The sequence below is a fragment of the Kitasatospora sp. NPDC004272 genome (assembly GCF_053603035.1).
Map to the genome: position 1 here is coordinate 1 of NZ_JBSGET010000062.1, position 44,999 is coordinate 44,999.

Annotated in this window: 64 protein-coding genes; 56 read left to right on the forward strand and 8 right to left on the reverse strand. The window is 73.3% G+C overall.

Annotated features, from left to right (window positions below; all coding sequences use genetic code 11):
* The first annotated feature begins 157 nt into the window (after nt 1–157).
* The 13 genes from ACWEO5_RS20010 (at nt 158) to ACWEO5_RS20070 (ending at nt 11,056) form a co-directional block, all read left to right on the forward strand.
* A complete protein-coding gene (locus tag ACWEO5_RS20010) occupies nt 158–652 on the forward strand; it encodes an ATP-binding protein (protein WP_452163630.1) in 495 nt (164 codons plus the stop codon).
* A gap of 94 nt (nt 653–746) precedes the next feature.
* On the forward strand, nt 747–1,175 hold the full coding sequence (locus ACWEO5_RS20015) for a hypothetical protein (RefSeq protein ID WP_452163631.1): 429 nt from the start codon (nt 747–749) through the stop codon (nt 1,173–1,175).
* Between the two features lie 33 nt (nt 1,176–1,208).
* Entirely contained in the window at nt 1,209–1,460 is a 252-nt protein-coding gene (locus ACWEO5_RS20020) for a WhiB family transcriptional regulator (protein ID WP_452163632.1), read from the forward strand.
* A gap of 114 nt (nt 1,461–1,574) precedes the next feature.
* A complete protein-coding gene (locus tag ACWEO5_RS20025) occupies nt 1,575–1,823 on the forward strand; it encodes a hypothetical protein (RefSeq protein ID WP_452163633.1) in 249 nt (82 codons plus the stop codon).
* Between the two features lie 115 nt (nt 1,824–1,938).
* Nucleotides 1,939–3,570, forward strand: a complete 1,632-nt coding sequence (locus ACWEO5_RS20030; RefSeq protein ID WP_452163634.1) for a hypothetical protein — start codon at nt 1,939–1,941, stop codon at nt 3,568–3,570.
* A gap of 180 nt (nt 3,571–3,750) precedes the next feature.
* On the forward strand, nt 3,751–3,903 hold the full coding sequence (locus ACWEO5_RS20035; protein WP_452163635.1) for a hypothetical protein: 153 nt from the start codon (nt 3,751–3,753) through the stop codon (nt 3,901–3,903).
* 138 nt (nt 3,904–4,041) lie between these two features.
* A complete protein-coding gene (locus tag ACWEO5_RS20040) occupies nt 4,042–4,581 on the forward strand; it encodes a hypothetical protein (protein WP_452163636.1) in 540 nt (179 codons plus the stop codon).
* Entirely contained in the window at nt 4,578–4,781 is a 204-nt protein-coding gene (locus ACWEO5_RS20045; RefSeq protein WP_452163637.1) for a hypothetical protein, read from the forward strand. The genes ACWEO5_RS20040 and ACWEO5_RS20045 overlap by 4 nt, the downstream gene beginning before the upstream one ends.
* A 126-nt stretch (nt 4,782–4,907) precedes the next feature.
* Complete coding sequence (locus tag ACWEO5_RS20050) at nt 4,908–7,250, forward strand: hypothetical protein (RefSeq protein WP_452163638.1); 2,343 nt, start codon at nt 4,908–4,910, stop codon at nt 7,248–7,250.
* An 11-nt stretch (nt 7,251–7,261) separates the two neighbouring features.
* Complete coding sequence (locus ACWEO5_RS20055) at nt 7,262–7,702, forward strand: conjugal transfer protein TraB (RefSeq protein WP_452163639.1); 441 nt, start codon at nt 7,262–7,264, stop codon at nt 7,700–7,702.
* 77 nt (nt 7,703–7,779) lie between these two features.
* Nucleotides 7,780–10,092 (forward strand): hypothetical protein, encoded by a 2,313-nt coding sequence (locus tag ACWEO5_RS20060; protein ID WP_452163640.1) that lies wholly within the window; start codon nt 7,780–7,782, stop codon nt 10,090–10,092.
* Between the two features lie 87 nt (nt 10,093–10,179).
* Nucleotides 10,180–10,365 (forward strand): hypothetical protein, encoded by a 186-nt coding sequence (locus ACWEO5_RS20065; protein ID WP_452163641.1) that lies wholly within the window; start codon nt 10,180–10,182, stop codon nt 10,363–10,365.
* Nucleotides 10,366–10,474: 109 nt separating this feature from the next.
* Entirely contained in the window at nt 10,475–11,056 is a 582-nt protein-coding gene (locus ACWEO5_RS20070; protein WP_452163642.1) for a hypothetical protein, read from the forward strand.
* A gap of 7 nt (nt 11,057–11,063) precedes the next feature.
* Here ACWEO5_RS20070 and ACWEO5_RS20075 read toward each other — a convergent pair whose 3' ends face one another.
* Nucleotides 11,064–11,291, reverse strand: a complete 228-nt coding sequence (locus ACWEO5_RS20075) for a hypothetical protein (RefSeq protein ID WP_452163643.1) — start codon at nt 11,289–11,291, stop codon at nt 11,064–11,066.
* 94 nt (nt 11,292–11,385) lie between these two features.
* On the opposite strand from ACWEO5_RS20075, the gene ACWEO5_RS20080 reads away from it, so the two are divergent.
* The 20 genes from ACWEO5_RS20080 to ACWEO5_RS20175 all read left to right on the forward strand — a co-directional run bounded on the left by ACWEO5_RS20080 (nt 11,386) and on the right by ACWEO5_RS20175 (nt 21,757).
* Nucleotides 11,386–11,847, forward strand: coding sequence for a hypothetical protein (locus tag ACWEO5_RS20080; protein WP_452163644.1), 462 nt, complete (start codon nt 11,386–11,388; stop codon nt 11,845–11,847).
* A gap of 125 nt (nt 11,848–11,972) precedes the next feature.
* Nucleotides 11,973–12,209, forward strand: coding sequence for a hypothetical protein (locus ACWEO5_RS20085; RefSeq protein WP_452163645.1), 237 nt, complete (start codon nt 11,973–11,975; stop codon nt 12,207–12,209).
* Nucleotides 12,210–12,222: 13 nt separating this feature from the next.
* Entirely contained in the window at nt 12,223–12,972 is a 750-nt protein-coding gene (locus ACWEO5_RS20090; protein WP_452163646.1) for a hypothetical protein, read from the forward strand.
* Between the two features lie 78 nt (nt 12,973–13,050).
* The gene (locus tag ACWEO5_RS20095; RefSeq protein WP_452163647.1) at nt 13,051–13,224 is read left to right on the forward strand and encodes a hypothetical protein; all 174 of its coding nucleotides are present in this window, start codon (nt 13,051–13,053) and stop codon (nt 13,222–13,224) included.
* A gap of 22 nt (nt 13,225–13,246) precedes the next feature.
* Nucleotides 13,247–13,639 (forward strand): RRQRL motif-containing zinc-binding protein, encoded by a 393-nt coding sequence (locus tag ACWEO5_RS20100; RefSeq protein WP_452163648.1) that lies wholly within the window; start codon nt 13,247–13,249, stop codon nt 13,637–13,639.
* Between the two features lie 130 nt (nt 13,640–13,769).
* On the forward strand, nt 13,770–14,243 hold the full coding sequence (locus tag ACWEO5_RS20105) for an NUDIX domain-containing protein (RefSeq protein WP_452163649.1): 474 nt from the start codon (nt 13,770–13,772) through the stop codon (nt 14,241–14,243).
* A gap of 121 nt (nt 14,244–14,364) precedes the next feature.
* Entirely contained in the window at nt 14,365–14,781 is a 417-nt protein-coding gene (locus ACWEO5_RS20110) for a hypothetical protein (RefSeq protein WP_452163650.1), read from the forward strand.
* 121 nt (nt 14,782–14,902) lie between these two features.
* Nucleotides 14,903–15,385: a hypothetical protein gene (locus ACWEO5_RS20115; protein WP_452163651.1), complete on the forward strand. Its 483-nt coding sequence runs from the start codon at nt 14,903–14,905 to the stop codon at nt 15,383–15,385.
* A 32-nt stretch (nt 15,386–15,417) separates the two neighbouring features.
* Nucleotides 15,418–15,909, forward strand: coding sequence for an AAA family ATPase (locus ACWEO5_RS20120; protein WP_452163652.1), 492 nt, complete (start codon nt 15,418–15,420; stop codon nt 15,907–15,909).
* A gap of 31 nt (nt 15,910–15,940) precedes the next feature.
* On the forward strand, nt 15,941–16,252 hold the full coding sequence (locus ACWEO5_RS20125; protein WP_452163653.1) for a hypothetical protein: 312 nt from the start codon (nt 15,941–15,943) through the stop codon (nt 16,250–16,252).
* 134 nt (nt 16,253–16,386) lie between these two features.
* Complete coding sequence (locus ACWEO5_RS20130) at nt 16,387–17,097, forward strand: RapZ C-terminal domain-containing protein (RefSeq protein WP_452163654.1); 711 nt, start codon at nt 16,387–16,389, stop codon at nt 17,095–17,097.
* Nucleotides 17,094–17,828 (forward strand): hypothetical protein, encoded by a 735-nt coding sequence (locus ACWEO5_RS20135; protein ID WP_452163655.1) that lies wholly within the window; start codon nt 17,094–17,096, stop codon nt 17,826–17,828. The genes ACWEO5_RS20130 and ACWEO5_RS20135 overlap by 4 nt, the downstream gene beginning before the upstream one ends.
* A gap of 136 nt (nt 17,829–17,964) precedes the next feature.
* Nucleotides 17,965–18,231 carry a hypothetical protein gene (locus ACWEO5_RS20140; protein WP_452163656.1) on the forward strand — a complete coding sequence of 89 codons (267 nt, stop codon included), beginning with the start codon at nt 17,965–17,967 and terminating at the stop codon, nt 18,229–18,231.
* On the forward strand, nt 18,228–18,446 hold the full coding sequence (locus ACWEO5_RS20145; RefSeq protein ID WP_452163657.1) for a hypothetical protein: 219 nt from the start codon (nt 18,228–18,230) through the stop codon (nt 18,444–18,446). The genes ACWEO5_RS20140 and ACWEO5_RS20145 overlap by 4 nt, the downstream gene beginning before the upstream one ends.
* A complete protein-coding gene (locus ACWEO5_RS20150) occupies nt 18,443–18,853 on the forward strand; it encodes a hypothetical protein (RefSeq protein WP_452163658.1) in 411 nt (136 codons plus the stop codon). Before ACWEO5_RS20145 ends, ACWEO5_RS20150 begins: the two co-directional genes overlap by 4 nt.
* Nucleotides 18,853–19,725: an Lsr2 family DNA-binding protein gene (locus tag ACWEO5_RS20155; RefSeq protein WP_452163659.1), complete on the forward strand. Its 873-nt coding sequence runs from the start codon at nt 18,853–18,855 to the stop codon at nt 19,723–19,725. Before ACWEO5_RS20150 ends, ACWEO5_RS20155 begins: the two co-directional genes overlap by 1 nt.
* Before the next feature lie 2 nt (nt 19,726–19,727).
* On the forward strand, nt 19,728–20,255 hold the full coding sequence (locus ACWEO5_RS20160) for a hypothetical protein (RefSeq protein WP_452163660.1): 528 nt from the start codon (nt 19,728–19,730) through the stop codon (nt 20,253–20,255).
* A gap of 65 nt (nt 20,256–20,320) precedes the next feature.
* Nucleotides 20,321–20,986, forward strand: a complete 666-nt coding sequence (locus ACWEO5_RS20165; RefSeq protein ID WP_452163661.1) for a GGDEF domain-containing protein — start codon at nt 20,321–20,323, stop codon at nt 20,984–20,986.
* Between the two features lie 19 nt (nt 20,987–21,005).
* On the forward strand, nt 21,006–21,230 hold the full coding sequence (locus ACWEO5_RS20170) for a hypothetical protein (protein WP_452163662.1): 225 nt from the start codon (nt 21,006–21,008) through the stop codon (nt 21,228–21,230).
* A gap of 17 nt (nt 21,231–21,247) precedes the next feature.
* Entirely contained in the window at nt 21,248–21,757 is a 510-nt protein-coding gene (locus tag ACWEO5_RS20175; protein ID WP_452163663.1) for a hypothetical protein, read from the forward strand.
* Nucleotides 21,758–21,853: 96 nt separating this feature from the next.
* Here ACWEO5_RS20175 and ACWEO5_RS20180 read toward each other — a convergent pair whose 3' ends face one another.
* The 4 genes from ACWEO5_RS20180 to ACWEO5_RS20195 form a co-directional block, all read right to left on the reverse strand.
* Nucleotides 21,854–22,843: a hypothetical protein gene (locus ACWEO5_RS20180; RefSeq protein WP_452163664.1), complete on the reverse strand. Its 990-nt coding sequence runs from the start codon at nt 22,841–22,843 to the stop codon at nt 21,854–21,856.
* The gene (locus ACWEO5_RS20185; RefSeq protein ID WP_452163665.1) at nt 22,840–23,766 is read right to left on the reverse strand and encodes a ParA family protein; all 927 of its coding nucleotides are present in this window, start codon (nt 23,764–23,766) and stop codon (nt 22,840–22,842) included. Before ACWEO5_RS20185 ends, ACWEO5_RS20180 begins: the two co-directional genes overlap by 4 nt.
* 301 nt (nt 23,767–24,067) lie before the next feature.
* Complete coding sequence (locus ACWEO5_RS20190; RefSeq protein ID WP_452163666.1) at nt 24,068–24,559, reverse strand: hypothetical protein; 492 nt, start codon at nt 24,557–24,559, stop codon at nt 24,068–24,070.
* Between the two features lie 76 nt (nt 24,560–24,635).
* On the reverse strand, nt 24,636–25,172 hold the full coding sequence (locus ACWEO5_RS20195) for a hypothetical protein (RefSeq protein ID WP_452163667.1): 537 nt from the start codon (nt 25,170–25,172) through the stop codon (nt 24,636–24,638).
* A 170-nt stretch (nt 25,173–25,342) separates the two neighbouring features.
* Between ACWEO5_RS20195 and ACWEO5_RS20200 the strand changes: the two genes are divergently transcribed.
* The 8 genes from ACWEO5_RS20200 to ACWEO5_RS20235 all read left to right on the forward strand — a co-directional run bounded on the left by ACWEO5_RS20200 (nt 25,343) and on the right by ACWEO5_RS20235 (nt 31,131).
* Entirely contained in the window at nt 25,343–25,624 is a 282-nt protein-coding gene (locus tag ACWEO5_RS20200; RefSeq protein WP_452163668.1) for a hypothetical protein, read from the forward strand.
* Complete coding sequence (locus ACWEO5_RS20205; protein WP_452163669.1) at nt 25,578–26,105, forward strand: DUF6879 family protein; 528 nt, start codon at nt 25,578–25,580, stop codon at nt 26,103–26,105. The genes ACWEO5_RS20200 and ACWEO5_RS20205 overlap by 47 nt, the downstream gene beginning before the upstream one ends.
* 36 nt (nt 26,106–26,141) lie before the next feature.
* A complete protein-coding gene (locus tag ACWEO5_RS20210; protein ID WP_452163670.1) occupies nt 26,142–26,990 on the forward strand; it encodes a helix-turn-helix domain-containing protein in 849 nt (282 codons plus the stop codon).
* Between the two features lie 254 nt (nt 26,991–27,244).
* Entirely contained in the window at nt 27,245–27,679 is a 435-nt protein-coding gene (locus ACWEO5_RS20215; RefSeq protein ID WP_452163671.1) for an ATP-binding protein, read from the forward strand.
* Between the two features lie 94 nt (nt 27,680–27,773).
* Nucleotides 27,774–27,920, forward strand: a complete 147-nt coding sequence (locus ACWEO5_RS20220) for a hypothetical protein (RefSeq protein WP_452163672.1) — start codon at nt 27,774–27,776, stop codon at nt 27,918–27,920.
* Nucleotides 27,917–29,050, forward strand: coding sequence for a methyltransferase domain-containing protein (locus tag ACWEO5_RS20225; protein WP_452163673.1), 1,134 nt, complete (start codon nt 27,917–27,919; stop codon nt 29,048–29,050). The genes ACWEO5_RS20220 and ACWEO5_RS20225 overlap by 4 nt, the downstream gene beginning before the upstream one ends.
* A gap of 97 nt (nt 29,051–29,147) precedes the next feature.
* Nucleotides 29,148–29,684: an NUDIX hydrolase gene (locus ACWEO5_RS20230; protein ID WP_452163674.1), complete on the forward strand. Its 537-nt coding sequence runs from the start codon at nt 29,148–29,150 to the stop codon at nt 29,682–29,684.
* A gap of 670 nt (nt 29,685–30,354) precedes the next feature.
* Entirely contained in the window at nt 30,355–31,131 is a 777-nt protein-coding gene (locus ACWEO5_RS20235; protein WP_452163675.1) for a hypothetical protein, read from the forward strand.
* A gap of 61 nt (nt 31,132–31,192) precedes the next feature.
* Here the strand turns inward: ACWEO5_RS20235 and ACWEO5_RS20240 are convergent, their stop codons facing one another.
* Entirely contained in the window at nt 31,193–31,759 is a 567-nt protein-coding gene (locus ACWEO5_RS20240; RefSeq protein WP_452163676.1) for a hypothetical protein, read from the reverse strand.
* Nucleotides 31,760–31,995: 236 nt separating this feature from the next.
* Between ACWEO5_RS20240 and ACWEO5_RS20245 the strand changes: the two genes are divergently transcribed.
* The 15 genes from ACWEO5_RS20245 (at nt 31,996) to ACWEO5_RS20315 (ending at nt 42,566) form a co-directional block, all read left to right on the forward strand.
* On the forward strand, nt 31,996–32,154 hold the full coding sequence (locus tag ACWEO5_RS20245; protein WP_452163677.1) for a hypothetical protein: 159 nt from the start codon (nt 31,996–31,998) through the stop codon (nt 32,152–32,154).
* Nucleotides 32,155–32,230: 76 nt separating this feature from the next.
* Nucleotides 32,231–33,178: a hypothetical protein gene (locus ACWEO5_RS20250; protein WP_452163678.1), complete on the forward strand. Its 948-nt coding sequence runs from the start codon at nt 32,231–32,233 to the stop codon at nt 33,176–33,178.
* Nucleotides 33,179–33,297: 119 nt separating this feature from the next.
* Nucleotides 33,298–33,813 carry a hypothetical protein gene (locus ACWEO5_RS20255; RefSeq protein ID WP_452163679.1) on the forward strand — a complete coding sequence of 172 codons (516 nt, stop codon included), beginning with the start codon at nt 33,298–33,300 and terminating at the stop codon, nt 33,811–33,813.
* Nucleotides 33,814–33,838: 25 nt separating this feature from the next.
* Nucleotides 33,839–34,342, forward strand: a complete 504-nt coding sequence (locus ACWEO5_RS20260; RefSeq protein WP_452163680.1) for a hypothetical protein — start codon at nt 33,839–33,841, stop codon at nt 34,340–34,342.
* Between the two features lie 113 nt (nt 34,343–34,455).
* Complete coding sequence (locus ACWEO5_RS20265; protein ID WP_452163681.1) at nt 34,456–35,148, forward strand: DUF402 domain-containing protein; 693 nt, start codon at nt 34,456–34,458, stop codon at nt 35,146–35,148.
* A gap of 167 nt (nt 35,149–35,315) precedes the next feature.
* Nucleotides 35,316–36,047: a hypothetical protein gene (locus ACWEO5_RS20270; RefSeq protein WP_452163682.1), complete on the forward strand. Its 732-nt coding sequence runs from the start codon at nt 35,316–35,318 to the stop codon at nt 36,045–36,047.
* 200 nt (nt 36,048–36,247) lie between these two features.
* The gene (locus ACWEO5_RS20275; protein WP_452163683.1) at nt 36,248–36,478 is read left to right on the forward strand and encodes a hypothetical protein; all 231 of its coding nucleotides are present in this window, start codon (nt 36,248–36,250) and stop codon (nt 36,476–36,478) included.
* A 246-nt stretch (nt 36,479–36,724) separates the two neighbouring features.
* Entirely contained in the window at nt 36,725–36,892 is a 168-nt protein-coding gene (locus ACWEO5_RS20280) for a hypothetical protein (RefSeq protein ID WP_452163684.1), read from the forward strand.
* A gap of 72 nt (nt 36,893–36,964) precedes the next feature.
* On the forward strand, nt 36,965–39,247 hold the full coding sequence (tap, locus tag ACWEO5_RS20285; protein WP_452163685.1) for a telomere-associated protein Tap: 2,283 nt from the start codon (nt 36,965–36,967) through the stop codon (nt 39,245–39,247).
* Nucleotides 39,248–39,253: 6 nt separating this feature from the next.
* Complete coding sequence (gene tpg / locus ACWEO5_RS20290) at nt 39,254–39,814, forward strand: telomere-protecting terminal protein Tpg (RefSeq protein WP_452163686.1); 561 nt, start codon at nt 39,254–39,256, stop codon at nt 39,812–39,814.
* A gap of 20 nt (nt 39,815–39,834) precedes the next feature.
* Nucleotides 39,835–40,176, forward strand: coding sequence for a hypothetical protein (locus ACWEO5_RS20295; RefSeq protein WP_452163687.1), 342 nt, complete (start codon nt 39,835–39,837; stop codon nt 40,174–40,176).
* Between the two features lie 11 nt (nt 40,177–40,187).
* Nucleotides 40,188–40,631: a hypothetical protein gene (locus tag ACWEO5_RS20300; RefSeq protein ID WP_452163688.1), complete on the forward strand. Its 444-nt coding sequence runs from the start codon at nt 40,188–40,190 to the stop codon at nt 40,629–40,631.
* 275 nt (nt 40,632–40,906) lie between these two features.
* The gene (tpg, locus tag ACWEO5_RS20305; protein WP_452163689.1) at nt 40,907–41,524 is read left to right on the forward strand and encodes a telomere-protecting terminal protein Tpg; all 618 of its coding nucleotides are present in this window, start codon (nt 40,907–40,909) and stop codon (nt 41,522–41,524) included.
* A gap of 38 nt (nt 41,525–41,562) precedes the next feature.
* Complete coding sequence (locus ACWEO5_RS20310; RefSeq protein WP_452163690.1) at nt 41,563–42,078, forward strand: hypothetical protein; 516 nt, start codon at nt 41,563–41,565, stop codon at nt 42,076–42,078.
* On the forward strand, nt 42,075–42,566 hold the full coding sequence (locus tag ACWEO5_RS20315; RefSeq protein ID WP_452163691.1) for a hypothetical protein: 492 nt from the start codon (nt 42,075–42,077) through the stop codon (nt 42,564–42,566). The genes ACWEO5_RS20310 and ACWEO5_RS20315 overlap by 4 nt, the downstream gene beginning before the upstream one ends.
* 392 nt (nt 42,567–42,958) lie before the next feature.
* Here the strand turns inward: ACWEO5_RS20315 and ACWEO5_RS20320 are convergent, their stop codons facing one another.
* Both ACWEO5_RS20320 and ACWEO5_RS20325 read right to left on the reverse strand, forming a co-directional pair.
* Nucleotides 42,959–43,345, reverse strand: coding sequence for a MarR family transcriptional regulator (locus ACWEO5_RS20320; protein ID WP_452163692.1), 387 nt, complete (start codon nt 43,343–43,345; stop codon nt 42,959–42,961).
* Nucleotides 43,342–43,845, reverse strand: a complete 504-nt coding sequence (locus ACWEO5_RS20325; RefSeq protein ID WP_452163693.1) for a helix-turn-helix domain-containing protein — start codon at nt 43,843–43,845, stop codon at nt 43,342–43,344. The genes ACWEO5_RS20320 and ACWEO5_RS20325 overlap by 4 nt, the downstream gene beginning before the upstream one ends.
* Nucleotides 43,846–44,999: the final 1,154 nt, after the last annotated feature.

The window sequence follows — 44,999 nt, forward strand, 5'->3', positions numbered from 1 at the left end:
GCCGACAGCGACCCGGACATGGACGAGGCCCTGCGCCGGGTCCGCCAGGGCGGGGGCAAGAAGTGATCGCCTCCGACCTCGCGGTCTGCCGCAGCCTCAGCGGCGGGGACAAGCCCGTCACCCCGCCGCCGCCCACGAAGCCGAAGGGCGGCCGGTGATGACGACCACGACCTTCGGCACCGGCACCGCACCCGACCTCACCGCCCAGCCCCCGGTGCTGCCCGCGCCCCGGCCGGGCCTCTACCTGGCGAACCGGCTCGGCGGGATCACCGCCCACCTGACGGCCGACCAGGAGACCGTGCACACCGTGCGGTCCCTGGCCCTGACCGTCCTGGTCGCCCACGGCGTCGACCTGGAGACCGCCGAGTCCGCCAAGCTGGTCCTGTCCGAGCTGATCGGCAACGCCGTCCGCGCCGGCGGAGAGCACGTCCCGCTGGTCGTGGAGGTCCACCGCGCCGACCACGACGCGGTCGTCACCGTCCACGACCCGCTCGCCGACGTCGGCCCGCGCCGCACCGGCACCGCCCCGGACAGCGACGAGGCGGAGTCCGGCCGCGGCCTGGTCCTCCTCGACGTCCTCGCCCCCGGCTGGACCGTCAGCCCGTCCGCGATCGGCAAGCGCATCCGCTGCCGCATCCCGGCCGCCGGCTGACGAACCGCCCCGCTCCCCCGCGCCGCTGCGCCCCCGGACACCCGTCCGCAGGCGCAGCGGCGCTCCGCGAACTTCCCCGGCCGGAGGCCACCTCATGAAGCACCGCGCCCGTACCTCCTCCCCCGCCCGCCGCGCCTACTACGAGGCCGACACCTACCGCCGGTGGGTGGCCCGCGAGATCGGCCCGCGCCGCGTCGGCGGCCTGTACCGCACCGGCCCGTTTGACCCGGTCTACGAGGTCCTCGCCATCGACCCCGGCCCGCGCACCGAGTGGCCGACCTGGCAGATCACCGTGCGCACCCTCGGCGAGACCAGGATCCGCACGCACTGCACCGCCTGGGAGGGCGAGGTCGTCGCCGAGCCCGGTGAGCAGGCCCTGGCCTACTGGGCCGAGTTCGCGCTGTCCCGGCCTGCCGACGACGGCGCGCTCCTCGAGCAGCGCCACGTCCTGGACGAGGCGCTGAACCCCGAGCTCGTCGTCGCGTTCCACCAGCTCGCCCCCACCGCCCAGCACGCCGCCTGACCACCGGACACGCAAGAAGAAGGAGAGGACGCCATGGACTGGCGCCACCGCGCGGTGTGCCGCGACGAGGACCCCGAGTTGTTCTTCCCGATCGGCAACACCGGTCCGGCCCTGCTGCAGATCGAGGAGGCCAAGGCCGTGTGCCGCCGCTGCCCGGTCATGGAGCAGTGCCTGACCTGGGCGATGGAGACCGGCGAGGACGCCGGCGTCTGGGGCGGGCTGAGCGAGGACGAGCGGCGCGCGATGAAGCGCCGCGCCTCCCGCAACCGCGCCCGCACCGCCTGACCGCCATCGGTTGCTGTCGTTCGCCGCCCGCCCCGCGTCCGGACTCCGGATCGCAGGACGGGCGGTGCTCGTCGGTGCCCGACGCACCGCCCGCCACGACCAGGAGGAATCTCAATGTCCCAGACCACCACCGCCCCGCAGCAGGCCCCCGCCACGCAGGGCACCCACCACTACCTCCTCACCCTGCAGCACGCCGCCCGCGGCGGGTACGGCGTCTTCACCACCTCTGGCACCCTCACCCCGCCCGCGGGCTGGACCCGCAACGACATCTACCAGGGGCTGCTGAACAACGTTGCCGAGCAGCGCCCGGAGCTGGGCAGCCCCAACGTGCTGTTCTTCGACCTCCAGCCCAACCAGCTCTGACCGTCGGTCGGTTGTCGTTCGCCGCCGCCCCGCCCGGATCACCCGGTGCGGGGCGGCGGCGTTCGACGGTGCCCGACGCACCCCGGCGTCACCGCCGTAAGAGAGAGGAGACGAGGTGACCATCACCGCCGACAAGCCGGTCCAGCCCGGCCCGATGCCCACAGCACGCCAGCCCGCCCCCGCGGGCACCCGGCCCACGGCCCCCGCTGCCCCAGTGCACATGGTGACCCGCCAGGAGTACGAGGCGGCCAGGACCGCCCTCGCCAAGCTGAAGAAGCTCGGCGACAGGATCACCCACTCGCTGATGTCGATCGGCGGTGGCGCGCTGATCTTCACCTGCGCGAACGTCACGATCTTCGCGATGAAGCACGACATCCCGGTGTGGATCGCCTGGATGCTCGACCCGATGGCCTCGCTCGCGCTGATCACCGTCCTGTACGTCGACGGCGTCCTGGCCGAGCAGGGCGGCGAGCGGGCCGGCACCTGGCCGTTCCTGCTGCGCTGGTTCGCCGGCATCAGCACCTGGCTGATGAACTCCTGGACCTCCCTCTACCCGGACGGGACGTTCGCGTTCATCCCCAAGCACCCGGACGCTGGCGGCCTGCTGCTCCACTCGGTGGCGCCGTTCCTGCTGATCACGATGGCGGAGGCGTCCTCCGGCTACCGCAAGTACCTCGCCCGCAAGCTCGCCGAACTGCGCCAGATCGTGCAGGACTTCGAGGACCAGCAGCACGCCGCGAAGACCGAACGCGAGCGCCGCACCCGCGAGGAGGCGCAGCAGCGGGAGGAGGAGCGGCGAGAGGCCGAGCGCATCGCGCGTGAGGACCGGCGCCGCCGGGAGGATCGCGAGCACCAGGAGCACCTGGAACGCGAGCGGGTCCGCGAGGCCGCCGAGGCCGCGCGCATCGCCGGACAGGCCGAGGCCGCCCGGCTTCGCGAGCAGGCGGCGCTGGAGAACGCGAGGGCGCAGCGCGAAGCCGAGGAGAAGCGGGCGGAACGCGAGGCGGAGATCGAGCGGCTTCGCGAGGAGCGCGAACTGGAGAACGCGAGGGCGCAGCGCGAGGCCGAGCGGCTGCGGATCGAGCGGGAAAACGAGGAGGCCCGCCTGCGCCGGGAGCAGGAGATCGAGGAGTCCCGGCTGCGTCGCGAGCAGGAGATCGAGGCGGAGCGGCTGAGGATCGCGAGGGAGAACGAGGAGGCCGCGAAGCGCTCGGCCGCTGAGCGCGAGGCGCTGCGGATCAAGGCCGAGGCCGAGGCGAAAGCCCAGGTCCTGCTGGCGGAAGAGCAGGTCCGGCAGCAGCGGGCGGCCGAGCAGGAGCGCCGGGAGAAGGAGGCCGCCGAGGCAGCCGAGAGGCGCCGCAAGGCAGAGGAGCGGGCCGCCGCGCGCCAGCAGCGACTGGCCTCGCAGACCGCTCGGCCTTCCCGCGCCAGCGCCTCGCGGTCCGTCTCGGAAATCGCCTCGCAGAACGGCGGCACGGTTCCTCGCGAAGTCCGCTCGCAGCTTCGCGAGCAGGCCGAGCGAGAGGTCGCGCGGCTGATGCTGGAGGGCTCGGACATCGACCAGAAGGCGATCGGCGAGCGCTACAGCAAGGGCGAGACGTGGGTCGGAGACCGCATCCGCTCCGCGAAGAAGCGCCTCGCGGACGACTCGGAATTCGAGCTCGCCGTCATCTCCTCCGCGCTGGAGGACGAGATGCCGGTCTCCGAGGAGACCAAGCACGACGACCAGGCCGCCGAGGCCGCCTGACAGGACGTCGGCTTCTCCGGTGGTCACCAGGACGCTTACAACGTCCTGGTGACCACCGAAGGCGCCGAAGCGCCGAGCACCACGGTAGCGACACCCGGCCCCGCCGGAGGCGATCGCGCCGATCCAGCCCCCCATCACCGCAGGTCACAGCCCTGACCGCCGTACTGCAAGGAGAAGTTGATGAGCACCCTCGCGTACGCGATCGGCCTCGCGCTGGTCGCCCTGGCCGTTGCCGCGACCGCCGTGACGCCGCTGTTCCTGGCCCACGCCCGCACCACCCACGACCACGGCCCCACCTGCTGGTGGTGCCACCCCCGGCTGCGCCGCCGCTGAACCCGCACCGAGCCGATCGGCTGCTCCCCTGCGCGCCAGCGCGGCCCACACCGGGCCCGCTCTGGCGCGCCCGGAAGGCGCCGAACGCCGAGCACCACCACCTTCCCCGCCCGCTAATCCGCAGATCAGAGGTACAGCATGGACATCGACGGACTCTTCACGCCCACCGGCATGCGAGCCTTCACCGCCACCCAGCGCGACCAGCACCTGGCCGACGCCACCCAGTACGGGCAGCTCGCGGACATCGTCCGCCGCCGCCTGGCGCAGACCCCGATCGAGGGCGACAGCTGGCTGTCGGCGCGCTTCCGGGCCTGGAAGGTCGCCCGGGAGATCACCCGCATGCAGAAGCACTCGCGCAAGGCCGCGGCCAGCGCGGAGGCCCTGAACACCACCTACGTCAACCGCGTCCTGGAGCTGCCCGGCCGCCGGGAGCTGGCGGCGACGCGCAAGGCCGAGAAGAAGGCCGGCCGCCAGGGCCAGGCCGCGGCGCTCGCCGCCAAGAGCCTGGAGAAGGGCCTGGCGCACCTCACCGGCGCGACCACCACCGGCGGGAACGAGGGCTTCCTGGACGCCCAGATCCACCAGTTCCCGACGGCGGCCGGCGCCGAGCAGAACGGCGGCGGCCCGCGCACCGTGAACGACTTCTTCCCCGCGGCGCGCCGCCAGGGGCAGCCGTGAGCCTGGCACGGAAGGCGGCCAACCGGGCCGCGCACTGGAAGCGCCGGCAGGAGGCCGCGAACACCATCCAGGAGAAGGCGGCGGTGTGGATCGACGCCTGCCGGATGGTCGCGATCCAGGCCGAGATGGCCGGCAATCCGAAGGTCTGGACGGAGCTCGCCGAGACGCTGCAGCGGTTCTATGCCGACCACGCGCGGTGACCGTCATCGTCATCATCATCACCGCGCAGCTAGCCCGATGACGACCCCAAGACGCGCGCACATGCGCGCACGTGCGCGCGTGAGGATCTCCAATTCCTCACTCTCTGTCAACTCCGAGGAGGAGTGGTGACCGACGACGACACCCCCGATAACATCCGCCTGCTGCCCTCTCTGGCCCTCCTCGGAGGGCAGGCCGACCCGCCCGAGAACCCGACCGAGAACCCAGCCGAGAACCCGGCCGAGGCACCGGTCGCGGAGGCGGTCGAACCGGCTTCCAGCCCCTCCCTGGCGTCCCTGATCCCGGCCCCCGCGGCCCGCCGCTCGCCGCTGGAGACGATCGCCGCGCTGGAGAGCCCGGCCCTGTCCGAGCCCATCCGCCCCCTGCCGGTGCCCGGGCACGTCCCGGACACTTTTCGCCCCGCCGGCTTCGCCGCCCCGGCCGCCCCGGTGGGCGGATCGGGGCTGGGCGCGCTGTCGTTCGCCGCCGCCCTGGCCGTCGTCGTCGCCGCGATGCGCGGTGCCCACGGCGCGCTCACCGGCCGGTGGACCCGCGGTGCGGAAGGCGACCGGGGCGAGGGAGGCGGCCGCAAGGGCATGCTCCAGTCGGCCCGGGACTGGGGCCGACGCACGCTCGGACGCGACCAGGTGCCCGGCAGCCCCGGCTCGCGCACCCCGCGCGGCCCGGGGGGCGGCCTGCGCGGCGGCGGTGGCGGTGGGGGAGGGGGCCGCGGGCCCGGGCCGTCGCGGTCCTCCAGCACGCTGGGCGCCGACGCGCCGCCCCGCCGCAAGGACCGCGGCACCGGCACCGGGGGGTCCGGGCCGGGCCGCAACGGCGGCACGGGCCCGGACCGCAACCCGCTGTCGCGCACCAAGGACCGCTCGGGCAGCACCGGCAGCGGCCGGGGCGGGAACTCCTCGAGGTCCGACAGCCCGGCCGGCACCGGTGGTACGGGCGGCGGCTCCCCGAAGCGGGGCCCGCACCGCCTGACCCAGAGCGGCGGCCTGGGAGCCAAGCTCCGCAGCCGAAAGGAGAAGCCCGGCTCCTCCGAGGCCGGATCGACCGGCGGCTCGTCCGGCAAGGGCGGCGGCCGAGGCGGCAAGGGGCCAGCGTCCCCGAAGGGCACCAGCGGGCCGAAGGGCACGCTGCGCTCGAAGAGGACCCGGGACGGCGCGGCCGCCGGCTCCTCGGGCAAGGGCGCGAAGGGCGGCGCCGCCACGGCCGACAAGAAGGGCGGCAAGGACCCGCTCACCGGGAAGGTGAAGCTGGGCGGCAAGCAGAAGCTCGGCCCCGGGATGCGCCACGGCACGCTGCAGGCGTGGGAGGACGCGGACTGCCGCTGCCGCCGCTGCATGAAGGCGTACAACCGGCGCGAGCGTCCGGACGCCGACCCCACCACCCTCAAGGGCGCGATCGGGGAGGAGTTCGAGCGGCGCTGGGCCAAGCGCCGGCGCAGCCACGAGCCGGTCTTCCGCAGGCTGTCGAAGAAGGAGCGCCGCAAGGCCGAGAAGGAGAGGAAGGAGCGCAAGGAGAAGCGGCCCGGCGGCGGGGCCGGGCCGACCGCGAGCGCCGCGGGCTCCGGCCCCGGACGCAAGAGCCGGGACCGGGACCGGGGGTGGGAGCGGATCTACCGCCGCTCCCGGGAGCGCTGGCGCGCACGGCGGGCCTCGCACGCCGGACCCGGTGACGAGTTCTGGTCGACCTGGCGGCCCGAGGACGGCGGCAGGCGCCGCACCGTGTGGGAGTCCGCGGGAACGGCCGCGGCCGGCGGCGAGGAGATCCTCGACGTCTTCCCGATGGACCGGCCCCGCGACGCGGCCGCGCCCCGCAAACGCCGCCCGGCCCCCGCCCCGGCGGCCGTCACCCGCGGCCGCCAAGAGCTGACCGTCGGTCAGGCGTCGGTGGGGGCGGCGCACACCGCCCGCCCCGGCACCACCGCCACCGTCGTCCACACCGTCGAGCCGAGCACGGCGGCCGATCCGGCCGCCACCGAACACGACAACAGGAAGGAGTCCAGCGGCATGGCGTCCTCGTCGCTGACACCCCGTCCCCGCTCCAGCGCCTCCGCGGTGCCGGGCATGGCCGCCGAGCACGTCACCGAGGTCACCCTCGACGACGTGCTCGACACCCTGGAGGGCCTGACCGCCGAGTCCTTCGCCGCGTACGAGACGTGCGTGAAGCTCGCCCACGAGGCCCGGCAGATCCGCGACGCGCTGGAGGAGCTCGCCGAGGACCTGCGCACCCACCACAACATCCTGGGCCGGCTGACCGGCTACGCGATGGCCCGGCTGTCCGAGGCGATGGACCTGGTCGTGCGCAAGGCCGAGCAGATGAAGGGCCGCTCCCTGGCCGCCGCGGAGCTGTCCGAGGTCGCCGAGCAGGCCATGTTCGACGCCTACCGCCCCATCAGCCAGGCCACTGCCGACGCCGGCCTGGCCGTCCCGTCCGCGCGCGTCCACAACGAGGACTGAAGGAGCAGCCCGTGAACGACATCGTCCCCTCCCCCGGCTCCGGCCGGACCCCCGCCCGGGGCCCCCTCCCCGCCACCGGCAAGCCTGGCCGCAGCTTCCGCCACCTGCGGGGCAGCATCGTCGGCCTGACCCTCCAGGCCCTGCGCCTGAAGGAGGGCATGCGCCGCCTGCAGTCCCACATGTCCAGCAACGCGAGCAAGGCGTCCAACCTGGCCGAGATGAGCGGGCAGGCCGACGTCGACCAGGTGTTCGTCACCCAGATCATGGGCGTCTCCCAGGCCCTGCGCGACGTCGCCACCGCCTCCGGCGACCTGGCCGACAGCGCGGACGCGATGGAGGCCGCCAGCCGCGGCTTCAACGACGCCCACGAGCGCGAGTACCGGGGCGTGTACGAGGCCGTGCAGGCCAGCCCCTACCGGCAGCCCAAGCCGGGCTTCAACCGGGTCCGCTGACCCACCGTCCGAACGACCTGGTCCCAGGGCCGCACCCCCGCCGGGGGTGCGGCCCCTTCCACGAAGAAGGAGGCCCGATGGCCACCACCGCGCAGCAGCCCGCCCAGGCCCCCGCCGACGAGCGGGTGGTCCCGGGCCACGAGATCCATCGCTCCGTGAAGCGCGAGCGCGCGGCCCACCTCGCGGCCGCCGTCGCCGTCGCGGCCGGCGCACAGTGCTACGACGGGCCCGGCGCGGTGCTGGGCGGCGTCGGCGCGCTCACCGCCGCGGGCCTGTGGCTGTACTCCAAGTCCAAGCCGGTCGGCTCCGACGGCATCGACCACATGCGGCTGCTGCGCTCCTCGCAGCGCGCCGTCCCGGTGCTCGGCTACAGCGGCATCTACCTCGCCGACGTCGTGCAGTCCCTGCACGGCGGCCTCGCGTGGTGGCAGATCGCGGTGCCCGCCGCGTGGGGCGCGCTGATGGCGTGGACCGCGCCGATCACCCGCAGCCGCGGCCTGCGCGCCCAGGCGCTCCCCAGCCCGAACGGCACCGTCGGCGACCGGGCGCCCGGCGACTACCCGGGCTTCCTCGCCTGGCTGTGGACCCGGGCCGAGCGCACCGCCGGCACCCGCCTGGTCGCCGTCGAGCAGATGCGCGCCGACCGGCCCGACTTCGAAGCCGTGATCGTGGCGCAGCAGGGCCGCGAGGTGCCGAAGCTGACGCCGGAGGCGCTGGCCGCGGTGTTCGACTTCCCCGTCGGCACGGTGGAGCTGCGGGCGGTGCGCGGCTCGGGGCCGGGCCGGATGCGGCTGATCGCCCGTCCGACGCTGCCCGCGATGACCGACCAGGACGCCGCCGACTTCCCCTCCTTCTGGGAGGAGCGGGTCTGCGGGGACGGCGGCGCGGCGCCGGGGGTGGAGATCGTGCGCTACCGGGTCGAGGCCGACCGGATCGTGGCGCAGGTCCAGGCCCCGATCGGCCGGGAGATCCACCTCCCGCACGGCAAGCTGTGCTCCTCGCTGGGCATCGACGACGTCTCCCGGCTGGTGATCGAGACCGACGGCGTGCGCAACGGCCTGGTGTCGATCTACAAGCGCAACCCGCTGATGCGGGTGCGCGCCGCGACGCCCGCGGACCTGACGATGGACGACAAGGGCCGCATCGCCATCGGCGTGCGGCACGACGGCAAGCCCTCCAGGGCGCGGCTGTGGGACCCGCAGCTCGGCGCGATCCGCGGGATCACCGCCGGGGCGACCGGCGCGGGCAAGAGCGTGCTGCAGCTGCTGCTGCTGGTGGGTGAGCGCCTGTCCGGGATCATCTCCTGGGTCGGTGACCTCCAGGGCGGCAAGAGCTTGCCGGAGGCCGAGGGCCAGGTCGACTGGTTCGCGAAGGGCGAGTACGAGGTCCTCGGGATGCTGCTGGCCGCGCACGCGGTCATGAAGTACCGCGAGCGCGAGTCGAAGGACCGCGGCGACTTCGCGCTGAACCGGCCCTGGCGGCTGCTGTCGATCACCCTGGACGAGATCAACCGCCTGCTGTCCCACCCCAACGAGGTCATCAAGGCCATCGCGGCCTACCTGATCGCCGACATCCAGAAGACCGGCCGCAAGGTCGGCGTCGGCGTGCGCCTGGCCGTCCAGTCCCTGCACCTGAAGGACCTGGGCGACGAGGAGGCGATCCGGCAGCAGGGCAAGTCCGGCATGGTCGTTTTGATGCGGACCCTGTCCTCCAGCACCCAGTCCATGGGCCTGGACGGCATCGCCCCGCTCGGCTTCCAGATGGAGAACATCCCCGCCCGGATCTACGAGACCGGCCAGATCGAAGCCCTGTTCAATGGCGAGGAGGACGACGACGGCGAGAGCACCGCGGGGATGGCGTACATCTTCTCCGACGGCCGCGCCGAGTTCATGCGCACCTTCAACGCCCGCAAGGAAGACGGCCTGTACGTCGACCTGATCGAGCTGTTCGGCGACGGCGAGGTGCCCACCCTCACCCCCGGCGAGGCCGCGGTCGCCAGCGAGGCGTACGCCTGGCGCCACGACCACGAGCAGCTCGCCGTCGTCCTCCAGGCGCTCCTCGCCGCCCAGGGCATCAGCACCGCGCCCGAGGAGGCGGCCATGGTCAACGCCCTGGCGAAGGCCAAGGCCGGCGGCAAGAAGAAGGCCGGCGGCGCCAGTTCCGGCCCGACCCTGCCCGAGCGCGTCTACGAGCTCCTCGCCGACGGCCCCAAGAGCCTCAAGGAGCTGCGCGCCGCGCTGCCCGACGCCTCCTCCTCCAGCGTCTCCAACGCCGTCAGCGCGCTGAAGGACAAGGGCCTGGCCGAGCCGGTCAGCCGCGGCGTGTGGCAGCGCATCGAAGGCGCCGGCTCCTACGGCTACGACGACGACTACAGCGACTACGACGACTGACACCGAACCCGCCAGCAGGCCGCCGCCGGACGTCTCCGGCGGCGGCCTGCTGCCTGCCCGCACCCCAACCAGAAGGAGCACCAACCGATGACCGTCTCCGCCGCCCTCGCCTTCGTGGTCGCCACGATCTTCCTGGTCCGCGCGGGCCGCTCCACCGTCGCCGCCGCGATGGTCGCCCTGATCGCCGGGTTCCTGCTGGCCTCCAGCAGCCTCGCGCCCACCATCGCCAACCTCCTCACCAGCATCGGCGGCGCGCTCAGCAACATCGTCTGACCGCCGCGACGCCTCCCCGGGTCCTCGCCCCGCACCACCGGGCGAGGACCCGAGAAGACGCCGCAGCACTACCCGAACCGACCGTCCCGCCACCGTCCAGGAGGAAGCCGTGCACACCGACCCCGCCCAGCCCACCGCCGTCGCCGAGTCCGGCCTGCTCCTGCCGCCCGGCTACATCACCGCCCTCGACCCGGCCACCGGCCAGCTCGTCGCCATCCGCACCCAGGAGCAGCCGCTCCCCATCCCTGCGGTCCCCGCCGCGCAGCCGGCCGCCGAGCCGGGCCTGCTGGAGCGGGCGCAGCGCTACGCCGCCGAGCAGCCCGACCCGATCCCCGCGACCGCGCCCCCGGCCTGGCAGGGCGTCAGCCCGGTGGTCGGGCAGGCGGTCGTCCTGGGCGGCATCGCCTCGATGGGGATGCTCGCCGCCGGCGGCGCCGTCTACCTCGCCTGCGGCGGCCTGCAGATGGCCGGACCCTGGCTGAACGACGCGACCCGCTTCCTGGGCGGCGCGGCGCTGCTGCTGGTGACCGCTGCCGCGGTGGCGGCCCTCGCGGTGCGCAAGCTCAAGGCGAAGACGACCACCACCGGCGACGGCACGGTGGTCAACGCGCTGTTCCACCGGCACACCGAGATGCACGTCGGCAAGCAGTCGGCCGGCTGGAAGGGCAGCGTCACCAACAACGTGAAGTGACCGGCCCTCAGTCGTCGTCCTCGTCGTCGAGGTAGATCCGGCCGTCGTCGCCCAGGTACGCCGGGTAGACGTAGTCGCCGATCAGCACCCCGTCCGGGACGATCACCAGATCTCCGTAGTCGTCGTCCAGGTGCACGACGCCGTCCTCGTCGGTCCACACGTCGTAGGCGACTCCGCCGGCGACCACCGCGTCGAAATCGAAGCCCGCATCCGGCCGACGGTCGAACCAGCCCACGACGCCCTCCCCTTTCACGACTTCCCTGGCGGTGACCCAGCCTGACGCACCGCCAGGAGAGAACACCAGCCCTCTTCACTCCAAGGAGTTCCCCGTGACCGAGCCCCAGCACACCGTCCACACCGCTCCCGTGACCGGCTCCGGCCGCACCCCCGCCCTTCTCGCCCTGGTCGCCGCCGCCCAGGCCCGCGGCTCCGAGGTGTGGCTGGCCGACCCCGCCGAGCGCCACCACGACCTGGCCGACCACGTCGACCGGCACGCCGCCGGAGCGGACGCCACCGTCGCCCTGCTGAAGGACGCCGACGCCCTGATCCGCGAGCGCCAGGACGCCGCCCGCGACGGCCAGCCGGACGGGCCCGTCGTGCGGGTCCTGCTCGACGGCCTGCCCGCCGTCCTCCAGCGGCCCGGCGTCGCCGAGCTGATCGAGCAGATCCTGCGCACCGGCCGCAAGAACGGCGTCCTGGAGAGCGCCCTGGAGGAAGCGGACGGCAGCACCTTCCGCGGCCACCCGGCGCTGCGCGAGCTGTTCACCCAGCCCCGGACCGCCGCCTTCTGATCCGGCCGACCCGTCTCGTCGCCGCTGCGCCCGCCCCGCCGACCCCGGCCGGGCGGGCGCAGCGGCGACGGGGCAGGCCGACCGGCCCGCACCGCCCCCTGTCCCCGCATCAGGAAGGTCCCGCCTTGGCGCTGTGGCGCAAGCCCGCTCCTCCGCCCGTCATCGGTGTCCTCACCGGTCCCCCGCCGCCGCCCACCTGGTGGCAGAGCAACCGGCACCTCGTCCTGCTCGCCGCCGGCGTCGTCGCCGGATTCTGGCTCGCCGTGAAGTTCGGCGTCGCCGCCGAGGCCGTCCCGGCCTGCCCGCCCCGCACCTCCTACACCGCCAGTCCCACGCCCGCGCCCACCGGCGCCCACCACTGAGGAGCAACCCGCCATGACCACCGAGAACCCCGAGCACACCCAGCAGCAGCGCCACCAGCAGCAGTACGACCAGCTGATGCAGCTCACCAACGACCCCGCCGCCGCCCCGGCCGGGCCCGGGCACCTGGAGCGTCTGCTCGTGACGCTTGCCGACTTCGCCACCGACCGGGCGCTGCCGTGGCTGCGCCGCCGCGGCCGCGACATCGAGGACGCCGTGACCGGCGGCTGGGACAACACCGCCGCCTGGCTGCGCCTGCTGGCCTACCTCACCGTCCTCGCGGGCCTGGCCGGCATCGTCGACACCATCACCCCGCTCGCGGCCCGCTTCTGGCAGCACACCATGATCGGCGAACACCACAACGGCGTACTCGCCACCGTCACCCGCCCCGTCCACGCCTACCTCACCGCCCACTCCGGCCTGCCCGCCGACACCGCCACCGTCTGGGCGCTGTGGCAGGTCGCCGGGCCGGTGTCCTTCGTGCTGGCCGCGATCGGCTTCACCAGCGCCCGCGTCCTGTGGACCGGCTACGGCGCGGCGACCGCCGCGATGGTCTGGGCTGCCACCCCGGCCACCGGCCGCCCCGTCGCCACCGCCCTGGCCGTCGCCTGCTGGGTGCTGCTCAGCACCGCCGCCCTCCACGGCCTGCGCCTGCGCCCCACCCTGGTCGTCCCGGTCCGGGTCCGCGTGAAGCCGAACATCAACGTCACCACCGTCCCCCGGCCCAAGGGCAAGCCCGCCCGCTCCACGTTCGGCACCTGGTAGCCGCCGCACCCGCCCCGGCCGGGGCCGGCCACCCGGCCCCGGCCCTCCTCCCCGTCCCGCTCTGACCGAGAGGCCGCCATGTCCGCGCCCGCGTTCGACGTCCAGGTCATCAACACCGACGACTACCCGCTGATCATCACCGTCGACAAGAACAGCGTCGCCCAGGTCCACGGCCACATCCCGGCCGCCACCGTCGCCGAGATCCTGCGCCACCTCGCCGCCCACTTCGAACAGCAGGCCACCACCAACTGACCCGCCCAGGAAGGAGCGCTTGGTGCGCGCGATCGACCTCGACCCGGCTGGCGAGACGCACGGCACCCCGACCTACCCCTGGCGCTTCGGGCCCGAGAAGAACCAGATGGCCACCCGCCGCCAGCTGCGCGAGATGGGCCTGCGCCCTGGCGGCCAGGCTGTCGCAGCCCAGGTGGTGTGCCGGGGCGGCAAGCGCGTCGGTTACCTCTTCCCGGTCGCCGGAGCCAAGCCGGTCCGCCCGATGACCCCCGCCCGTGCCCGTGCCCTGGCCGCCGCCATGAAGGCCCGTTCCACCTGCCCGCTGTGCCAGGTCACCTACGACTACTGCCTGCCGCTGCGCACGCTGGGCTCCTGCCTGCCCTGCAGCGAACTGTCCGACGAGGAACGCGAGCAGCTCGCCGCGCTGCGCCCCTGAACGTCCGGGCCGCGACGCTGCCCACCACCGCGCCCCGCTCCGCCGCGCCGATCCGGCCTGGCGGAGCGGGGCGCGGTGGTGCGCGGCGCGGCCGCCCGGCCGGACCCGCCCACCTCCAGAGAGTGAGCCCATGACCGACACCACCAACACCCCCACCGACGAGACCACCCAGTCCGGTCACAAGAAGGCCGAGACGATCCGCTACACCGCGGACGTCGTCGCGGTGCGGCCCGACGGCCGCGTCCTGCTGATCGAGCGCGGCCACGCCCCCTACGCCGGGCTGCTGGCCCTCCCGGGCGGCCACGTCGACTCCGGCGAGACCGCCCGGGAGGCCGCGGTGCGCGAGCTGCACGAGGAGACCGGCGTCCTGGTCGACCCGGACGACCTGGTCCTCCTCGGCGTCTACGACGAGCCCGGCCGCGACCCGCGAGGCCGCTACGTCGGCGCCGCCTACCTCGCCCGCGTCCCCGCCGGCACCGAGGCCCGCGCCGGCGACGACGCCGCCTCCGTCCACTGGGTCCCGCTCGACGCGCTGCCCGAGCAGCTCGCCTTCGACCACCACCTGGTCCTCGCCGACGCCCGCCGGTTCCTCTCCGGGCACTGACGCTGCCCACCACCACGCCCGCCCGCCACGCCACCCAGGTGCGGCGGGCGGGCGCGGTGGTGCGCGGCGCGGCCGCCCGGCCGAACACCACTCCGTCCAACGCCAACCCCTGGAGGAACCCGTGAACCAGCGTCTGCTCCGCCTGCTGCCCGCCCGTCTCGCTCACCGCCTCGGCTACCGCCTCGCCCTGCACGACCCCGCAGACCTGGCCGCCGCCCTGGAGGCCAACCTCGACCGCGCCCGCGCCGACCGCGACGCCGAAACCCGCGCCGCTCTGAGCAAGCTCACCGCGCCGCTGGAGTTCCAGCCCGGCCTGGTCGACCTGCACCAGGAGATCGCCGACGTCGTCATCTACCTGTGCGGCGTCGCGGCGGCGTCCGAAACCAACCTCGACCTGCACGACCCCCGCCAGCGCGCCCTCTACCGGGCGCTGCTGGAGGCCCTCACCGCGTCCGAGAAGCTCCGCACCCGCGTCGCCGAAGCCGCCGCCCTGGCCCTGCCGATCGACGAGAACGCCGCCGAGCTCCAGCACAGCTGAACCGTCCGGACACCGACGCTGCCCACCACCGCGCCCGCCCGCCGCACCCACCAGGTCCGGCGGGCGGGCGCCATGGTGCGCGGCGCGGCCGCCCGGCCGACCCCCGCTTCCTGGAGGACCCGTGAAGACCGACACCACCGCTGCCCGCTTCGCCGCCGCCTACGCCCTGCTGCGCGCCGGGGCGGACGTCGGCGACCACCTCGTCCAGAGCGACCACTGCGCCCGCACCAAGGGCGCCACCAACCAGGTGCCGGCCATCGGTGACGACGGCACCGTCCACGGCACCGCGGCCGGCCGCCGCGCCTGCGCCCTGCACTGCCTGACCTACACCGCCACGCAGGCCGCAGCCGTCCTGATCGGGGCCCGGGCGCTGGGCCTGCGGCTGCGTCCCGGCCAGGTCGCCGCGGCCCTCGCGATCTCCGGCCTCACCCACTACGCCATCGACCGCCGCGTCCCGGGCGGTCTGCTGCAGCGGTTCGCCGACGCCACCGGCAAGGGCAACTTCTTCCGCCTCGCCGACCACGGCATCAACGGCGCGTACTGCATGGACGGAGCCGTCCACCACGCCTTCGAGACGGTCGCCGCCGCCGTCCTGGCCCGCTGACGACCGCTCACCAGCCCGTGGAAGGACAGCCCATGCACCACACCGCGCCCGCCCTCGCCCCGGTCGACCCCGGCGTCCTGGTCGTCATGGTCGGGGCGAGCGGCTCGGGGAAGTCCCACCTCCTGCGCCACCTGCCCGCCCACCAGATCGTCAGCCTGGACCGGCTGCGCGCCGTGGTCTCCGAGCCCGGCGACCAGGACGCCACCGCCGACGCCGTCCTGCTCCAGCACCAGATCCTCGGCATGCGCCTGCGCCGCGCCCGAACGACGGCGGTCGACAACACCTCGGTCGAGCAACTGCACCGCCTGCAGCTGGTGGAGCTGGCGCACCAACACGGCCGGCGGTGCATCGCGGCGTGGGTGGACGCTCCGCTGCCCACCTGCCTGGCCCGCAATGCCGCCCGCCCGGACCACGAGCGCGTGCCCGAGGACGTCCTGCGCTGGCAGCACGCGATGGCCCGCTCCGCCCGCCTGACGCTGCCCGACGAGGGCTTCGACGAGATCCGGCACCACCGCACCGCCTGACCGACACCCGCGACCACCGGAAGGAATCCCGATGAGCACCAGCACCACCTGGGCCACCACCTGGCCCGAGGGCGTCCTCGCCCGATACCTGACCGTCGGCGGCGCCCACGTCGACCTGACGACCCACCGGTTCCGGACCAACTACACCGCCCAGGGCCGCCCCTACGTCAGCGACCGCTGGCACGAGGTCGACGGCTTCACCTGGACCTGCCGGGGCTGCGACACCCGCGGCTCGGTGAATGCCTTCGGCGACCCGTACCTGCCGGGCGAGAGGCAGAAGGCCCACGAGGACGCGAACGGCCACGCCGCCGCCTGCCGCTCGATGCCCCGCCCCGGCCGCTGACGCACCGGAGTTCTCCGGGCCGTGACGCTGCCCGCCACCGCGCCCCGCCGTCGAGCCCTCCAAGGCCCGGCCGGCGGGGCGCAGTGGCGAGCGGCGCGGCCGCCCGGCCGGACCCCACTCCTGATCGGAGAACCGTGGTACCCGAAACCGCCTCCACCGCCCCCGAGTCCTGCGACCGCCGGCTGCTGCAGCTGCAGCAGACCGAGTCCCCGCTGATCGCCCAGCTCGCCGCCGCGATCGGCCACCTGCGCACCGCCGGCGAGCACACCGGCCCCGGCCAGAACCTCGCCCACTACCCCGGCCGCACCGGCCGGGACCTGACGAGCTGGGTCGGAGGCAACGTCCAGGCGATCGCCGAACTCCTCGGCCCCCTGATCGCCGCGCACACCCGCGTGGAGATCACCAGCTACGGCGTTCTGCACCAGGACCCGCCGCTCGGCGACGCGCTGACGCTCGACCTGACCACCGCGCTGCGCAACCCGCCGGAGGACCCGGAGGTACGCGAGGTGATGCTCCGCTCCAGCGGCTTGGACCAGGTCGTCTACGACTATGTCCTGGACACCGCCGGAGCGCTCGCGATCGCCGAGCGGACCGTGGAGCGGGTCCTGGCCCAGGCCGCCGCCCTGTCCGGCGAGACGGTCCTGCTGCACGTCTACTGCCAGGGCGGCAAGCACCGCAGTGTCGCCCTGGCCCGCAAGGTCGGTGAACTGCTCCGCGCCCTGGGTGCGGACGTGAGCGAGACCCACCGCCACGTCCACCTGCCCGTCGTCGAGACCGCGTCCCTCCCGGCCGGGCCAGTCCTGGCCGAGCGGATCAGCGACGACCCGACGGGAGCCTGGGCATGAAGCGCACCCGGCTCCTGATCGCCGCGACCGGCACCGTGCTCGCCACCGCGGGCGCCGCGATCCGCCTGCGCCGCCGCACCGTCCCCGCGGCCGCCGTCACCGCCGGCCGGCCGCAGGAGGACCGGTGGGGTGAACTGCCGCCTTGCCCGCCGCCGCGCGAGGGCGTCGCCTACCTGCACGACTGGCTGGCCTCCGGCGACTGGAGCGAGCCCGGCGAGGTCCTCCAGGCGCTGCGGGAACAGGCCCCGGCCCGGCTGCTCGCGGACCTGGCCCGCGACCTGGCCACCGACCTGAACGCCGCCGGCCACCACGGCTCGGCCGCCCGGGCCCGCGAGGCCGAGCAGCTGCTGCGCCGGGCCGCCGACCTCCTCGGCGAGTACGACGACGCCGACCTGGACGAGGACGGATCGCCGTGCCCGGACGAGCCCCACCCCGGCGACTGCCCCGGCGGCTGCGGGGGCGACGGCGTCCTCATGGAGATCATGACCTGGGACGACCAGGGCGACGGCATCTACGTCCCGGTCCACCAGGAGCCCGTCGAATGCCCCGGCGACCAGGAACCCGCACCCCATCCCGAGGACTGCGTCGACTGCGCGGGCACCGGCTTCACCTTCGAGGGCGGCTACCGGCACCTGTGCCTGCGCAGCCGGCTCCCCGCACCGCACCCGCCGGTCGACGACCCGTGGGCCAGCGCCCCGGCGTACAGCGTCGGTGACACCTGCCCGTTCTGACGGCCTTTCACCGCGCCGCGGCCCGCCTGACGCATCAGGCGGGCCGCGGCCTTCCCGGGCGCGGCCGCACCTGCCTGCACAGCCGACCGGCCGCCCCGGACCCCTCCGGCATCAAAGACCGCAAGGAGAACCCAGTATGGCCACCGCCCTCCTGCCCCGCTTCGTCTCCCCCGCGCAGCGCCACCACGCCGCCGCCGCGATCCGCGCCATCGGGCGCCTCGCCCCGCGTCCGGCCCGCGCCCGCTACGCCTGCGCCACCTGCTCGGTGGCCTGGTCCGGGCCCGAGGCCGACTGCTGGAACTGCGGCCTGCCCGCCACCCACTCCAGCAACGACGCCTCCCTGCTCCACCTGCTGCTCCTGAGCCCCGTCATCGCCGGCGCGCCGAAGGCCCGCGCCCGGTGACCGGCCGACAGCTCCCGGACGAACTGGACCGGCGCCTGGCCGCCGAACTCGTCCCCCAGTGCCCCGCCCCGCCCCGGTGCCGCACCCGCCCCGCCGGGCCGGCCGCCTCCCCGGCCCCGGACCCGCGCGCCGCCGAACACCGCGCCGAACTCCTTGCCGCCCTGCGCACCCCCCGCCCCCGCACCGCCCCGAACCCGAAGGAGACCGCAGCATGAGCACCGACCCCCACCGCCAGGCCGTGCCGCTCGACCTGATCCTCGGCCCTCACCTCGCCGCCACCGTCATCCGCCGCACCGCCGACGCCCTCCAGCAGCAGGACCTGCTGCCCGAGACGGTCGCGCTGCGCCTGGCGTGCGAGCGCGCCAGCGACGGCGACCCGCTCGTCCTGGCCGCGCCCGGCCAGATCTGGGAGCTGCGCGCGGACGTCGACCCCGACGACGCCCCCGCCCGCCGCCTCGCCATCCACCTGCGCCTGACCAGTCCGCCGACCGTCTACGTCTCCGACCCGGACGACCCGGCCGGCGACGACGCGGCGATCGACGAACTGCTCCTCGAGGTCCTGGACCTCTACACCCTCGCCTCCTGGGACGTGCGCTTCCTCGCCCCCGACCCGGTCGCCTGATGCCCACCGACACCGCCGACCCGGTCGCGGTGATGAAGGCCGCGGAGAGCCTCGCCCTCACCCCGACCTCGCACCGCCAGGACGCCGACGCCGCCACCCGCACCGCCCGCGCAGCCCGCAGCAAGGACGACCTGGTCCTGCTCCTGGACGCCCTCGGCCTGCCCGGCGACGAGCCCGAGATCACCCGGCTCCTGCCCCACCTCTCCACCCCCAAGGCCGGCACCCCCGGCCGCCTCGACCCCTTCGGAGGGAACACCGTGCCCAGCACCACCACCCCGGCCGCCCGCCCCGAGCACGACGTCCTGGCGAACCTCGACCCGATGACCCGCGAAGTCGCCCTTTCCATGCGCGCCAAGGGCGACAGCCCGCTGAAGATCCTGGCCGCCACCGGCCTGGACGAGAACGACCTCCAGCGCCTCATCGCCCAGCACCCCGACGCCGCCAAGCAGGCCTCGCCCTACGGCAACGCCGTGGACGAGCTCCTCGCCTGGGCCGACCAGCACCCGCAGGTGAAGGTCCGCCGCCTTGCCGAGCAGACCCGCGACTCGCTGGACAAGCTCCTCGCCCAGCGCACCGGCGACCAGGCCGTCGCGAAGCACGAGGCCGAGGTCGCCGCCCTCAAGGCCCGGCTGCAGCGCGCCGAGCAGGCACTGCGCGACGCCAAGGCCGGCAAGCCCACCACCACCGCCCGCACCGCCGCCCCGGCGGCCGGGGCCGACCTGGCGCAGCCCGCCGAGAAGGCCACCCGCAACGAGATCCGCGCCTGGGCCACCCAGCACGGCCACACCGTCGCCGACCGCGGCGTCATCCCCCAGGCCGTCCTGCGCGCCTGGTACGACGCCCACCCCGACACGCTCGCCCAGGCCGGCTGACCATGGCCGCCCGCCCGAGCACCACGCCGGGCGACACCGCCGGTGCGGGCAGGGTCACCCTGCTGCGCACCGGCGGCGGCGCCGGACCGGGCTGGGGCGCCTACGCCCTGCTCTACGCCACCCGGCCCGCCGACGGCGGACTCACCGAGGCCGTGATCGGCTACTGCGCGCCGGACGCCGACCTGCTCCACCCCGCGTGGGGCCTGCACGAACAGCGGCCCCACGGTCCGGCCGGCACCGCCCGCCGACCGCTCGGCGAGTACGCGGCCGCGGCCAACCCGCCCCGGGGCCGGGGCGAGCCCCCTGGCGCCTACGCCCAGCGCCTCGCGCTGTTCCTGCTGCGGATCGCCGCCGCGAGCCGCCTCGTCCCCTCCCCGCGCATCACCGACCTGCCCTGGGCCTCCTGGACGCTGGCCACCGACCAGCACGTCCACCTCACCCCCGACCCGGACCACCCCGGCCGGGGCTGGGCCGGCCACCACCAGGTCCGCGTCGGACGCCTCCTCACCCTCCAGCCCAAGCAGCCATGACCCAGACGGCGGCCCCGCCCGGGGCCGCCGTTCCCGCCGCGTCCCCGGAAGGGAGCAGCACCGCCATGACCACCGCCACCGCCCTGATCGCCCGCGCCGAGGCCAGCCTCGACCGCTACCAACACGCCCCGGGCCACGAGAACACCGACGCCGCCCGCGCCCTGCACCGCGACCTGCTCGCCCTCCTTCCCGCCGCCCGGACGCTGCTCGCCGAACGCGACGACCTCGCCCGCCGCCTGGAGGCCGCCCGCCGCGACCCGCTCACCGGACTGCCCGCCCGCGCCGCCTTCACCACCGCCGCGGAGCAGCTGCTCGCCACCGCGGCCGCCCCGGCCGTGCTGATGGTCGACCTGGTCGACTTCAAGGCCGTCAACGACACCCACGGCCACGAGACCGGAGACGCGGTCCTCACCGCCACCGGTCGCCGCCTGGCCCACTGGGCCGGGACGGGCGCCGTCGTCGGCCGACTCGGCGGCGACGAGTTCGCCGCCGCCCTCGACACCGACCCCGCCGCCCTGCCCGAGCGGCTCGCCGCCCTCCGCCAGCTCCTGGAGCAGCCCGTCGACCACCACGGCCACCGGCTCGCCGTCGGCGCGTCCATCGGAGCCGCGACCCTCACCGACCACCCCGCCCGTGACCTCTCCGCCCTTCTCCACGCCGCCGACCTCGCCATGTACGCCGACAAGGGCCACGGCCGCCGCGGCCGCCGCCAGCACATCCGTGCCGCCTGACCCAGGAAGGACCACCCCGATGCCCCGTCCGACCATGCCCGTCACCGGCATCCACGCCGACGGCACCCCCTGCACCCACCTCGTCAACACCCGCACCGGCCGCCCCAAGGACCCGACCATCGACTGCACCGGCCGCACCGGATACGGCGCCACCTGCTCCGCCTGCGGCGAGACCATCACCAACTACCTCAAGCTCCTCGTCACCCCCGAGGCCGCCAAGCACCTGCGCCAGCACGCCCACTGACACCAGGAGGACCCACCGTGCCTGCTCCCGCCGGCTTCACCACCGCCTACGGCGTCACCATCTCGGCCTGCGACGAGGACTTCGAGGCCTACGTCGCCCTCGGCCACCACGACCCGAGCCGAATGACCGCCGCCGCCAACCACGTGCTGCGCGCCGAGTCCGCCGAGCGCTACCGCCCCATCGTCGGCGAGCTGCCGCGCATCGACCACACCTTCGCCGTCATCACCGAGCGCCAGGCCGACGAGGACGGCGAAGGCGGCGGCTGGACCCTCGACTTCACCGGCCCGGACGCGGCCAGCACCCAGCCGGTCACCCTCCTCACCGTCACCGGCCTGGGCGACTTCGAGCTGCTGGCCACTCCGAGCCACTGCCCCAACTGCGCCCGCCTGACCAACACCGCCCACTACATGCGCACCGAGATGCAGAAGCTCGGCGAGCCCGGACTGCTTGGCCACGACTGCCGTACCTGCGGCACCATCTGGCCCGCCACCAGCCGCAACGACCAGCACCGGCCCTCGGCCTGCTGAGCTGCAACACCCAGCGACAAGGGCCCGTCTCCGGCTTAGCGCCGGGACGGGCCCTTTTGCGTTTCAGGGGTAAGAATTTCTTACCTCCCGGCTCGGCTACTCGACCACCTCGGCGTCGACGGGAATCAGCCGCCGCGCAGCGGCGATCCGCATCTTCACCCGGTCGACCTCCGCTTCAATGCTGTCCAGGTACGTGCCGAGCGCGACCGGGTCGACGTCCGCGGCCGTCTTCACCGCACCCGGAGCGAGCGGCTTGTAGGCCCGCTCACGCAGCCAGTCAGCGGCCTTGCTCAGCGCCAGCAGTTGCGCGGGCACCGCCGTGTCGTCTGCCGCGGGGGAGCCGGAGTCCGAGTCCGTGCTCTTCTGCTGGGCCGGGATGGACTTCTTGTCGAGCGGCTCGGCGGCCGCCTCGCTGAGCATCGCCGCGGTGGGCCGCTCCCGGCCGGCCGCGGCCGCCTTCCTCCGAGCCGCTTCCACAACCGCCTCGGCGCGCTCGACGCCGGACTTGGCGACCACCTCCGCGACGACCTTGCGCGCGGACGCCTGGGTGAGCTGCTCACGGAGTTCGGGCTTGAGCTGGGCAACGGCCCGGATCCGCTCGGCGTCCTTCAGCAGCTCGAAGATGTACTTCTCCGCGACCTCCAGGACCCCGGCCGCCCACTGGGCGAAGTTGTCGGCTCCGGCCTCCTTGTGGAGCTCACGCTCCCTGGCGACCTCCAGCAGCACGCCCTTGGTGAGGACGACGTAGTCCTCGGCGGCCGCCCCGAGACGGCTGATCTCCCGCAGGCGCTCGGTGACGAGCGCCAGCTGCTCCTGCCGGGAGCCGGAGATGTCCGCAGCGGTCAGCAGCCGGCCACCGGCGAACACCGAGGCGGTGTTCCCCGTCCACTTCGCCACCACGCCGCCAGCTGCCGAGCCGTCCTGCTCCTGGCCGGAGGAGCTGGCCCGGCTCCGTCGGCCGCCGAGCGCGGAGCCGAGTCCGGCCGCGCGGTCACTGCCAGCGGCCTGCCCGGACGGCGCGATGCCGAACGCCGCTCCGGGAGTCGTTGTTCCGTCGCTGGGTCGAAGGGCCCCCAGGCCGTTCATGCCATCTCGCTTTCGTTCTCGCGCTGCGCGATCCGGGAGAAGATCTCCCGGGTGAGGGCAGCCATGTCCTCGGACACCGAGGCCGACGTCGGGCTGACGACCTGCTCGCGCTGGGCGGTGCCGGCGCGCAGCTGCCAGAACTTCGGATTGTCCTTCGCCGCCTGCTCCAGTTCGTGCAGCAACACGCCCCGCTTGCGGGCCTGGCGGGCCACCGCTTCGGAGGAGCGGACCATACTCTCGAACATCAGATGGTCGGACCCGAGGACTTCCTCCACCTCGGCGCGCACCTCGCGGTGGATGGCCGTCGCGTTGCTGCCGGAGGCGAACAGCAGGACGCCGAGCAGCGCCAGGTCCGGGTTGGAGAACTCCCGGACGAGAGCGAACTCCTTGCTGATGTCGCCCAGGCCGTCGGTGATGCTGCCCGGGTCCGACTTCACGGGCACGACCAGCCAGCGGCCGGCCGCCAGGCACAGCTGCAGCAGCGGCGGGTTCTCCGGGGGCGAGTCGATGACGACCAGGTCGTAGTCGGGCGCGATGCTCTGGAGGGCGACGGCCAGCATCAGCGACTGGGTGATGGGCTTGTTCGGGAACCGCAGGGCGAGATCGCCCGGCAGGTCGCCGACCCGCTTCCCGCCGACGATGACGTCGAGGCCCGGACGAACGCCCCGGATCGGGGTCAGGGGCTTGCCCCAGAGCACGCTCTCGTGCAGCGCGGCGCCGTCGTCGTCCAGCGGCCCCTTGCGGAATCCGAGTTCCCGGCCAACGTGCCCCTGGCCATTGACGTCGATCAGCAGACTGCTTATCCCGTCGGCGGCAGCCAGACCGGCCATGTTGCTGGCGATGGTCGTCTTGCCGACGCCGCCCTTCCCGTTGCCGATCACGACCACCCGGTCCAGCGCCTCCCGGTCGATCTCCGGAGGCACCTCCCTCTCCTGTGCGGCCAGCACATCACCCTCCGAATCGCGAGTCCTTGCGGGCGCCATGTTCCCACGAGCCCGATGATCGACTGCTGCACACCGCTGGACCGAGGGCGCTCTTGTCCGACCAGTGCGCTGTTCGGCGAGCCGAGCGAGCGCTCGAACGGTCGGCGACCTCCTCCCGCAGTGAGACGGCTCCGGGGGAGGACTGCCGGGGTAAGAAATTCTTACCCCGGCACCAGAGCCGACCCGCGGACTGCACAGCGGTCTACGACGGCTCCCTGCCCGGTCCTCTTCCGGGCGCTCCTCAGAAGCCGAGGGCTTCGAGGTCGTCCGCGGGCCTGGTGTCCGCGATGATGACGCCGCTGAACTGGGAGTCGGTGAGGACGCGCAGGCCGGCGTTGCGCAGGATGGCGGCGAGCGCGACGTCGAGGGTCTGGTCCACGGCCCGGGCGAAGCGGTCGGCGGGATCGCCGATCTCGGCTTCGTCGTCGAGGGCGGTCAGGTCGGCACCGGGCCTCCAGGAGACGGCGACGGAGCCGGACGGCCAGCCGGCTGACGCCTTGCCCATCAGGGTGACGACGATGCCGGGAGTGTCGGGGGTGGTGCTGACCGGGAGGCCGACCAGGTCGAGGGCGCGCTTGAGGCGGGGCAGGATCCGCTCGGTGCGCATGTCGCCGCGCATGCCTTCGGCTTCGTCGGTCATGCCGAGGAAGTCGGCCAGTTCGAGAAGCTCCTGCCGGCGCTCGGGGCCCAGGCCGGGCTGCTCGTCGGTGGTCGTCCCGGGGTGGGAGGTCATCGGTTCTCCAGGTGCTGGTCAGGTTGGGGGGTGGTGCGCTTCGGTGTCGTGGCCGGGGGGACCGGGGTTTGGTGCGTCACTCCTGCCGTAGGGGGCGTTCGTCCCACTCCCAGCGGCCCACGCCGTGCAGCCAGTGGGTGTCGGGGCGCCCCACCGTCTTGAAGATCGCGCGGACCCCGGCGGCATCCTGGCGGCCGCGGTGGAACTTGAAGGCGTACATCACGCCCTTGATCTCGTTGCGGCAGTACTGCCACGGCTCGACTCCGCACTGGGGGCAGGCGGTCTCCGCGCAGGCCCGCCAAGCCCGCGCGTAGGCGGCTTCGAGGTCGAGGATCGTGATGTCGGTGGCCTGGGCGCCGAACTCCGCGCAGAAGGCGGCCCGGTCGTCCACCTCCGCGATCGTGACGGGGGTGGTCGCCGCGATGGCCAGTACCAGGTCGCCGGGCCGCAGGGGGTGGCCGCTGAGCTGGGTGCGCTTGCGCTGGCCGTTCCCGTCGTAGTGGCTGACGAAGCCGTGCTCGGTGATCGTCACGAGGGTGACCGCCGGGTCGGACAGCGGGGGGAAGTCCTTCATCCGGCTGACCTTGGGCATGCGCATCGTTCGGTAGGTCATCGCCCGATCGTGCACCCAAGTTCCCTGCGCGGGCAGGCGATTGGCGAATTCCGGCGAGGGTTGGGCTTCTGCCCGGTCGGATGCTTCCGCGCGCCCTTGACGTCCCGTCAGGAGCGGCGGGACGGTGAGGGTCGCAAGGACTCGCAACCGGCTTGGCACAAGGAGCGGTCATGGCACTACGGTTCAGGGGCATCGATCCCGAGTCGCCCAACGGGGGCTCGCCGACGGTGTGGCTGGAGGACGAGAAGGCGGAGATCGTCGTCCAGGGCTGGCTGCCCGACATGGAGATGTACCGGGCGATCAGCGAGACGGAGTGGGCGCCCGGCCACGGCGTGGGCGTGCCGGACCACGAGGGCGTCGTCCGGATCCCGGTCCGCATGATCCCGTTCCTGCGAAAGGTGTGCGATGACGCCGAGCGTGCCGGACTTTGGCGCCCTGCTGAGGAGCGCTGAGCGTTCCGCCTGCCACCTGGAGATGCGCGACTCCTACGGCGAGGATGCAGTGTTCGCCGACTGGCGCGCGGGCCTGCCGGTCGAGCGGCCCGAGGCGTACGACCTGCCCGAGGAGTACACCAACTGGGCGGCGCTGGTGCGGGAGACGGTCGGCCGCGGGGTGCAGGTGCGGCGGGCCCGGGTCGTCTCGGAGCCGGCCAGCGCCTACATCCGGTGGGAGCACGCGATCACCGAGCGGCACAACGTCGCGCTCGGCGAGCAGGTGCGCTGGCTGCCCCGCTCGAAGGCGTCCGACCTGCTGCTGCCGGGCAACGACCTGTGGCTGGTCGACGACTGCCGCGTGTTGTTCCACTGGTTCAGCGGCGACGGCGAGTGGGCCGGCCACGAGAGCACCGAGGACCAGGCCGTGGTGAAGGCGGTGGCCGCGGCGTTCGAAGCCGTCTGGGAGCGGGCCGTCCCGCACGCGCAGTACCCCCTCTGACCAGCCGTCCACCACCACCGCCGGGCAGCCAGCACCATGTCGTCGTCACCGTCTTCCAGCGTCCTCGAAGCTCGCAAGGCCCTCGCGGCCCGCCTGACCGGCCTGCGAAAGGACGCCCGCCTGACCGGCGATGAGCTGTCCGCCCGGTGCGGCTGGCACCCGGCCAAGACCTCCCGGATCCAGAGCGGCAAGGCCACTCCGTCCGAGGACGACCTGCGCGCCTGGTGCGCCGCCTGCGGCGCCCAGGACCAGGCCGACGACCTGATCGCCGCCGCCCGCGCGGTAGAGACGATGTACACCGAGTGGCGCCGCATGGAACGCGGCGGCCTGCGCGCCGCCCAGGAATCGGTGGCCGACCTCTACCACCGCACCCGCCACTTCCGCGTCTACGCCAGCCGCGTCATGCCTGGCATGGTCCAGATGCCCGAGTACACCGAGGCGGTGCTGCGCTCGATCCAGCGCGCCCGCGTCGAGGTCGACGACGTCACCGACGCGGTGGAGGCCCGCCTGGAGCGCCAGCGGATGCTGTTCTCCGGCCGGCAACGCTTCGGCCTGCTCATCGAGGAGTGGGTGCTGCGCGCCGCGGTGTGCGACCCGGAGACGATGGCCGCCCAGCTCGGCCACCTGCTCGCCGTCTCGGCCAGCCCGTTCGTCAGCATCGGCGTCATCCCCACCGGGCCCGGCCGCCCGCACCTTCCGGTCGAGGACTTCTACCTCTTCGACGAGGCCGAGGTCGCCGTCGAGCTGACCTCCGGCTACCTGCGGATCACCCAGCCCGGCGAGATCGCCGACTACGTCCGCACCTTCACCGACCTGGCCGCCATGGCCGTCCACGGGGCCGAGGCCCGTCAGCTCATCACCGCGGCGATAGCCACTCTCGGGTGACGTCGCGCAAGATGGCGCAACCTCGTTGAGAGCCTGGCAGCACACTCCCTACCGTCGAACCGTCGCCCGCCGTGACGGACCGGACACCCGGCCCCGGCGGGCGAACCGAGATCGCTGCGCCCGCCCGCCCCCGTCGGGTGGGCGCAGCCGTCACCGCCGACGAGAGAGCGGAGAACCACCGTGGCCGCGCACCGAACACCCCGCCCAACGGTTCGGGCTGCCGAATCCAGCTGCCGGCGGATGCGAGATGCCCGGTGACGACGACGGTCGAGGCCCCGGCGCTGCCCGCGGCCGCCAGCTCCGCCAGGGTGCTGCTGCCGTACGAGCCGCAGTCCGCGTCGGCGGCCCGGCGCCTGGTGCGCACCACGCTGCGCGCGTGGGGGCTGGACGACCTGGTCGAGGCGGGCGAACTGATCGTCAGCGAGCTGGTGGGCAACGCGGCGAAGACCGGCTGCCGGCGGAAGATGACGGTCACCCTCGAGCGGATCACCGACCGGTGCGTGCGGATCAGCGTCCGCGACGGCTCCCGTGCCCTGCCCTGCCTGATCGACGCGGGCCTGGCCGCCGTGTCGGGCCGCGGCATGGCCTTGGTCCACCACCTCACCCGCGGGCACTGGGGCGTGAGCCTGGAGCCGCTCGGTAAGACCGTCCACGCGGACCTGCGCACCCGCTCTCCCGCCCCAACGTAGCCCCCACCCGTGCCCCGGTGCGCCGGGGCCGACCCTCTACTCCTCCCGGGTTCCGGGAGGGCACCATCACGTCAGCGACGACAAGGAGCTGGGCATGGACATCGAGGCAGTCGACGGCGGCTCGGGCGGCGACGGGGGTGGCGGGGGCGACGGGCACCCGGGCACTCCGTGGACGCCGCCGCAGGACCCGCCGTCCCCGGACGGCAGCACTCCGCCCGGGGACGGGGGACACCGGAAGTGACGCTCGCACCTGAGCAGGAGGGCCGCCCCGTGCCGGGGCGGTCCTTCCCCGTCGCCGACGCCTGGGCGCCGGCCTTCGACGCCGTCCCGCGCTCGCGGTTCCTGCCGGACCTCGTCTGGGCGCACGACATGGCCACCGGGAAGAGCCAGCCCGTCGACCGGAGGGCCGACGAGGCCGACTGGCTGGCCGCGGCCGCCGCGGACATCCCGATCGTCACGCAGTGGGACGACGGCGAGCACCAGGGCGCGGAGCCCGGCACCGTGCCGACCAGCTCCGCTTCACAGCCGTCGCTGGTCGCCTCGATGCTGGACGACCTGAAGGCGGAGCCGGGGATGCGGGTGCTGGAGCAGGGCACCGGCACGGGCTGGAACGCCGCCCTGCTGAGCCACCGGCTCGGCGACGCGAACGTGACCACCGTCGAGATCGACGCCGCCGTGTCCGCCCGTGCCCGCGCGGCCCTGCACGCCGCCGGCTACCGGCCGCAGACCGTCTGCGCCGACGGCGCGCTCGGCTGGAGGGATGGGGCGCCGTACGACCGGATCACCGCGACCTACGGGCTGCGCGAGATTCCGCGGGCGTGGATCGAGCAGACCCGGCCCGGCGGGCTGATCCTGGCGCCGTTCGGCACCCACTACTCCAACGCCGACGCCCTGGTCCGCCTCACCGTGGCCGGCGATGGCACCGCGTCCGGCCCGTTCCTCCAGCAGGTGGAGTTCATGAAGATGCGCTCCCAGCGCCTGCGCTGGCCCCAGAACCCGCCGAACGGCGGCACCGTCGCCGAGTCCACCACCACCGCGGCGCTGCCCGCGCACGGCAAGTTCGACCCGTTCCCGCTCGCCGCCGGCCTGCGTCTTGGCGACGTCGTCCACGCGATCCAGCCGCACGAGGACGGCGCCCGCACCCTGTGGCTCTACTCCCTCACCGTCCCGGCCTGGGCCGCCGCGACCTTCCGCGACGGCGAGAACGAGCACCAGGTCCGCCAGTACGGCAGCCGCCGCCTCTGGAACGAGTTCGAGCAGACCATTGACTGGTGGCACCAGGCGGGCGAGCCCGGCGTCGACCGGCTCGGACTCACCGTCAACCCGCACGGCTGGCACGCCTGGCTGGACGACCCCTCCCAGCCGATCTGACCCCGCGCGACCTCCCCACCCGCAGCCAGGCGAGTTCGATCCGCCTGCTGCGGCCGGCCGCGCACGCGAGTGCTGCGGCTGCGCCATCATCGGGACGGTGAACACGGTGACGAGCGCCCGGGCCGGCGCGGCGGACGACGTGCCGGTGCGGGTGTGCGCGGTGCTGGTGGACCCCGGCGGCAAGGTCTGCGTGATCCGCCGCCACCGGCCCGGCGGCGCGCAGCACACGCTCCCGGGCGGCCTGGTAGCCGAGGGCGAGCAGCTGGCCGCGGCACTGCGGCGCGAACTGCGCGAGGAGCTCGGCCTGGCCGTCGACGACGTCGGCTTGATGCCACGGTTCGAACAGCACCAGGAAACCCGTCGCCCGGGAGAAGGCCAGCTGTTTCGCCGCCACCACTTCGTCTTCGTCGTCCAGCTGCCGAAGCCGCTCGCCGAGGACGTCGCCCTGGTCGAATTGGACGCCGAGGACGACTCCGAAGTGCTCTGGCTGCCCCCGGCCGACCTGGTGGGATCGCATCTCTACCCGGATGTCGGCGAGCACCTGGTCGCAGCCGTCAGCACCCAGGCCGTGGCCGCGACCACCGACGCGGTGTTGCTGGAGCCGATGACGGACGACTCGTACGGCTGGCGCTGACCTGCTGGGCGAGTCGAACGGGATCAGGGACCGTCGCCCGAAAGCCGAGTGAGCATCCACTGCGCCACCGCCTTGGCGACGCCGCCGAGCACGCTCGCGCACATCAGCATGCCGGCCGACTGCCGCTGTCTCCCAGGTCTCCGGTGCCTGGCCATGGTCTGCTTCCCTCCCGGACACGGTGTCGGGCCGGTCCGATGCCGATCCTGGGCCAGCTGTACTGCCCTACGCAGCCAGATCCGCCAAGTGACTGCCAAGTGGGGTCCGAGTGTCCCGCAGGCCCGTGAAGTGGGGGCCAAGTGATGCCCCGATGGTCTGGTGCTGTCCGGGGGAGCCTGATAGCCGGCCTGACCGCTATCGAGCTGGAGACCGGCACGGCGACCGCGGGGTGCCGCATGGCGGCCGCCGGGCCCGTGAACAGCCCGGCCACGTGGATGCTGCGCTGTGTCGGACCGACGGAAAACAGCAGCGCCGTGTCACCAGGAATCGCTACCGTTCCTCCATGTTTGAGCGATTCTTCCGGCGCCGTGGGGCCGTAGCCGCGACAGACGAGATCGTGGTGCCTCCCGCAGAAGAGGTACCGGAGCACCTTGAGGTCCCCCTGCTCCGGTGGGTCGTGGAATCCTTCAACGGTGACGAACGGGGTGCCGAGCAGGTCGCCATCCACTTGCGGATGACGGTGGAACCGACGCGCTACGGATACTCCCCGATCAAGTTCCTGTACGAGCGCACCACCAAGGAGCAGCTGCCCGCGGTCATCGACGCCATGCTGAGCCTCAGTGCGCCGCCGCCCCGAACGGAGCTCCCCGCGAACGCCACGCCGATGCAGAGGATCACGGCTGCCGGCATCGACGGACTGCGCCGCCGCGATGGTGTCCAGCTGGAGCGACGCTGGGAGGCCGTCGAGGAGTTGGACAAGCTGCTGACCGCGGGCGGGTCGGGGCTGCGGGTCAACGCCGACCGCACAGGGCTGGAGTCCCGTATCGGCGAGACCGCTTTCCAGGGCGTGAACCGCGCGGTGGCGGCGGCTTCCGCGCGAACGGAGGCGGGCTCCGCCGGCCAGCACCTGGCAGCGGCCTGGGCCGCGCTCTACGGGCGCAACCCGGATCCCTCGAAGTCCTACAGCGAGAGCATCAAGGCGGTCGAGGCGGCAGCTCAGGCCGTGGTGGAGCCGCGCAACGCGAAGGCGACGCTCGGCACCATGCTCAAGGTTCTGGAGCGGTCGGCACCGGGGACGTTCAGCACGGCGATCGAGGAGAAGGACTCCGCCCGCAAGGACGTCGACCTGGTGGTCGACATGATGCGGAGGCTCTGGCAGGGGCAGACCTCGCGCCACGGCTCGCAGGCCGGCACCACCCTGGAGACCAAGCCGCAGGCCGAGATGGCGGTGTTCATCGCGATGACCCTGGTGGAGTGGTTCTCCTCCGGCCACGTGCGCCGCAACCCCTGATTCAGCCGAGCAGCACCAGGCCCCGCCCATCTTCGTGGTGGGCGGGGCCGCCGCACTTCGGTCAGCCCTCCGAGACCGTGCTGGCGGTCTTCTCCCGGCCGCCGTGGTTGGGGTGGTCGGCGTGGCAGGTCGGGCAGAGCTCGCCCTCGGGGGTGTACCGGCGGTCGAAGGCGGCGCACTTCTCGCACCAGGGGATCATGAAGTCGAGTGCTTCTCCGCCGTCGGACTCCGTACCGTCCTGGTAGATCAGGTGCCAGCTCTCCGGGCCGACCGGGCCGACGGCAAGTAGGGGCAGGGTGCTTCCGTCGGAGAAGGCCAGCCACCCGACCACGGGATCCGTCCAGGTGTAGCCCGGCTTCCGCTTGTCACCATCCCGTTCTCCTGGGTGCCAGTGTCGTACGCGCAGGCCGGGCTCGGCCGGGATTGCGCCGACCGCGACGGGGACGGCCTTCAGCCCCGCGTAACCGGCCTGCTCGTCGGCGGGGGTCAGGCGCCTGTTGGAACCGAGGATCATCGCCTCACCGTCCACGAAGGTGACGACCGGCTTCCAGACCGGCCGCTTCCCTGGCGCGTCGATCCGCGCGACCAACCCGGTGTGCTGGCTGCCGCTAGCTGGAAAATGGTTCATGCACTCTCCCTCTCCTGCTGAATGCGTCGTGGTGACCGTACGGCGCGGGGCGATCACAAGAAGGAGGAACCGAGAATCTCACCGTTCTCGAAGGGAGTGTCCGACTCCCCTGCCCGGGCTGTCCGGCGCGGCCCGGAGCGCCCGAGCACTCCACACGCGCTACCGGGACAGGCCCGGGTCGCCAGCTGGAGCCGGTCCCCGCACGCGGGCTCTGCTGCTGCGGCATCATCGGCGTTGTGACTCCTTCTCCTGAAGAGATCGAAGCCGTCCGTACGCCCGCTGGCGGTTGGACCCGGGCGCAGCTGGCGCAGTGGGGTGTGCCGTGGCCGCCGCCGAAGGGCTGGAAGCAGGAGCTCGCGGACCGCTGGCAGGCTGAGCAGGACAACGCCAGCTGAGCTTCCTGCGGAGGGTGCAGAGGCCCGGTGTCAAATGCCGGTGCTGCCCGGCAGGGTGAACCTCTACGGTGTCGCAATGACCTTGTGGACTCCCCTTTACGACCGCGAAGGCGGCACCGTGGCCCTGCGCGCGGAGGTTTCCCCCGCCTTGGAGAGCCCGTTGCGCGAGTGGTTGTACTCCGCGCTGCGCCGCCCCGCCGAAGAGGTGTGGCGGCGGGTCGCGCTCCGCTGCGACTTGGTGCTGGGGATGCCGGACGGCGGCGACGAAAGCGAGGAGGCCGACTACGAGGCGGCCATCGCCTACGGGGTGCCGGCGGAGCAGCTGCTGGAGGTCGTCGACGCGGCGCTGGACCTGCTGCCGGTGCCGACGCCGGTGCCGCTCATCCCCGCCCGCCAGGCCGACGACCCGCCCATGGATCGGAAGACGGTGGCTCTGGTGACGCTGGCGAGCATGGGCGAAGTGCTCACCCAGCAGCGGAAGGTGGACCGCGCCCCGCTGCAGCAGTTGCTGGACGATGCGCGCTCGCGGTACACCGTCCGCGCGGACGGACGCGCTCTGGTCGCCCGGGTCGATCCGGCGCTCGTGCGGGCGCTGCAGGCCGCGGTCGAGAGCGGGGAGCAGCCGGAGCGCGGTTCGGCGTCGGAGCACCTGCGGGAGGCGTTCGAGCGGGCCTATGCGTTCACGCCGGATCCGGTGAAGGCGTTCAGCGAGGCGATCAAGGCGGTGGAGTGCGCGGCCCACGCCACCCTGCAGCCCAACCACCGCCGGGCGACGCTGGGCACGATGCTGGGCGAGATGCCCAAGCTCGCCAGCGGGCTGGTCTTCGAGATCGAGGGCACCGCTCCGCAGGACGGCGTCGAGATGGTCCGCCTGATGATGAAGCAGCTCTGGGACGGCCAGAGCAGCCGGCACGGCAAGCAGGACTTGACCCGCAAGGAGACCGAGGCGCAGGCGGTGGCCGCGGTCCACCTGGCGGCCACGCTGGTGCAGTGGTTCTCCTCCGGCGCGATCCGCCGGGCGTAGGGACCGGGTCGGCAGGGCCGGGTCCGTTGTTCGCGGACACGTTCGGTGCCCGTGTCGCTACGGTGGCCTGGTCCGGGCGGCCGGCCCGGACCGTGTCCGCGCGGCGAAGGGAACCGAACGTGTCCAGCCCCGCACTGCTCCAGCCCCGCTACTGGCTCGCCCACGCCCTGCCCTGGCCCGCGGGCGAGGGCCCGTACCGCGAGTGCGCGCAGGCCCTCGCGCCGCCGATCATCCCGCGGCAGATGCTCTCCCCGGACGCCGCGGACGTCCTGGCCGCCGCCGACGCCTACCATCGCGAGCACCCGCAGCGGCGCCTGGTGTTCTTCAGCGACCTGACCCTCTGGCTGGACGGGCAGGGCAGCGACTGGGGCCGACGCGGCACGGACTGGGAGGGCGCTCTGCGCGAGCTGGAGAACGCCCCGGTACTGGCGCTGTTCTTGACGCTGAGCCAGTACCACCACGCGATCCTCGCCGACGCCAGCCGCGAGGGGATGAAGATGTACTTCGCCGACGGCCAGGTCGAGCAGGTCACCCCGGAGATCCGGGAGGAAGCCCGCGCGTTCATGCGGGGAACCCTGGAGCGCGACTGGCCCGGCTACGTCCAGGGCCTGATCGCCGCAGGCAAGATCCGCTGACCGCCCCGCACGGTAGCGTCACCGCATGACCGCCCACCAGGACCCGGACGACGACGCCGGCATCTTCTCCGCGGCCCCCGCGCCGATGACGGCGGCCGCCGTCGAGGCCCTGGTCGAGGAGACCGTCGAAGCGCTGGTGGCCGCCCCGGCGGCGGAGAGCGTGCTCGGCCTGGTCGACGTCCTCGACCGGGCCGGTGCGCTGTGGCAGGGCGCCATGGCGCTGCTGGGGCCGGCCGCCTCCCGCCCGATGGCGGGCCTGGGCGAACTGGAGGCGGTGGCCCGGCTGCGCAAGATCGCCGACACCCCCGACCTGGTCAGCCGCCTCAACCACACCGTCTCGGCCGAGTTCCGCGAGCGCGGCGCTGCGGCCGCGTACGAGGTGTGGGAGGCGGCCGGGATCGACATCCGGCGGGGCACGCTGGCGCAGCTGCTGGTCGGCTACTGCCACTCGATCGGGGGCGAGGCGGGCACCTTGTCGGCGAAGGACACGGTGCGGCTGCTGCACCAGGTCGTCCCCGTCACCTGGTGACCCGGCCCGGACCGCGAACCCGACCGTGCCCGTGCCGGCGCGGTCGGGCGGCCTGATCCCGCGTCACACCTTCGAGCGGAGTTCGCTCCCGGCCGGGCGGGAACACCCCGAAGGTGACGAACACCGAGCAGAGCACCCGGTTCCGGCCCGGCACCACCGTGGTACGCCGCGACGTCCACGCGGGGCGGGTGTGGACGGCGAAGCCGCACCGGGTCGTCGCCGACACCGGGCACGTGCTGACCCTGGCCTGCTGGCCCGGCATCGAGAGCCTCGCCCCGACGACCTGGATCGAGTCCCTGCGCACCGGCAGCGACGCCGTCCGCGAGCAGGGCCTGGACCACCTCGCCGCCGGCACCTGGACGCTCGGCACCCACCGCTGGGAGCGCACCGCGGTCCTCTCCCACTACCTGGCGGGGGAGTGGTTCTCCCTCCACTGCTTCCAGGACGCCGCCAGCGGCGACCCGATCAGCTGGTACGTCAACTTCGAGATGCCGTACCGCCGCCGCCCGGGAGGGATCGACACCATGGACCTCGCCCTCGACCTGGTCGTCACCCCCGACCTCTCGGGCCACCGCTGGAAGGACCGCGACGAGTACGGCCGGCTGCGCCGCCTCGGCGTGGTCGACGACTTCCTCGCCCGCCAGGTCGACGCCGCGTGCGGCCGCGCCCTTCGGATGCTCGACGACCGCGCGGGACCGTTCGCCACTGGCTGGCCCGCCTGGGCGCCGGAGGCGGCGTGGCCGCTCCCGGTGCTCCCGGACGACGCCGACCAGGGTGCAGAGCCGCTGGCGCCCTACCGGCTGTAGAACCCGGCCCGAGTTGGGGACCGCCAGCACCGTCTCGGCGCTCCCCATCAGCGCCAGCCGCGAGCCGTACCCGGTCCGCAGCGTGTCCGGGTGCGGCTCGCGGCGTTGTCCGGGTAACGGGGCGGACCTGGACAGGGCCCGCCACCACGATGGATTCGAGGACGAACATGGCAGGGTCCAAGTCCCGCAAGGCCGACAAGGCGAGGGCGAGCAGGGAGAGCCGGCTGCGGGCGGCAGGCCGCAGCCGACCGGCCGGGCAGAAGCAGACCGAGTGGTTCGGCAGCGCCGTGCACACCCATCTGGGGCTGATGCACCTCGACGTTCGCGCTGCGGGGAACGGACTGATGATCACCGCCTCCCCGGCCGAGTCGGACGACGGCACCGAAGCGTGGCAGCTGCGTCTGCGCAACGACAGCGACAACGGCCAGGCCCTCTACGACCTCGCCGAGTCGTTCCGCACCGGCACCCCCTACGCCCTGGGCAACGACGACCGGTGGCTGGCGTTCTTCCCCGACCCCGAGCAACCCGGCGTGTGCTCCCTCGTCAGCGCCCGGCCCGGCCCGGACCCCGACGGCCCTGCCGAGATCCTGCGCCGCGCCGACCGGCCACTGGAGCTGTGGGCCGAGGCCGGCACCGCGATGGACGGCATCATCTCCGACCTGGACACCACGCTGCCGCCCGAGCACTGGGATGCCGAGGACGCCTTGGCCTGCCCCGGCTGCCAGCGACCCGTCTACGACAGCACCGCCTCCATCGCCACGTTCATCGGCCCGGGGAAGCTGATCGCCGGGCTGTGCCGGTTCTGCCTGAACGGGAAGACCCTGCAGACCGTCCGGGACGAGGGCGTGCTGCTCCCGATGCAGCAGCATGCCGTCCTGGAGGCGCTGGCCGGCGCGTAGCCGGGCACGGCGGGTCCCGGCTCCTGACGCCCCTGCGGCGCTCGGGGCCGGGCGGGCCTTCGCGCATTATCCGGTTTCGAATTCCGTGCCGGAGCGTTGTGCTACGCCCCAGTTCAAAGACGTTCTCGCGCACCGGTCCTGTCCCACAGGCGACGAGCGCACGGAAGGGGTGAAGGTAAGCCTCTTTCGAAGGAGGGCGCATGACGCCCATTCAGGCCGCGGTCGAGTTCCTCGTTGCCGCCGTCACCGACCCGTCCGGCCCGCAGGCCGACCACCTCGTCCACGCGGGCCGCAACGTCGGCATCGCCGTGACGAGCGTCGCCAACGCGATCGGCGCCGTCCGCAAGCTGCGCATCCGCCCGGCGGTGGAGCAGCCGCCGACCCGCTGCTGCTGCGGCCCCTGCCCGCTCCACCCGGACGGCACGCAGTAGGCCAGGAGGCGGCCCGCCCCGGTGCTGGCCAGCGGCGACTTCGAGACGTTTTCCGCTCGCCGCTGGCCAGCACCGGGCGTTCCCCCCGCGGCAGATCTCCAGTTGGCGGTGCTTGAACAGCCCTGGCTCGCGCGGCCGAAAGCCCGCGCGAGCGCGCCTCCCACATCGCCATCTCTCTGCGACGCCACATCAGCGCGGATCAGCGCGGCCGGTCATCGGGGCCGGGGTGGAGAAGGAGACGAGGACATGGACATCGACCAGCTGCTCACCGGGTTGACCGACGCCGCCCGCCTGGCGGCGGCGCTCACGGCGCTCGTGCAGGCCCTGCGCGCAGCCCGTTCCGATCGGCGGCCTCGGTCGGCCGGGCGCGAAACCGAAGCCGGGCACGAGACGGCAGACAATCGACAGGGTTAAATTTTCTGACTAACCAAACAGGTTAACAGAGTTGGCTAACGGTGTGTTAGGTTGGCTGCGGAGGTGAGGCAGATGCCCACGCAGGACGAGCTGTTCGCGGCGGTGGACGCGCTGCTGGCCGGGAAGGAGCCGGGGCCGCAGCTGCCGGAGCCCGCCGAGCGGGCCCGGCTGCGGGAGGCCGCCGGGGTGACCCAGGCGCAGCTGGCGAAGGTGCTGCAGTCGACCGTGCAGACGGTGAAGAACTACGAGAACGGCCGCTCCACGCCCAAGCCGCCGCGCCTGGAGGCGTACGTGCGGCTGCTGGAGGGCTGGGCCGAGCGCTACCCGGCCCCGGACGCGGCGGCCTCGGCGGCGGCGACGGTGGAGCAGGTTCCGCCTGCCTTCGCCCCCGCCGAGCCGGAGGAGTCGGCAGCGCCGGCCCCGGAGGCGGTCCACCAGGGCAGGCCCGACGGCCAGGCCGAGGAAGACGAGGACCGCCCGCCGCGGATCAGTCGCATTTCAAGCAGGAAGCCGGTGCGGGCCGGGCAGCCGCAGCCGCTGCGGGCCGCCGCCCGTCCGGTCTCCTTCGCCACGGGCGGGCAGTTCCCCAACGGGCCGCTGGTGGTGCTGGACGGCGACGGCACCGGCTACGGGATCGGCGGCCTGGTCCTGGACTGCCCGGCGACGACGCTGGCGCAGCTGGCGACGTGGGCGCTGACCGAGTCCGGGCTGGGCACGGTGCGCCTGCACCGCAACGGCAAGGACGGCGACCCGCTTATCGTGCTGACCGCGGCCGCGGCCGAGCGGTTCGGCCTGCCCGCGACGCTGGACGACGACCCGGCCACCCGCCGCTCGCAGCGCCTGCCGGAGGACCACAAGGTCGTCAAGGCGCTGGCCCGCGCGAAGTGGCAGCTCACCCGCCGCGGCTTCGGCCCGTGGGCGAGGATCTACCGGCCCGTCAAGGACGGGCGGCGCCAGTGCGTACAGCTCGCGATCCTGCCGTGGCGGGCCCTGGACCCCCGTGCCTGGGGCGAGGCGGCCGACCTGCCGGCCCCGGACCTGGCCCGGGTGCTGGGCGTCTACGCCCAGCGCGTCATCACCCCCCGCGGATCAAGCGCCACCTGCGGCCTGGAGCTGATGACGGCACTGCGCCCGCCGACGCGGGCGGTGCGCGACGAGGCCACCGGCGGCTGGACGTCAGGGCTGAACCCGGGCGCGCTGACCGAGACCGTCGAGGCGGCGCCGCCGGAGGTCCCGATCGAGCACCCGGCGGCGCAGGCCTGGACGGGCGGGTTCCTGGACGAGGAGTCCTACCAGTGGATCCGCCCCGTCGAGACGCTCTCCGAGGCGGAGATGGTCGAGCCGTTCGCGATCGGCCTGGACATCAACACCGCCTACCTCGCGGCCGCCGCCCGCCTGTCCGTGGGCCTGTCCGGCCCCGTGCACGTCACCCACCCGGTCTTCGACCGCAAGGTGCCCGGCTCCTGGCTGGTCGACCTCTCGCACATCCCCACCGACCCGCGCCTGCCCTCCCCGTTCACCCCGACCGGCCAGCCGCCCACGGGACCTGCCTGGTACACCACGCCCACCCTCGCCTACGCCCTCGAACTCGGTTACGACGTCCGCCCCGTCGAGGCGTTCGTGCGGGAGAAGACCGGCGCCTACCTCGACCCCTGGCACGACCGGCTGCGCGAGGCGTACGTGACCACGATGGCCGAGGCCGGCATCCCGGTCGACAAGGACACCGACGAACGCGACTTCCTCGCCGCGATGGCCGCCCACAGCCTCCTCAAGAGCGCGGGCGAGGACCTGCAGGCGCTGCGCGCCGCGCTGGTGGCCCAGGGACTGGAGCACCTGGCGCGCAGTAGCGACGAGCAGCTGCACGCCGCCGTGTGGCGCCACCGCCAGATCGCCATGGTGCTCTCCGCGGTGAAGAGCACGGTGAAGTTCGGTATCGGCAAGCTCCGTGAGCGCCCCCAGGGCCTGCACTACAAGAAGGGCGAGCCGTGGCCGGCGCTGGAGCGCCCGACCTGGCGCCCCGACATCCGGGCCGCGGTCATCGCCAAGGCCCGCGTCAACATGCACCGCAAGATGGCCAACGTCGCCAAGGCCAGCGGCCGCTACCCCCTCGGCGTGAACAACGACTGCGTCGTCTACTCCTCCCCGGGCACCTCGCCGCTGGACTTCCTCCCGCTGACCGGCTCCGGCAAGGGAGTGCTGCCCGGCACCTTCCGCCTCGGCGCGACCCCCGGCCTGGCCAAGGTCGAGGGCGTCCAGCCGATGCTGACCGTCGTCGACTGGCTGGAGCGCGAACAGCCCGTCAACCCGGCCCGCCACATCAAGGGCTACGACTCCACCACCGTCGAAGGGAAGTAGCCGGCCATGGCCGAGGAGATCGGCGACGCGATCGACCGCGCCGCCCCCGAGCACTTCACCCAGTCCCTGCCCAAGTCCGCCCAGGCCCAGATGCGGGCCCTGGTCAAGGCCGCCAAGGGCGACAAGAAGGCCGTCGCCGCCGCCCTGGGCGTCGACCCGAACACCGTACGCCGCTACCTCACCGGCCAGCGCAAGCAGCCCCGCTCCGCCCTGCGCGAGGCCCTGGTCCGCGAACTGGCGAAGGTCTGGCAACCCGGCATCCGCCGCAAGGCCCGCCGCCAGGCCGCCACCACCGGCGGCATCACCGTCGAGGTCTGGGCCTACTTCGGCTACACCGCCCCCGTCGGCACCACCGACGAACCCCGGCTGCGCCACCTGACGGTCCACCTGCCCCCGGTCTGGGCGGAGCGGATCTTCACGGCCCAGGACCACGGCGCCAGCGACCAAGAGATGCGCGAAATCATGGCCGAGGCATTCCAGGAGGAGTATTTCAAGAATCGCGGAGCACGCGCGGAGAACCTCGAAGTCGAATTCACCGGTATCCAAGCAATCGACGTTTCCTACTGACCCCGGACGGAGAATCCACCATGCACACCCGCACCGGCACCGACGCCGACAGCACGCGCCTCGCCGCCGCGAACCGGTGGCCCGACCGGCGCCAGGCCGCGGACCTCGAGTACATCCGGACCTACTACGCGCTGGAGAGCCGCCTGGGCATCCGGGTGGAGCTCGGCGGCCGCGTTCGCTACGACGGCCGCGAAGGCGTCATCGTGGACACCGCCGGGCAGCACCTGAAGGTGCTGTTCGACGGGGACCAGGCACCGCGCATCCGGCACGTCACCTCGAAGATGGCCTACGAGGCGCCCACCGGGTGGATCACCGCCACGCCCGTTCCGGACCCGTGGGCCGCTGCCCCCGCGGACGCCTGAGCGGGGCCGCGGTGAACGCCCGCGAGCGCCTGGAGGCGATGGTCCGCACCGACCGCGCCAGCACGACCGTCTGGTCCGAGCGGGAGCTGAATGAGGCGCTGGACGCCTACCGGGACGAGCTCCTGGCCGACGTCCCCCCGGGCCAACTGCCAGACACCGGCTGGCAGGCCGAAATGGAGACCACCCGCGTAGCCCGCCTCGTAGTGCACCGGCTGCGCCAGCAGCACGCAGCCGGGGCCGGCGGACACTCGCTGACCGCCGAGGAGAGCGCCGCCCTGGCCGCCGAGTTCGACCGGATGCGCACCCTGCTGGCCGACTCCTGGCGGCGGGCCGCGGACAAGCTGGAGGCCACCCCGCACACCCCGACCGCGCTGACCGGCCCCTACTGGTACGGCCAAGGCTGGGACGACGCCGTCGAGCGGCTGCGCGACCTCGCGGACTACATGGAGCCGTAGCCGCCCGGCACAACCCGAGGGCCTGTTCCCGGCATTGCAGCTGCCGGGAACAGGCCCTCCGCATTCTTCCCGATCACCGGGAGCGCCCGGTGGCCCTGCTCGTCCCGCGCGATCAGCTGGTTCTGCCGCCCCGTCAGCTGCTCCTGGGCCACCGCGTCCGCGAGGTCGCACCCGCTCCACCGAGCCATAAAGCAATAACTTGCCCCGATTCAGGATGCTTTGCGCTCGGAATCGGAAAACTCTATCCACAGGCTGCGGGGCTCAGCGTGGGCAGCATGAGCGACACAAAGTCCGGCGTAAGCCGCATAACTGACGAAACGAACAGCGGCCGCCGCAAGCGGGGAACGATCGCGGACGGCCTGGAACGCGCCGAGCGAGCCCAGTTCACCGAGCCACTGCCCGCTTCCACTCAGGAGCGCACCGGGTTCCTGCTGAGCACCCTCAAGGGCGGCACGAAGGCCCTGGCGGGCCGCCTGGGCGTCTCCCAGCGCACCGTCCAGCGCTACCGCGCCGGGACCGTCACCAAGCCGCGAGCGGCCGCCAGAGAGGCCCTGGAGGACGAGACGTGCGAGCACTGGCAGCGCGACGTCCGCACCCAGGCCCGGCGACGGGCGGCCCACGCCGGCATGACGATCACCACCCGCGCCACCTTCGGGTTCGACGCCGGGGCGGGCACCTCCGACTCCGGACACCCCCGGCTGATCACCCAGCGCATCTCCGGCGCCCACGCCGCCGCCCTCATCGCCGCCCGCGAGGCCGGCGCCACCGACGACCACCTCACCGAACTCGTCGGCGAAGCCCTGGCCGACTCCTACTTCCGCACCCCCGGCACCGGAACCGCCAACCTGCAAGTCAGCCTCACCGACGTCCAGTTCATCGACCTGTCCTTCTGACCCCGCCCGCCACCCGCACCGCCACCGAGGACAGCGCCATGAACCAGCACACCCGCCACTGCGAACACCGCCAGGACCAGGAACACAGCCACCAGCCAGGCCACGGCCGCAAGCCGTACCGGGGCCAGCGCCTGCGCGTCCTGCAGGCCCGCCACCGCTACGACGGCCTGGACGCCACCCTCGAACCGCTGCCCGGCGACGAGGAGCTCCTCGACCACCTGGCCGCCGCCGACCCCCACAACCGGCACACCGAGGACTACCTGGCGATCGAAGCGTGGCTCACCGCCGCCTACACCGCCCGCCGCGGCTGCTACGCCGACCCGCTCGCCCACGCCCAATCCGCCCTGCCCGGCCTGGTCCGCGAACGGGCCGCCTGGCTCTACGCCTGCTCCAACGCCAACCCCCCGGACACCGGCGACCACCCGCACACGTGCCCGTGGGGCGAGCACCGCTTCTGGGCCCGCCACGCCTTCGAGCGCTCCCTCGAACTCGAACGCGCCCGCTGGGACGCCTTCTGCCAGAACCAGAGCTGCCCCGACGAGAACACCCGATGACCGCCGCCACCACCACCGACCTCCACGCCCGCCTCCACCAGCTCCAGCGCCTGGTCGCCGAAGGCCGGCTCGACGACCTCGCTCCCCAGCCCGCCGACGAAGACCTCCTGGGCCAACTCGGCCCCGTCCACCACCGCGACACCTGCGTCTACATCGAGGCGTGGCTCACCACCGCCTACCTCGACGCCGCCGGCTGCTACACCGACCCGGCCGCCCGCGCAGCCTCCCTGCTCCCCGCCCTGGTGCTCGCCCACGCCAACCGCCACCACACCTGCCCGCCCGACTGCCCCGGCACCCGCACCGGCGGGAAGTGCGACGGCTGCGCCCAGGCATGCGAAGGCGGAGCACACCTCCGCCGGGCCCTGCTGTCCCGGCTGTTCGCCCGGCTCCTCGCCGACCGCCAACGCGACGCCCGCCGACTGCTCCTCACCCCGCTCCCCGGCCCCGAGGAGGCCCCGCGCGCCGTCGGCCGCCATCGCCGCTCCTGACCGCGAGCCCGTACGGGGCCGGCCTGGACCGCCGCCAGCGGTCCGGACCGGCCCCGACGTTGTTCTGCCCGAGCAGAACAACGTGATCAACCCTGTGGTGACAAACGCGCCCTGCGCGGCTCTGAGCTGCGGTTTTCCCCTCCGGGGGAACGGTGTACGCGCTCCGCCCTCGCTCCCGATCCGGCAGAACGAGCCTGCACCGCCAGCGCGCCCGGCCGCCCCCTGCGCGCCATCTGACCTGCGCCTTTCCCCTCCAGGGGAACGGTGTACGCACGTGAGCCCGGGCCCGTCCTGCCGAAGCAGAACGGGCCCGGGCTCACGAAGGCGCTGCCAGCCGGTTCAAGCGGGCCTTGAGCTGCGGCTTTCCCCTCCAGGGGAACGATGTACGCGGGTCAGCCCCGGGGGCGGAGCTGGTGGACCTGCGCCAGCTGCCCGTCTGCGTCGGCTTCGTCCACCTGCCCGGCTTGGTCGACCTCGATGCCCAGCGCGACCCGGCCCAGCACGTAGAAGCGGCTGCCGACGGCCTCGTACGCCTGCTCCAGCCAGCCGCCGGCCGCCAGGCGCCCGATGCTCCGCGACGCACTGGTCGTGCTCAGCCCGAGCTCGCGCCCGATGTCGGTGATCGTCGTGGTGACCGGCTGCCCGACCGGCACCGCGGTCGCGAAGTACATCAGCATCCGCAGATCCGCACCCGGCATCGAACCGGCCCGGACCAGCAGCGAGTTGATCTCGTCCGCTTCCAGGAAGCGGGCACCGAACTCAACGGCGGGGGAGCTCATGCGGACTCCTTCTTCTTCCGGGACGCGGCCTTGGGAGCGGGACAGGGCACCACCGGGTGGCGCACGGCCGCAGTGGCCTGTCGCTGCGCCACCGCGGTGCCATCGTAGGCTGCCCGGGCGTTGAGCTTGTAGAACGTCACCCGGCCGACCTTCTCGGCCTCCACCAGGATGCCGCCCACGTTGAGCTTGCCGACCGACTTGCTGACCTGCGTCGGCCGCATCCCCAGGTTCGAGCCGATCTCCCGGAAGCTCTCGCGCAGCGGCGCGTCGCCCTCGGGCGAGTTGAACAGGTAGTAGCCGAAGACGTCGCGGTCGTTCTGGTCGTACCCGCTGTCCTTCCGCCAGACCTTCTTGCCCAGCTCCTTGCCGACGTTGACGTGCCGGCCTCCGCCCGACCAGTCGTAGGTGACGGTCTTGCGCTTGTCGTCGGGCAGCAGCTGCAGCTGCACCACCTCGCCGGTGCGGGTGTTCACCGCGGCGGCCTTCGATCGGGCGGCCATACCCCTCCCTACCTCGGTCGTTCCCCTAGAGGGGAACGATGTACGCGCGGCACAGTAGCGACGATTCCCCTCCTGGGGAAAGCCGCCACGCCGCGTTCGGAGACCCTCCTCCGTTCCCCTATAGGGGAACGGAGAGGCCCAAAACGACATTTGAATGACGCTCAGCGCTACATAGACCCGCCCCTGACCAGGGCAGATGCAGATTCGCTCTTAACGCACCAGGTGTGAGGGCAACTTCACCCTCGGCGGCCGACCCGCCGTGCACCAGCATCGGCCTCCGGCCGATCCGGCAGTCCCGCGCCCGGTCCGGCCGAACGGCGGGTCAACTGCCCTTCCGCCGGGCGTGCGTGGCTTCCAGCCGCGCGGAGTGCCGGCGGGGGCTCCTCCGGACCCCGCCCCCGCCGGGTCGGCACCGAGGGTCGGCCACCGTTGGAGCTGAGCCCGAAATACCTTCGCCACAATCGACGGATCGCATTCCAGGGGGTGACCGACACGGGCTTCTGTCTCATTTAACCGTCACCATTTCTTCCCGGGAACGTCCCATTAGGAGCAGCGGATAATGGGGATCATCCCGAACCCGCAGGGGTAGGCTGGCAACCCTGAATCTACACAGTGCATCAGAATGATGCGCGCCAATTCATGCCCTGTGCCCCCTAGAGGATGATGCACGCCAAATTCAGGGTTGAAGCGCCCCGCAGAGTGGTACACTCCTCCCGTGGCAGCGATTTCGGGGAGCGGAAGTGACGGGCGGTCAGGGTGGGCGGAGCGAAGCGGAGTCCACTGGACGCGCCGGGGTGCCGGCCATGACGGGGCGTGAGCCGACGGGCCGTCCAAACCCGGGCATAGTCCAGGATCCCTGGGCCTACACAGTGCCGCACGTGATGCACCCTCCCCCGTAGCCAGCCGATCGGATTCCCGCTTGCGGGAATCCAGGAAAACCCGCGAAGCGGGTTTTCCGACCGCTTTTAGAATTCCGCTTGCGGAATTCAATTCCCGCGCTTGCGCGGGAATTCCGCCGGAGCGAAGCGGAGGCGCGCCCTCCCGGCGGCTTGCCGCCGGGACTGCAGGGCGAGTTCAACCTGTCGTACATGTTCATTGCGCACGACCTGTCGATCGTCCGGCACATCTCCGACCGGGTCGGCGGGATGTACCTC

What these genes read in the sequence shown, in the direction of transcription:
- ACWEO5_RS20205 (WP_452163669.1), top strand. Translation starts at nt 25,578, where the DNA reads ATGACGCCGAGCGTGCCGGACTTTGGCGCCCTGCTGAGGAGCGCTGAG.
- ACWEO5_RS20105 (WP_452163649.1), top strand. Translation starts at nt 13,770, where the DNA reads ATGACCGACACCACCAACACCCCCACCGACGAGACCACCCAGTCCGGT.
- ACWEO5_RS20125 (WP_452163653.1), top strand. Translation starts at nt 15,941, where the DNA reads ATGAGCACCAGCACCACCTGGGCCACCACCTGGCCCGAGGGCGTCCTC.
- ACWEO5_RS20200 (WP_452163668.1), top strand. Translation starts at nt 25,343, where the DNA reads ATGGCACTACGGTTCAGGGGCATCGATCCCGAGTCGCCCAACGGGGGC.
- ACWEO5_RS20020 (WP_452163632.1), top strand. Translation starts at nt 1,209, where the DNA reads ATGGACTGGCGCCACCGCGCGGTGTGCCGCGACGAGGACCCCGAGTTG.
- ACWEO5_RS20135 (WP_452163655.1), top strand. Translation starts at nt 17,094, where the DNA reads ATGAAGCGCACCCGGCTCCTGATCGCCGCGACCGGCACCGTGCTCGCC.
- ACWEO5_RS20280 (WP_452163684.1), top strand. Translation starts at nt 36,725, where the DNA reads ATGGACATCGACCAGCTGCTCACCGGGTTGACCGACGCCGCCCGCCTG.
- ACWEO5_RS20060 (WP_452163640.1), top strand. Translation starts at nt 7,780, where the DNA reads ATGGCCACCACCGCGCAGCAGCCCGCCCAGGCCCCCGCCGACGAGCGG.
- ACWEO5_RS20165 (WP_452163661.1), top strand. Translation starts at nt 20,321, where the DNA reads ATGACCACCGCCACCGCCCTGATCGCCCGCGCCGAGGCCAGCCTCGAC.
- ACWEO5_RS20140 (WP_452163656.1), top strand. Translation starts at nt 17,965, where the DNA reads ATGGCCACCGCCCTCCTGCCCCGCTTCGTCTCCCCCGCGCAGCGCCAC.
- ACWEO5_RS20195 (WP_452163667.1), bottom strand. Translation starts at nt 25,172, where the DNA reads ATGACCTACCGAACGATGCGCATGCCCAAGGTCAGCCGGATGAAGGAC.
- ACWEO5_RS20210 (WP_452163670.1), top strand. Translation starts at nt 26,142, where the DNA reads ATGTCGTCGTCACCGTCTTCCAGCGTCCTCGAAGCTCGCAAGGCCCTC.
- ACWEO5_RS20260 (WP_452163680.1), top strand. Translation starts at nt 33,839, where the DNA reads ATGACCGCCCACCAGGACCCGGACGACGACGCCGGCATCTTCTCCGCG.
- ACWEO5_RS20315 (WP_452163691.1), top strand. Translation starts at nt 42,075, where the DNA reads ATGACCGCCGCCACCACCACCGACCTCCACGCCCGCCTCCACCAGCTC.
- ACWEO5_RS20035 (WP_452163635.1), top strand. Translation starts at nt 3,751, where the DNA reads ATGAGCACCCTCGCGTACGCGATCGGCCTCGCGCTGGTCGCCCTGGCC.
- ACWEO5_RS20095 (WP_452163647.1), top strand. Translation starts at nt 13,051, where the DNA reads ATGTCCGCGCCCGCGTTCGACGTCCAGGTCATCAACACCGACGACTAC.
- tap (WP_452163685.1), top strand. Translation starts at nt 36,965, where the DNA reads ATGCCCACGCAGGACGAGCTGTTCGCGGCGGTGGACGCGCTGCTGGCC.
- ACWEO5_RS20250 (WP_452163678.1), top strand. Translation starts at nt 32,231, where the DNA reads ATGACCTTGTGGACTCCCCTTTACGACCGCGAAGGCGGCACCGTGGCC.
- ACWEO5_RS20235 (WP_452163675.1), top strand. Translation starts at nt 30,355, where the DNA reads ATGACGGTGGAACCGACGCGCTACGGATACTCCCCGATCAAGTTCCTG.
- ACWEO5_RS20190 (WP_452163666.1), bottom strand. Translation starts at nt 24,559, where the DNA reads ATGACCTCCCACCCCGGGACGACCACCGACGAGCAGCCCGGCCTGGGC.
- ACWEO5_RS20120 (WP_452163652.1), top strand. Translation starts at nt 15,418, where the DNA reads ATGCACCACACCGCGCCCGCCCTCGCCCCGGTCGACCCCGGCGTCCTG.
- ACWEO5_RS20220 (WP_452163672.1), top strand. Translation starts at nt 27,774, where the DNA reads ATGGACATCGAGGCAGTCGACGGCGGCTCGGGCGGCGACGGGGGTGGC.
- ACWEO5_RS20040 (WP_452163636.1), top strand. Translation starts at nt 4,042, where the DNA reads ATGGACATCGACGGACTCTTCACGCCCACCGGCATGCGAGCCTTCACC.
- ACWEO5_RS20150 (WP_452163658.1), top strand. Translation starts at nt 18,443, where the DNA reads ATGAGCACCGACCCCCACCGCCAGGCCGTGCCGCTCGACCTGATCCTC.
- ACWEO5_RS20275 (WP_452163683.1), top strand. Translation starts at nt 36,248, where the DNA reads ATGACGCCCATTCAGGCCGCGGTCGAGTTCCTCGTTGCCGCCGTCACC.
- ACWEO5_RS20155 (WP_452163659.1), top strand. Translation starts at nt 18,853, where the DNA reads ATGCCCACCGACACCGCCGACCCGGTCGCGGTGATGAAGGCCGCGGAG.
- ACWEO5_RS20240 (WP_452163676.1), bottom strand. Translation starts at nt 31,759, where the DNA reads ATGAACCATTTTCCAGCTAGCGGCAGCCAGCACACCGGGTTGGTCGCG.
- ACWEO5_RS20170 (WP_452163662.1), top strand. Translation starts at nt 21,006, where the DNA reads ATGCCCCGTCCGACCATGCCCGTCACCGGCATCCACGCCGACGGCACC.
- ACWEO5_RS20160 (WP_452163660.1), top strand. Translation starts at nt 19,728, where the DNA reads ATGGCCGCCCGCCCGAGCACCACGCCGGGCGACACCGCCGGTGCGGGC.
- ACWEO5_RS20325 (WP_452163693.1), bottom strand. Translation starts at nt 43,845, where the DNA reads ATGGCCGCCCGATCGAAGGCCGCCGCGGTGAACACCCGCACCGGCGAG.
- tpg (WP_452163689.1), top strand. Translation starts at nt 40,907, where the DNA reads ATGAGCGACACAAAGTCCGGCGTAAGCCGCATAACTGACGAAACGAAC.
- ACWEO5_RS20090 (WP_452163646.1), top strand. Translation starts at nt 12,223, where the DNA reads ATGACCACCGAGAACCCCGAGCACACCCAGCAGCAGCGCCACCAGCAG.
- ACWEO5_RS20295 (WP_452163687.1), top strand. Translation starts at nt 39,835, where the DNA reads ATGCACACCCGCACCGGCACCGACGCCGACAGCACGCGCCTCGCCGCC.
- ACWEO5_RS20320 (WP_452163692.1), bottom strand. Translation starts at nt 43,345, where the DNA reads ATGAGCTCCCCCGCCGTTGAGTTCGGTGCCCGCTTCCTGGAAGCGGAC.
- tpg (WP_452163686.1), top strand. Translation starts at nt 39,254, where the DNA reads ATGGCCGAGGAGATCGGCGACGCGATCGACCGCGCCGCCCCCGAGCAC.
- ACWEO5_RS20310 (WP_452163690.1), top strand. Translation starts at nt 41,563, where the DNA reads ATGAACCAGCACACCCGCCACTGCGAACACCGCCAGGACCAGGAACAC.
- ACWEO5_RS20015 (WP_452163631.1), top strand. Translation starts at nt 747, where the DNA reads ATGAAGCACCGCGCCCGTACCTCCTCCCCCGCCCGCCGCGCCTACTAC.
- ACWEO5_RS20025 (WP_452163633.1), top strand. Translation starts at nt 1,575, where the DNA reads ATGTCCCAGACCACCACCGCCCCGCAGCAGGCCCCCGCCACGCAGGGC.
- ACWEO5_RS20270 (WP_452163682.1), top strand. Translation starts at nt 35,316, where the DNA reads ATGGCAGGGTCCAAGTCCCGCAAGGCCGACAAGGCGAGGGCGAGCAGG.
- ACWEO5_RS20180 (WP_452163664.1), bottom strand. Translation starts at nt 22,843, where the DNA reads ATGAACGGCCTGGGGGCCCTTCGACCCAGCGACGGAACAACGACTCCC.
- ACWEO5_RS20065 (WP_452163641.1), top strand. Translation starts at nt 10,180, where the DNA reads ATGACCGTCTCCGCCGCCCTCGCCTTCGTGGTCGCCACGATCTTCCTG.
- ACWEO5_RS20010 (WP_452163630.1), top strand. Translation starts at nt 158, where the DNA reads ATGACGACCACGACCTTCGGCACCGGCACCGCACCCGACCTCACCGCC.